The sequence below is a fragment of the Vibrio sp. 1CM2L genome, assembly GCF_023161695.1.
GTDB classification, from domain to species: Bacteria; Pseudomonadota; Gammaproteobacteria; order Enterobacterales; family Vibrionaceae; genus Vibrio; species Vibrio coralliirubri.
Window position 1 is genome coordinate 1 of the sequence record NZ_JALNTT010000007.1, and the last position, 57,671, is coordinate 57,671.

A 57,671-nucleotide genomic window follows, 5' to 3' on the forward strand; every position below is an offset into this window, starting at 1 on the left:
GTAGTTCAGTTGGTTAGAATACCGGCCTGTCACGCCGGGGGTCGCGGGTTCGAGTCCCGTCCACTCCGCCACTTATTAGAGAAGCCCTGCTAGCAATAGCAGGGCTTTTTTACATTTGAAGAAAAGTGTTTTGCTTTTAGATTGGATGAGTGCTGTAAAGGCACTGAGCCCCTGCTCTTCATGCTATTCCGGCACATATTAGAAAGCCTAGTCTGACGACTAGGCTTTCGTCGTTTCTGGCGTATGTGTTTGGGATATTGGCTACAGATTCTTATCACTATCTATGAGATGTCTCTCTGGCCGTCAGGAGGTGCTTCTTGGGAATATAAGCGGTTACTTCTAACTCTGGTAGTTGAGCTAAAATAGAGCAGAGCATCAACCTGAGGGCTTTACTATGTGAGATTCCCCATTACGCTCGCACTTTGCTTTAGGGAATGATGAACATTATTGCTTTTGGTACGTATAGGATAATTGTTGATTATGTTCGTATTGGGACTCGTTTAACTGCTCTCTAAACCATACCAGATACACGTATCTGAAACTCTTAGACTGACTAAGGAAAAGGTAGGGTGTTTAACACTCCAAGCTATCACACTCACTGTGGATAAATAGAGATGTTGACTTGAAATGACCATCAAGCAAACCTATCTCGCTATCTCGCTATCTCGCTATCTCGCTATCTCGCTATCTCGCTATCTCGCTATCTCGCTATCTCGCTATCTCGTAGATACAAAAACGCCTAGCGTTTGCTAGGCGTTGATAAATAGTATTTCTAATACATCGACTAAAGTATTTGTTTAAGGACTCTGTCGGCTTTCACACGAGTGATCTTACGAATCAACTTCTGAACTTCCATCGGGTAGCTCTCTACCTTGTCTAACTGCTTATAAGTACAGATAAGCTGAGTGTGTTGAAGGATGTTATCCACTTCAGCCTGGAACTTGTCTGTTAGGTGATGGTAGTTATCTTGGATGAAGATACCGTTCTCTAGATCCAGCTTCCAGGCGCGAGGGTTTAGGTTATTACCTGTTAGTAGCATGTAGCGCTTATCTACCCATATGCCCTTTAGGTGGAAGCTATTGGCATCGTGTTGCCAAAGTCGAATTGATAGATTACGGCTAGCAATATGAGCTTCATTGGCTTTAGCGAAACGGCGTAAGTTCAGTTCGTACAGGTATGGCAGACCACCAATCGTTTTAAACTCTTCTTCTGGCGAGATAAAGAAATCATTTGCTGTCTTATCGCCAACAACAATGCTGACCTTTACACCACGCTTAAGTGCTTTCTTCACTTCTTTAGCTAGGCTAGGTGGGAAGTTGAAGTAAGGTGTGCAGATGAAGATTTCATCTTTAGCTTGAGCGACGAGTTGATTGATTCCCTGGTTCAGACGGTTACGTCTTTTACCGATACCAACCAATGGTGTTACAGCAACTTGGTCTGCTGAAACCTCTTGACCATCGAATTGATACTGAGACCTTGCCAATGATGCTCGAAACTGACGAATCGCTGGTTTCAGTTCTTTGGTTGCAGGCTTGTTCTTATCAGCCAGGTCATAAACAGCGCTGTCCGCAATCATCTGTTCGTGTACGTAGGCAAACATTGAGTCAGCAAGCGCCGCGTTGTTTAAAACGTGGTAACGATCAAAGCGATAGCGGTCATGGTAATTCAGGTAGATATTGTTAAGGCTTGCACCGCTGTATATCACGCTGTCATCGACGATAAAGCCTTTTAAGTGCAATACGCCAAAGACTTCTTTGCCGCGAACTGGAATGCCATAGACAGGCACAGAATGCTGATATTTTTCTGCAAACTCTTTATACATGGCTGCATTGCCTTCAGAAGACTCTGCACCAATCAATCCACGCTGCGCTCGGTGCCAATCGACACAAACGCTCACGTTTAATTCTGGGTTCTTTTGCTTTGCTTCATATAAGGCAGTTAGGATCTCACGGCCAGCCTCATCATCTTCAAGGTACAAAGCGACTAAACTAATACGAGTCGTTGCGCGAGATATCTCATCAAGTAGGCGAGTTCGAAACTCTTGCGCTGATAGTAGTACTTCAAACTTGTCAGGATTCTGCGCTATGGTTGGCAACTGTATGAATGGATTCCTACTGGCAATCATATTGACTGTTTTACCTTAAAAATATGCAAAATTGCGAACCTTTAATTTTACCAAAGGGATAGCACCAAATACTAGATAATCGAGGCATTCTCTAACAAATTTGCTGATAATGCATAGGAATGAGATCTTTTCCGCTATTCGAATAGCGCTGGTATAAAACTCTTAAACCATTTGGTAGATTTTTAGGGTCTACTTGTACGAATTTGTGTCGCGCGTAAAAATTGGTGAGATGAGCGTACGCAAAGCAGTAATCGTCTTCCGTAAGCGTATGTTGCGCACAATAATCCATAAGCTGGGAGCCTAATTGCTGACCACGATGTTGTTTTGATATAGCCATACCGGTAAGTAAGCGACTATTTTCTATTGTACGAAAACGCACGACACCGCACAGCTCGTTATCCAGTAATAACGAGTAGATCAGTTCACTCTTATTCGCTTTTCCCGTTGGGTAGTGTTCTTTATAGAAACGTTTAACTAGGGGAACCTTTACTGGGTCTAATTGAGTAATGATGACATTGTTCATTCAGTCACTGCGCCATTGGTTTATCTGCTGTAGAATGACCGCAGTGTAAGTTAATTGAATATCGCCATGCAATTCCATCTCAATGCTAGTTTAAAAAATGTTCATACTTTTTCCATCGATCAGACGTGTGATGCGTTGGTTGAAGTCACCACTACCGAAGAACTGATTTCGCTTTACAAAGACCCTAAATGGTCAGCTTTGCCTAAGTTGATACTGGGTAAGGGCAGTAATATGCTTTTTACGGAGCACTTCGCTGGCCTGGTCATTGTGAATAAATTAGCCGGGATTGAGCTGGCCGAGACGGACAGTCATCACCTACTGCATGTAAGTGGTGGCGAGGATTGGCCAAGCTTGGTTGAGTGGAGTGTGGATAAGGGGTTGGGTGGTATAGAAAACCTAGCAATGATACCCGGTTGTTCAGGCTCTGCTCCGATTCAGAATATTGGTGCGTATGGTGTTGAGCTGCAAGATGTATGCGAGTATGTCGATATTCTGTGTCTGGATACTTATACAGTTAAGCGATTAAGCAAAGAAGAGTGTCTCTTTGGTTACCGAGATTCTATCTTCAAACACGCTCTCTACGGTAAAGCGATTGTTGTTGCGATTGGTTTAACGTTGCCGAAAGAGTGGGAGCCATGCAATCACTATGGCCCGTTAAAAAGCCTAGCAGCCGATACGCTCTCTCCTCGCACTATATTTGATGAAGTGTGTGCTATCCGTTCAAGTAAGCTACCAGACCCTAGAGTACAAGGGAATGCGGGTAGTTTCTTCAAAAACCCTGTGATCACCAAAGATCATTTTGATCGCTTGTTAGCTCTATATCCAAATATTGTCGGCTATGAGAGTAATGACATGATCAAAGTTGCTGCTGGCTGGCTGATTGATCAATGCCAGTTCAAGGGTGTGACAGAAGGTGGCGCTCAGGTTCACCCCAACCAAGCATTGGTTATCATCAATTATGATGAGGCTTCTGCTGTGGATATCCTTAAGCTTGCAGAGCGAGTGCGCCAGTCCGTCTTGAATAAATTCGATATTCGATTGGAACATGAAGTGCGCTTTATGGGACGAGACTGCGAGACAAACCTAGACAAGGCTTTGGAGTCATTGGCATGAGAGAACACAGTACCAAGCTTGCACTATTGAGATGCCTTGCTGACGGTGAGTTTCATTCAGGTGAAGACCTAGGTGAAATGATTGGTGTGTCACGAGCGGCTATCAGTAAGCACATTAAGGGTATTCAAGAGTGGGGTTTAGATATCTATCGATTACAAGGCAAGGGTTACAAGCTAGCCAGTCGTTTAGATATGCTTGACCAAGAAAATTTGTCTGCAGTTAGTCGCGATGCTTCTCTTGAACTGATTCCCATTATAGGTTCTACAAACCAACACCTATTAGAGCGTAATAACACCCTCGAATCGGGTTCTGTCTGTATTGCGGAATATCAAGCAGCGGGCCGTGGGCGTCGTGGACGAGAGTGGGTGTCGCCATTCGGTGCAAACCTATATCTTTCAATGTATTGGAGACTCGACGCCGGGATGGCTGCCGCTATGGGGTTAAGCCTTGTTGTTGGTGTTGCTGTTGTTGAAGCCTTGGAAGAGATGGGTGTTGAAGGTGTAAAGCTCAAATGGCCGAACGACCTCTACCACAATGATAAGAAGCTTGCAGGTATCTTGGTCGAGCTGTCAGGACAGTCTGGTGGCGCTGCGCATATTGTGATTGGTTTAGGGCTAAACTTATCCATGGATCCAACAACATCAGGTATTGGCCAGCCATGGACTTCCCTTAAAGAAGTGTGTGATGGGAAGGTGCCAGACCGTAACCAGTTAGCGCAGGCTCTGATCAATGCTTGGGATAAGTCACTTGTCGACTATGAGTTGAAAGGAATGTCCAATTTTGTAGAGCGTTGGAACCGCTTGGATAATTTCTTAGGTCGCAATGTTAGGCTGATCATTGGACCTAGAGAAATTGAAGGTGTTGTTCAAGGCATCGATGAACAAGGCGCTGTATTGCTCAAAACTGAGAATGGTGTCGAGAGCTATATTGGTGGCGAGATATCGCTAAGAAAAGGCGACTAAGGCGTTACTATTTTCTTAGTAACACTTCTTCAACCATATGATCTGCGCCTTTACGTAGAATCAAGTGAGCCCTTTCTCGTGTCGGAAGGATATTCTGTTCTAGGTTCAAGCCATTAATTGAACTCCAGATACCTTCTGCTTTGTCCAATGCGGCTTGGTTCGATAATTTAGTGTAATGACTAAAGTAAGAGCCAGGCTTAGTAAACGCGCCATCTCGGAATTTCATAAAGCGATTGACGTACCATTCTTTGATTTGTTGGCTATCGGCGTCAACATAGAGTGAGAAATCAAGGAAATCTGAAATAAACACGCGATGTGGCTCGTGTGGATAATTCATTCCGGTTTGCAAGACATTAAGCCCTTCAATAATAAGCACATCTGGTAGATCGACGCACTTAACGTCATCGGTAATGTTGTACGTAAGATGCGAGTAAACAGGGGCTGTGACATTTCTCTTGCAAGCTTTTACATCCGAAACAAAGTTCACTAAACGCTTGATATCGTAAGACTCCGGAAAGCCCTTTTTGCTCATCAACCCTTTCTCTTCTAACACCTCGTTTGGATATAAAAAGCCATCGGTTGTCACTAGTTCAACTTTTGGGTGGTTTTCCCAGCGAGAGAGTAGGGCTTTAAGCAGACGCGCAGTGGTACTTTTGCCAACGGCTACGCTACCCGCAATACCGATGATAAAAGGTGGCGCTTTCTCTTTCTTATCTAGAAATTGGTGGAGTACCGAGTTTCTATTCTGTCGGGCTGCCACATAGAGGTTCAATAGACGAGATAGCGGTAGATAGATCTCTACTGCCTCTTCCATTGTGAGCTTTTCATTGATGCCTTGAAGCTCTTTTAAGTCGCTCTCAGAAAGTGTCATCGGAACTAAATTCCTTAGCTCAGACCAACGTTCGCGGTCAAATGACATAAATGGGCTCATACAAAACTCTATAGTGGATAACAAAACAAGTGCATGGAAAATACATCAAGCGATAGATAAATAAAATATCTTCCTGTACTAGATGCGGGTTAAAGACGTAAACCTTGAGCTAAATAGCCGTATGTAGGAGTTTGCTCAGAGAATTTTGCACTTTTTTTCAATTTGCTATTGCAAGGTGGAAAATCATTCAATAAAATGCGCCCCACTTGTGCCGACTTAGCTCAGTAGGTAGAGCAACTGACTTGTAATCAGTAGGTCACCAGTTCGATTCCGGTAGTCGGCACCACTTTCTCCCTTCCTTTAAAGCAAGCGAGAGAAAGCTCAAAATTTGGAGAGGTTCCCGAGTGGCCAAAGGGAGCAGACTGTAAATCTGTTGGCACTGCCTTCGATGGTTCGAATCCGTCCCTCTCCACCATATTCTAAAGGTTAAATAGCTCAAACAGAGTTACGTGTTGCGTGCATCGTATAATGGCTATTACCTCAGCCTTCCAAGCTGATGATGCGGGTTCGATTCCCGCTGCACGCTCCAACTCATTTTGTGTGCTGATATAGCTCAGTCGGTAGAGCGCACCCTTGGTAAGGGTGAGGTCCCCAGTTCGACTCTGGGTATTAGCACCAGTCTAAAGCTTCTTCTCCTTTAATAAAGAAAACCATTTTTTTTGGTTGCGTGGTCTTATTTTAAGCCACCTAATCCGTACCTAGAGGGACACCCCATGTCTAAAGAAAAATTTGAACGTACGAAACCGCACGTAAACGTTGGTACTATCGGCCACGTTGACCACGGTAAAACAACTCTAACTGCTGCTATCTGTACTACACTTGCAAAAGTGTACGGTGGTGTTGCTAAAGATTTCGCATCTATCGATAACGCTCCAGAAGAGCGTGAGCGCGGTATCACAATCGCAACTTCTCACGTTGAGTACGATACTCCAGCACGTCACTACGCACACGTAGACTGTCCAGGACACGCGGATTATGTTAAAAACATGATCACTGGTGCTGCACAAATGGACGGCGGTATCCTAGTTGTTGCTGCGACTGACGGCCCTATGCCTCAAACTCGTGAGCACATCCTACTTGGTCGTCAAGTTGGTATCCCTTACATCATCGTATTCATGAACAAATGTGACATGGTTGATGACGAAGAGCTACTTGAGCTAGTTGAGATGGAAGTTCGTGAACTTCTTTCTGAATACGACTTCCCAGGTGATGACCTACCAGTTATCCAAGGTTCTGCACTTGGCGCACTAAACGGCGAGAAGCAGTGGGAAGACAAGATCGTTGAGCTTGCAGAAGCACTAGATTCTTACATTCCTGAGCCAGAGCGTGCAGTTGACCAACCGTTCCTACTACCAATTGAAGATGTATTCTCAATCCAAGGTCGTGGTACTGTTGTAACTGGTCGTATCGAGCGCGGTATCCTACGTGTAGGTGACGAAGTAGAAATCGTTGGTATCAAAGAGACGACTCTTACTACTTGTACTGGTGTTGAAATGTTCCGTAAACTGCTTGACGAAGGTCGTGCAGGTGAGAACGTTGGTGCACTTCTACGTGGTACTAAGCGTGATGACGTTGAACGTGGTCAAGTACTTTCTGCGAAAGGTTCTATCAACCCACACACTAAGTTTGAGTCTGAAGTATACGTACTTTCTAAAGACGAAGGCGGCCGTCACACTCCTTTCTTCAAAGGTTACCGTCCACAGTTCTACTTCCGTACAACTGACGTAACAGGCGATATCACTCTACCTGAAGGCGTAGAAATGGTAATGCCAGGTGACAACGTTCAAATGACTGTTGAGCTAATCGCTCCAATCGCAATGGACGAAGGTCTACGTTTCGCAATCCGCGAAGGTGGCCGTACAGTTGGTGCTGGTGTTGTAGCTAAAATCTTTGCATAAGATTTGACGAACCACTAGTAAAAAGGGCATCATTTGATGCCCTTTTTCTGCGCTAAAAAAAGAGTTGGATGTTTTGACATCGATTTTTGCTCTTAGCAAAGAATTAAACGGTCTTTTTGACTAAAATGACTGTTAGATGTGTTGTTTTGCAACGCAAAGGAATGTGCCCTGCAACAGCGGGGTTATTGTCGTCTATATTTAAGACTTATCACAGGTTGGTTTTATGAAAGCAAACGCTGAAACTCCTGATAGCTCAGGTGCAGCAGATACAATGAAGTGGATTGTCGCTTTTGTTCTGTTGGCTGCTGCTGTTGTGGGTAATTACCTGTATGGTGAATTGTCTGTTGTAATTCGCGCTGCAGGTGTAGTTGTGCTGATTGCTGCCGCACTAGGCGTTGCAGCAACAACAACTAAAGGTAAAGCTGCGATCGATTTTGCAAAAGAATCTCGTATGGAGATTCGTAAAGTTGTTTGGCCTACTCGCCAAGAAACTATGCAAACTACATTGATCGTTTTAGCTGTATGTATTGTTATGTCTCTAGTGCTTTGGGGAATTGACGGCATTATGGTCCGTCTAGTTTCTCTAGCAACTGGGGTGTAGAGGGTTCTGATTCATGAGTGAAGCTCCAAAAAAACGTTGGTATGTAGTTCAAGCCTTTTCTGGCTTTGAAGGTCGTGTTGCACAGTCGCTACGCGAGCATATTAAAATGCACAACATGGAAGAACTATTTGGCGATGTGCTAGTACCTACTGAAGAAGTAGTGGAAATGCGTGCAGGTCAACGCCGTAAAAGTGAACGTAAATTCTTCCCTGGCTACGTATTAGTTCAAATGATCATGAATGATGAATCATGGCACTTAGTACGCAGCATTCCGCGTGTTATGGGCTTCATTGGTGGTACCTCTGATCGTCCTGCACCAATCACTGATAAAGAAGCTGATGCTATCTTGAACCGTCTAGAGAAAGCGAGCGAGTCTCCACGTCCTAAGACAATGTTCGAAGCGGGCGAAGTGGTTCGTGTGAACGATGGTCCATTTGCTGACTTCAACGGTACTGTTGAAGAAGTAGATTACGAGAAAAGCCGCATTAAGGTATCTGTATCGATCTTTGGTCGTGCAACACCGGTTGAGCTTGAATTTGGTCAGGTTGAAAAACTGGACTAAAACTCTAAGTTTTGAATAAGCTGTGGATAAATACTTCATAAGTTGTTCAAAATAAAAGAGTATAAAAAACCACCTTTTTAGGGTTGTTAAAGGCGCGAATTATGATTATAATTTCGCGCCTTTTTGCTTCTGTGGAAGTAAAAAAGAGTTAATTGAATTTATGGGGAGCTCGCCTTGCGGCTAGCGCATGTACCCAAAATATTAGGAAATATCATGGCTAAGAAAGTTGAAGCTTATATCAAACTGCAAGTTGCAGCTGGTATGGCAAACCCAAGTCCACCGGTTGGTCCTGCTCTAGGTCAACACGGCGTGAACATCATGGAATTCTGTAAAGCGTTCAACGCAAAAACAGAATCTGTTGAGAAAGGTCTACCTACTCCAGTAGTTATTACTGTTTACAACGACCGTTCTTTCACGTTCGTAACTAAGACTCCACCTGCTGCTGTTCTTCTTAAGAAAGCTGCTGGCGTTAAGTCTGGTTCAGGTCGTCCAAACACTGAGAAAGTTGGTACTGTTACTGACGCTCAAGTTCAGGAAATCGCAGAAACTAAAGCTGCTGATATGACTGGTGCTGACATCGAAGCAATGAAACGTTCTATTGCTGGTACTGCTCGTTCAATGGGCCTAGTGGTAGAGGGATAAGATCATGGCTAAACTTACTAAGCGTATGCGCGTAATCCGCGACAAAGTTGACTCAACTAAAGAATACGAAATCAGCGAAGCTGTTGCTCTTCTTAAAGAACTAGCGACTGCTAAATTCGTTGAGTCTGTAGATGTTGCTGTTAACCTAGGCATCGATGCTCGTAAATCTGACCAAAACGTTCGTGGCGCAACAGTGCTACCTCACGGTACTGGCCGTGACATCCGCGTTGCTGTTTTCACTCAAGGTGCAAACGCAGAAGCTGCTAAAGCTGCTGGCGCAGATATCGTTGGTATGGAAGATCTTGCTGAGCAAGTGAAAAAAGGCGAAATGAACTTCGACGTAGTTGTTGCTTCTCCAGATGCAATGCGTGTTGTTGGTCAACTAGGTACAATCCTAGGTCCACGCGGCCTTATGCCAAACCCTAAAGTTGGTACTGTAACTCCTAACGTTGCTGAAGCGGTTAAGAACGCTAAAGCTGGTCAGGTTCGTTACCGTAACGACAAGAACGGCATCATCCACACTACTATCGGTAAAGCATCTTTCGAAGCTAGCCAGCTTCAAGAGAACCTAGAAGCTCTTCTAGTTGCTCTTAAGAAAGCTAAGCCTTCTTCAGCTAAGGGTTCTTACCTGAAGAAAGTAAGCATCTCTACTACGATGGGTGCTGGTGTTGCTGTTGATCAAGCTAGTCTTGACACTCAAGCAAACTAATTTGCTTAGGCGCAGATTTAGTGTATACTTCTGCGCCTAATATTTGTGGTTGGGTGGTTTTAAAGCAATTTGAAATCATCTATCCCAAGACCGTAGGCGCTGTCGATTTTCATTAGATTATTGATAGCTTAATAAAACCTACGTAGGCGATGTTGTGGTTTGAAATGAATTTATTCATTTTTAAATAACATCGTAAACGCTCATTACATTTTGTATTGAGTGCTGTAATCACAACCAGAGGTTAATCCAAATGGCTTTAAATCTTCAAGACAAAAAAGCAATTGTTGCTGAAGTCAACGAAGCTGCCAGTGGTGCACTTTCTGCAGTTGTAGCTGATTCTCGTGGCGTTGAAGTTGGCGCAATGACTTCTCTACGTAAACAAGCTCGCGAAGCGGGTGTTTACATGAAAGTTGTTCGTAACACACTAGCACGCCGTGCGGTTCAGGGTACAGACTACGAGTGTCTAGTAGACACTTTCACTGGTCCAACTCTGATCGCATTCTCTAATGAGCACCCAGGTGCTGCAGCGCGTCTTTTCAAAGACTTCGCTAAAGAGAATAAAGATTTCGAGATCAAAGCTGCTGCATTTGAAGGCGCAGTTACTGATGCTGAAGTACTAGCGACACTACCAACTTACGACGAAGCTATCGCACGCCTAATGATGTGCATGAAAGAAGCTTCTGCTGGCAAGCTGGTTCGTACTATCGCTGCTGTTCGCGACCAAAAAGAAGAAGCTGCGGCATAAGCCTTGCTTTTCACTGGTTGCTATTTAAACTTATTGTTGACTTAAAAGAGAATTGTTATGTCTATTACTAACGAGCAAATCCTAGACGCAGTTGCAGAAATGTCTGTAATGCAAGTTGTTGAGCTTATCGAAGCTATGGAAGAGAAATTCGGCGTTACTGCAGCTGCTGCTGTTGTAGCTGGCGGCGCAGCTGGCGGCGACGCTGCTGCTGAGCAAACTGAATTCGACGTTATCCTAACTGCTGCTGGCGCTAACAAAGTACAAGTTATCAAAGCTGTACGTGGCGCAACTGGCCTAGGTCTTAAAGAAGCTAAAGGTCTTGTAGACTCAGCTCCTGCAGCGCTTAAAGAAGGCGTTGACAAAGCTGAAGCTGAAGCTCTTAAAGCACAGCTAGAAGAAGCTGGCGCTTCTGTTGAAATCAAGTAATTATTACTTAATTTCTTAGCCGCAAGGCTAATGGCTGGTGGTTTATTAACCACCGGCCTTTTTGCGCTGTAGGGCTATGACGAATTTTCCGCTGTTTAACCGTCATAATCCGAGCAAAAAAACAGTCATTTTTTCGAAATGATTGTTCACTACAGTAAACAGCTGTTTGTCACCGCCCCCTCTTGAAGAGTGTTTTGGGTGGTTTGGGTCACTTATCAGCGAGCTGAGGAACCCCATGGTTTACTCTTATACCGAGAAAAAGCGCATCCGTAAGGATTTTGGTACTCGTCCACAAGTTTTGGACATTCCATACCTGTTATCGATCCAGCTTGATTCTTTCGACAAATTCATCGAACAGGATCCAGAAGGTCAATACGGTCTTGAAGCTGCTTTCCGTTCTGTATTTCCAATTCAGAGCTACAACGGCAATTCTGAGCTGCAATACGTTAGCTACCGTCTTGGTGAGCCAGTTTTTGACGTTAAAGAATGTCAAATCCGCGGTGTTACTTACTCAAAGCCACTACGCGTAAAACTACGTCTAGTTATCTTTGATCGAGATGCACCAGCAGGTACTGTAAAAGACATTAAAGAACAAGAAGTCTACATGGGCGAAATTCCGCTTATGACAGACAATGGTACTTTCGTAATTAATGGTACCGAGAGGGTTATCGTATCCCAGCTGCACCGAAGCCCAGGCGTGTTCTTCGACAGTGATAAGGGTAAGACCCACTCATCAGGTAAAGTTCTTTATAACGCACGTGTAATTCCTTACCGTGGCTCATGGTTAGACTTTGAGTTCGATCCTAAGGATAACTTATTCGTACGTATCGACCGTCGTCGTAAGCTACCAGCATCGATTATTCTTCGTGCACTTGGTAAATCGACTGAAGAGATCCTAGATCTGTTCTTCGACAAAGTGAACTTCGAAGTTAAAGACCAAACTCTTCTTATGGAGTTGGTTCCTGATCGTCTACGTGGTGAAACTGCGTCATTCGACATCGAAGCAAACGGCAAAACTTACGTTGAGACTGGTCGTCGTGTTACTGCTCGTCATATCCGTCAACTTGAAAAAGATGGCGTTGAGCACATCGAAGTACCAGTAGAGTACATCGTTGGTAAAGTTGCATCTAAAGATTACATCAATGAAGCAACTGGCGAGATCATCGTTGGCGCGAACCAAGAGATTAGCCTAGAAGCACTTGCTAACCTGTCTCAAGCAGGTCACAAGGCTCTACAAACTCTGTTCACGAATGACCTAGATCACGGTCCATTCATGTCAGACACTCTACGTGCTGATAGCACAGTAGATCGCATCTCTGCATTGGTAGAAATCTACCGCATGATGCGTCCTGGCGAGCCACCAACGAAAGAAGCTGCAGAGTCTCTATTCGAGAGCCTATTCTTCTCTGAAGAACGTTACGACCTATCAACTGTAGGCCGTATGAAGTTCAACAGCTCTATCGAGCGTGAAGAAGAAGAAGAGCGCGGTACTCTGGATGAATCAGACATCATCGAAGTGATGAAGAAACTGATTGGTATCCGTAACGGTATTGGTGAAGTGGACGATATCGACCACCTTGGCAACCGTCGTATCCGTTCTGTAGGTGAAATGGCAGAAAACCAATTCCGTGTTGGTCTAGTTCGTGTAGAACGTGCCGTTAAAGAGCGCCTAAGCCTTGGTGACCTTGATGCAATCATGCCTCAAGATCTTATCAACGCTAAGCCGATCTCTGCTGCAGTTAAAGAATTCTTTGGCTCTTCACAGCTTTCACAGTTCATGGACCAAAACAACCCATTGTCAGAAGTTACGCACAAACGTCGTATCTCTGCTTTAGGTCCTGGTGGTCTTACTCGTGAGCGCGCAGGCTTCGAAGTACGTGACGTTCACGTAACTCACTACGGTCGTCTATGTCCGATCGAAACGCCTGAAGGTCCAAACATCGGTCTAATTAACTCGCTATCTGCGTTTGCACGTTGTAACGATTACGGTTTCCTAGAAACTCCGTACCGTCGCGTAGTAGATGGTGTAGTAACAGAAGAAGTTGATTACCTGTCTGCAATCCAGGAAGGTCAATTCGTAATCGCGCAAGCAAACACCATTCTTACTGAAGAAGGTACGTTTGCAGATGAGCTAATCACAGCTCGTCAAAAAGGTGAATCTGGTCTTCACCCACGCGATCACGTTGACTACATGGACGTTGCGACAAACCAAGTAGTATCTATCGCTGCTTCGCTTATCCCGTTCCTAGAACACGATGATGCGAACCGTGCATTGATGGGTGCCAACATGCAACGTCAAGCTGTACCAACACTTAAGGCTGATAAGCCTCTAGTCGGTACTGGTATCGAACGTAACATCGCAGTTGACTCTGGTGTTACAGCGGTTGCTAAACGTGGTGGTCAAGTTCAGTCTGTAGACGCTTCTCGTATCGTAGTTAAGGTTAACGAAGATGAATTGGTACCTGGCGAAGCTGGTATCGATATCTACAACCTAACTAAGTACACGCGTTCGAACCAAAACACATGTATTAACCAACGTCCAACTGTACTTCCTGGTGAACCAGTTGCACGTGGCGATGTTCTTGCTGATGGTCCTTCAACAGACCTTGGTGAACTAGCTCTTGGCCAAAACATGCGTATCGCATTCATGCCTTGGAACGGTTACAACTTCGAAGACTCGATCTTAGTATCCGAGCGCGTAGTTCAAGAAGACCGTTTCACGACAATCCACATTCAAGAACTATCTTGTGTGGCTCGTGATACTAAGCTGGGTTCTGAAGAGATCACAGCTGATATTCCAAACGTAGGTGAGTCTGCTCTGTCTAAACTAGACGAGTCAGGTATCGTTTACATTGGTGCTGAAGTTAAGGGTGGCGACATCCTAGTTGGTAAAGTAACCCCTAAAGGTGAAACTCAACTGACTCCTGAAGAGAAGCTACTACGTGCTATCTTCGGTGAGAAAGCATCTGATGTTAAAGATACTTCTCTACGTGTACCAAACTCTGTTTCGGGTACTATCATCGATGTACAAGTCTTCACTCGCGATGGCGTAGAGAAAGACAAGCGTGCACTTGAAATCGAACAGATGCAGCTTAAAGAAGCTAAGAAAGACCTAACTGAAGAGTTCCAAATTCTTGAGGGTGGCCTTCTTAACCGTGTTAAAGCTGTACTTCTGTCTGGTGGTTACTCTGAAGCTAAGCTTGATACTATCGGTCGTAAGCAATGGCTAGAGCAAGTTCTAGAAGACGATGCGCTACAAACACAGCTTGAGCAACTTGCTGAGCAGTGGGATGAGCTAAAAGCAGACTTCGATAAGAAGTTTGAAACTAAGCGTCGTAAAATCACTCAAGGTGATGATCTAGCGCCTGGCGTTCTTAAGATTGTTAAAGTTTACCTAGCGGTTAAACGTCGTATCCAGCCTGGTGATAAGATGGCCGGTCGTCACGGTAACAAAGGTGTAATCTCTAAGATTAACCCTGTTGAAGACATGCCATACGATGAGAAAGGTCAGCCTGTAGACATCGTACTTAACCCGCTGGGTGTACCATCGCGTATGAACATCGGTCAGATCCTAGAAGTTCACCTAGGTTTGGCTGCGAAAGGTATCGGTGACAAGATCAACCAAATGGTTAAGGAACAACAAGAACTGCATAAGTTCCGTGAGTTCCTACAGAAGGTTTACGATCTTGGTGATACTCGTCAGAAAGTTGATATTGCTGAACTGTCTGATGATCAAGTTCGTACACTGATCAAGAACCTACGTGGCGGTCTACCGATTGCTACTCCTGTGTTCGACGGTGCTTCTGAGTCTCTAATCAAAGAACTACTTAAACTGGGTGATCTGCCAGAATCTGGTCAGCTTAAACTGTTTGATGGTCGTACTGGTGATTCGTTTGAGCGTCCTGTAACTGTTGGTTACATGTACATGCTGAAACTGAACCACTTGGTTGATGACAAGATGCATGCTCGTTCAACTGGTTCTTACAGCCTAGTAACTCAGCAACCACTTGGTGGTAAAGCTCAGTTCGGTGGTCAGCGTTTCGGTGAGATGGAAGTATGGGCACTAGAAGCATACGGTGCTGCATATACTCTACAAGAAATGCTAACAGTTAAGTCAGATGACGTTAACGGCCGTACTAAGATGTATAAGAACATCGTAGACGGTAACCATAGCATGGAACCTGGTATGCCTGAGTCGTTCAACGTACTGTTGAAAGAGATTCGCTCGCTAGGTATCAACATCGAGCTAGAAGACGAAGAGTAATCCCTCCTCTTTTTAAAAGAAGATAGGATTATTTGGTAAAAGGGAGCTTGCTACAGCAGTGAGCTCCTTTAACTCCTTACAGGAGCTGAATGTGAAAGACTTATTAAACTTTCTAAAAGCACAGCATAAGACCGAAGAATTTGATGCAATCAAAATCGGTCTATCTTCACCAGACATGATCCGTTCATGGTCTTTTGGTGAAGTTAAAAAGCCGGAAACAATTAACTATCGTACGTTCAAACCTGAACGTGATGGTCTGTTCTGTGCACGTATTTTTGGTCCAGTTAAAGACTACGAATGTCTTTGTGGCAAATACAAGCGCCTGAAGCACCGTGGTGTTATCTGTGAGAAGTGTGGCGTTGAAGTTACACAAACTAAAGTTCGTCGTGACCGCATGGGCCACATCGAGCTAGCTTCACCAGTTGCTCACATCTGGTTCCTAAAATCACTGCCGTCTCGTATCGGTCTGCTAATGGATATCCCTCTACGTGATATCGAACGTGTTCTTTACTTCGAGATGTACGTAGTAACTGAACCAGGTATGACTGATCTAGAAAAATCTCAGATGCTTACTGAAGAAGAGTATCTGGATCGTCTAGAAGAGTGGGGTGACGAATTCACTGCTAAGATGGGTGCTGAAGCGATCAAAGATCTGCTTGCAACAATGGACCTTCATCAAGAAGTGGAAGAAATGCGCGAAGAGTTAGAAACAACTAACTCAGAAACTAAGCGTAAAAAAGTTACTAAGCGCCTGAAGCTAGTTGAAGCGTTCATTGCATCGGGTAACGATCCGCAATGGATGATTCTGACTGTACTTCCGGTTCTGCCGCCAGATCTACGTCCTCTAGTACCACTAGATGGCGGTCGTTTTGCGACTTCAGATCTGAACGACCTTTACCGTCGTGTGATCAACCGTAACAACCGTTTGAAGCGTCTTCTAGAGCTAGCTGCTCCGGACATCATCGTACGTAACGAAAAGCGTATGCTGCAAGAGTCTGTTGATGCACTTCTAGATAACGGTCGTCGTGGTCGTGCTATCACTGGTTCTAACAAGCGTCCTCTGAAATCTCTTGCTGATATGATCAAGGGTAAACAAGGTCGTTTCCGTCAGAACCTTCTAGGTAAACGTGTAGACTACTCTGGCCGTTCTGTAATCACAGTAGGTCCATACCTTCGTCTACATCAGTGTGGTCTTCCTAAGAAGATGGCACTTGAGCTATTTAAGCCGTTCATTTACAGCAAGCTAGAAACTCGTGGCATGGCTACGACAATCAAAGCTGCTAAGAAGATGGTAGAGCGCGAAGAAGCTATCGTTTGGGATATCCTTGACGAAGTAATCCGCGAACACCCAGTACTGCTTAACCGTGCACCTACACTTCACCGTCTAGGTATCCAAGCGTTTGAACCAGTACTAATCGAAGGTAAAGCGATTCAGCTTCACCCACTAGTGTGTGCGGCATACAACGCCGACTTCGATGGTGACCAAATGGCGGTACACGTGCCTCTAACTCTAGAAGCACAGCTTGAAGCACGTACACTGATGATGTCGACGAATAACATTCTGTCGCCAGCGTCAGGTGATCCGATCATCGTACCTTCTCAGGACGTTGTATTGGGTCTTTACTACATGACACGTGACAAGATCAACGTGAAAGGCGAAGGTATGTACCTTGCTGGCCCTGCTGAGGCTGAAAAGGCATACCGTACTAAGACTGCTGAGCTACACGCTCGCGTTAAAGTACGTATCACCGAAACTGTAGTAGACGAAGATGGTAACAGCACTACTGAAACGAAGATGGTTGATACAACTGTCGGCCGTGCAATGCTATGGCAAATCGTTCCAGCTGGCCTACCGTACAGCATCGTTAACCAAAAGTTAGGTAAGAAGCAGATCTCTACTCTTCTTAACGAGTGTTACCGTAAGCTTGGTCTAAAAGATACAGTAGTATTTGCTGACCAAATCATGTACGCAGGTTTTGCATACGCTGCACTTTCTGGTGTTTCTGTAGGTATCGACGATATGGTTGTACCTCAAGCGAAATACGATGAAATTGAATCTGCTGAAGAAGAAGTTCGCGAAATCCAAGAGCAATTCCAATCTGGTCTTGTTACTGCGGGTGAGCGTTACAACAAAGTTATCGATATCTGGGCATCTACGAATGACCGCGTTGCGAAAGCAATGATGGATAACCTATCTTCTGAAACAGTTATCAACCGTGACGGCGAAGAAGAACAGCAAGAATCGTTCAACAGCATCTACATGATGGCCGACTCGGGCGCACGTGGTTCTGCAGCTCAGATTCGTCAGCTAGCAGGTATGCGTGGTCTGATGGCGCGTCCAGATGGTTCAATCATCGAAACGCCGATCACAGCGAACTTTAAAGAAGGTCTAAACGTCCTTCAGTACTTTATCTCAACGCACGGTGCTCGTAAGGGTCTTGCGGATACAGCACTGAAAACAGCAAACTCGGGTTACCTAACTCGTCGTCTAGTAGACGTTGCTCAAGACGTTGTAGTACACGAACATGACTGTGGCACGCATGAAGGTATCGACATGATGCCTCACATCGAAGGTGGTGACGTTAAAGTTGCACTTTCTGAGCTTGCTCTAGGTCGTGTAGTAGCTGAAGATGTTCTTAAGCCTGGTACTGAAGATGTACTGATTCCACGTAATACTCTGATTGATGAGAAGTGGTGTCAAATCATGGAAGACAACTCAGTAGATAGCATGAAAGTGCGCTCTGTTGTTACCTGTGATGCAGACTTCGGTTGTTGTGCACAGTGTTACGGTCGTGACCTAGCACGTGGTCACCTAGTGAACCAAGGTGAAGCTGTTGGTGTTATCGCTGCACAATCTATCGGTGAACCGGGTACACAGCTAACGATGCGTACGTTCCACATCGGTGGTGCGGCATCTACTGCAGCAGCAGAGAACAGCATCCAAGCTAAGACAACTGGTACTGTGAAACTTCACAATGCTAAGTTCGTAGTTAACAAAGATAAGAAACTGGTTATCACTTCTCGTGCATCTGAGATGACGATTATTGATGAATTCGGCCGTACTAAAGAGAAGCACAAACTTCCTTACGGTTCGATGCTAACCAAAGGCGACAACGCAGCAGTTACTGCTGGTGAAGTTGTAGCTAACTGGGAAGCGCATACCATGCCAATCATCACTGAAGTGGCAGGTCGTATCCAATTCGTAGATATGATCGATGGTATTACAGTTTCTCGTCAAACTGACGATCTAACGGGTCTTTCTTCAAGTGAAGTTACAGACGCAGCAGCTCGCCCAGCAGCAGGTAAAGATATGCGTCCAGCTATCAAACTTGTTGATGAGCAAGGTAACGACGTAATGATCCCTGGTACTGATATGCCAGCTCACTACTTCCTACCTGGCAAAGCGATTGTAAACATTGAAGATGGCGCTGAAGTTGGCATCGGTGACACACTATCTCGTATCCCTCAAAAATCGAGCGGAAACAAAGATATCACCGGTGGTCTACCACGCGTAGCTGACCTATTCGAAGCTCGTAAGCCTAAAGAGCCTGCGATCCTTGCTGAGCACACAGGTACTGTGTCTTTCGGTAAAGAAACGAAAGGTAAGCGTCGTCTAGTAATCACTCGTGAAGGCGGTGACGCTTACGAAGAGATGATTCCTAAGCATCGTCAATTGAACGTGTTCGAAGGTGAGAAGATTGAACGTGGTGATGTAATCGCCGACGGTCCTGAAACTCCACACGATATCCTGCGTCTACGTGGTATCCACGCAGTAACTCAGTACATCGCGAACGAAGTTCAAGAAGTTTACCGCTTACAAGGCGTAAAGATTAACGATAAGCACATCGAGACTATCGTTCGTCAAATGCTACGTAAGTGTACAATCACTCATTCTGGTGACTCTCCGTTCCTACCTGGCGAACAAGTTGAGTACCACAATGTTAAGATTGCTAACCGTAAGCTAGAAGCTGAAGGTAAAGAACTAGTACGTTTCGAACGTGACCTACTAGGTATTACTAAAGCATCTCTTGCAACTGAGTCATTCATCTCAGCTGCATCGTTCCAAGAAACGACTCGCGTACTAACAGAAGCTGCGGTTTCTGGTAAGCGTGATGACCTTCGCGGTCTGAAAGAGAACGTAATTGTTGGTCGTCTGATCCCAGCTGGTACTGGTTTCGCATACCACCAAGAGCGTCAAAAGCAACGTGAAGAAGAGCAAGAAGGTCCTTCAGCTGAACAAGCTACTGACAATCTAGCAGCACTTCTAAACGCTGGTTTCTCTTCAGAAGAGTAAGCTCTACGAGTAGTCTCTAAGAGATAAGAAAAAGGCACCTTCGGGTGCCTTTTTTGTATCTGGCGTATTGGTGTTTAACGAGAGGCCTATCGTTCAGAATCTGATAGGATTGCTTGATTGCTTGATTGCTTGATTGCTTGATTGCTTGGCTGGTGGACTTAGTTGAGAGTACTTTCTCGAAGGCAGTTTTGGGTGTTTACAGAAATGTCGTGAGGATGAAACTGGTGACAAGTGTTACGTCTGGTTATCGCAAAACATCAGAGTAGGGACGAACCAATAGGCTCTGCTAGAAGAGTTGGATGCTTTTGGTAACGCTACAGACAAAACAAAAAGCTTGCACAGAGGCAAGCTTAGAAGATGTTAAGTCATTACGCTCCTGGTGGAACCGCTAGGCTGTCGGCAATTTGTTGTATCAGCTGGTCTTCAACCGCAAACCTCGCCTCAAGAATCTCACCAACGAGTGATAGCTCACTATCAAAGCTTTCTAATGTATCGGTCGCTTCAATGGCAGCGTATTTATCGGTGAAGTTGAGCAGTGGATCGGTAGTAAGAACGATATGACCATAAGATTGGTTGATTTCGTCTGTTGCTTTGAAGCCAGTAGACTGCCATTTGTCCATCACCATGTCATAGATTTTGAAATGACCTTCGGAGATGTAATCAACAAGATGTTGGCTGAATTTTTGGAGCTCTTCTGGAGAAGGCAGTTCGGTGATTGCAGTTGCTTTCGACGATGAAGGCTGCAGAGCGGCAAGCTTACAATACTCAACGATTAGAGACTGTCGAGTTTCGAGCCAATGATCGATGACCTCATTAGAGCCACCCCATTGTTCTTGTATTTGTTTGAATTTATTTAGCATGACCATGTCCTCATGATCTGATCACAACCTTGTGATCAAGTAATTGCCTAAGCAGGGTCCGTTTTATTGGTAGCTACTAAAAGTAATAGCTTGAAATATTCTCTGCTACAACTCTAGTATGAAATTAGATTGCCAGTAAAATGAACGAACTGCAAGCAATGAGGCATAGGGATGTTAAAAAAAAGTGATAACAAAATGACAGAGCAAGCTTATTGGTGCGTCGTGTCTGGTAGTGATATTTGGGTTAATAATGATCAGTTTCCGTTTGGCTCTGCTGAAGAGCTAGGGCTGAGTGTGGAGCATGCAATCTGTATTGGTCAGCATCAAGGTCGCAAGGTGTATTGGCTCAACGATTGTGATGTGGAGAATGAGCTGAGCATGATCAGCCTAAGAGAGTTACTGCACTGGCCTGAAGCGAGTTTCTTGACTGCAAGCAAAGCCATCCAATATGGGCATATGACTCAAAGTATGCGTTTTTGCCCTCAGTGTGGTGGTCGAAATCATCTCAATCATAACCAGGTGGCGATGCAGTGTGGAGATTGCCGCACACTTCATTACCCTCGTATATTCCCGTGCATCATTGTCGCTGTACGAAACGACAACAAGATATTGCTTGCGCAGCACCCAAGACATAAAACAGGCATGTATACCGTGATAGCGGGCTTCCTAGAGGTCGGAGAAACCTTAGAGCAGTGTGTGGCAAGAGAAGTCAAAGAAGAAACGGGTATCGATGTCGATAATATTCGTTATTTTGGCAGCCAGCCATGGGCGTTTCCATCGAGTATGATGATGGGCTTTCTCGCAGATTATGCTGGTGGTACGCTTAAGCCTGACTACAGCGAGCTATCGGATGCTCAATGGTTTGACGTAACAAGCCTACCTGATGTTGCTCCTGTTGGAACCATTGCGAGACAGTTGATTGAGAAAACCGTTGATGACGTGATGAAAGATGGTGTGACGGAGCAGATGCTAGAGCACTAATTTGCCTGTGATAGTATTTGGCCTATAGGTGGTCAAAAGCTAAAAAAAACCCTCCACAAGTGGAGGGGGTAAGTAAGATGTCGTTATGAGATGCTGAGTAGTGACTACTCAGATGTTATAATTGTAATTTTCGCTAGCGAACAAATTTTTAACATGCTCCCGTAATTGGGTGCAAATTAAGCATTGATTTAAAAGTTAATAACTTGATCTAGGTTGCAAAGCACACAGCTTTTACCCTTCAATCAGTGTTAGAATACTTGCCATCAAAACTAGACAAGATTGAATTGGAATTTAACGGAATGACCGAATTAAAAAACGATCGCTATTTACGCGCACTTTTAAAACAGCCTGTTGATTACACACCGGTATGGATGATGCGCCAAGCTGGCCGCTATCTTCCTGAGTACAAAGCAACGCGCGCTGAAGCGGGCGATTTCATGTCTTTGTGCAAAAACGCTGAACTGGCATCAGAAGTAACACTTCAACCTTTACGTCGTTTCCCGCTTGATGCGGCAATCTTGTTCTCAGACATCCTAACTATCCCTGATGCAATGGGCTTAGGCTTGTACTTTGAAACAGGTGAAGGCCCTAAATTTGAGCGTCCTATCACGTGTAAAGCTGACGTAGAGAAGATTGGCCTACCTGATCCAGAAGGTGAGCTTCAATACGTAATGAATGCCGTTCGTCAGATCCGTAAAGACCTGAAAGGCGAAGTGCCACTGATTGGTTTCTCTGGTAGCCCATGGACTCTAGCGACATACATGGTTGAAGGTGGAAGCTCTAAAGCATTCACTAAGATCAAGAAGATGATGTACGCAGAACCACAAACGCTGCACCTGCTTCTAGACAAGCTGGCTGACAGTGTTATCGAATACCTGAACGCGCAAATTAAAGCGGGTGCTCAATCGGTAATGGTATTTGATACATGGGGTGGTGTACTGACTCCTCGTGACTACAACCTATTCTCACTGCAATACATGCACAAAATCGTTGATGGCCTAATCCGTGAAAACGAAGGTCGTCGAGTACCGGTTACTCTGTTCACTAAGAACGGCGGCATGTGGCTTGAGTCTATCGCAGCAACAGGTTGTGATGCGGTTGGTCTAGACTGGACAATCAACATCGCAGATGCAAAAGCTCGCATCGGCGACAAAGTTGCTCTGCAAGGTAACATGGATCCTTCAATGCTTTACGCTCAGCCTGAACGTATTCGCGAAGAAGTGGGCAGCATCCTTGAAGGTTTCGGCGACGGTGGTACAGGTCATGTATTTAACCTAGGTCACGGTATCCACTTAGATGTACCGCCAGAGAACGCTGGTGTATTCGTTGACGCTGTTCACGAATTGTCTAAGCCTTACCACAAGTAATTCTGAGTAAGATGATTGAAAGCGCTGTTGGGAAACCAACGGCGCTTTTTTATTGCCTGAAATTGGCATTTGATGGCGGTTTAATCTTGTTGTGTGCAGTTAATTAAGCATTTGGATCATGGTAGGCCAAATGCTCTGAGATGTGTTTCCTGATATAAGGAATGACTTCATTTTCAAACCAAGGGTTCTTCTTGAGCCAGATATTATTGCGTGGCGAAGGGTGGGGTAATGGCAAAAACTCAGGCGCCCACCTTTGCCAATCACGCACGGTTTCGGTCAATGTGCTGGTGGTTTTGTTTGTTAGGTAATGGTTTTGTGCGTACTGGCCAATCAGCAGTGTCATTTGAATATTGGGTAGAGATTGCAGCACTTTGTTATGCCAAAGCTCCGCGCACTCTTTTCGTGGTGGAAGATCGCCACTTTTCCCTTTCCCCGGATAACAAAACCCCATAGGCACAATCGCGACTTTTTGCTCGTCGTAAAAAGTATCGCTATCTATCCCTAACCATCCTCTTAATCGTTCGCCACTGGCGTCATTCCAAGGGATCGACGACTCATGCACCTTAATACCCGGCGCTTGACCTATGATCAGCAAGCGCGCGTTTGGATGTGCTTGAATCACCGGGTTAGCACCGTGTGATAGGTGAGGCTCACAAGCTCGGCATTGTCGAATCTCTTTAAGTAACGAAGAGGACATCAGTAACCTTTATCAAAATCGATGACATGATTAAGCGTAAAGCCATCTCGCCACTGTTGATAATTCTCTGCGAAGATCTCGACGACTTGTCTTGGCTCACTGAGTGCAGCGATATGTGGCGTAATGGAGACTTGTGGTAGTTTCCAGAAAGGGTGTTCCTGAGAGAGGGGTTCACTTTCGAACACATCTAAAAATGCGTGTTCTACCCATCTGTTTTTTATGGCGAGCAACAAGGCTTTATTGTCGATGCTTTCCCCTCGCCCGACATTAAACAGCAACACATTAGAGCAGTAACCTAACGTGGTTTGGTTCAACAGCTGATAGGTTTCAGCGGTTGATGGCAAGGTGTTGACCACAATATCGGCCTGCTTGAGGGCAGCCTCTATCTCATTGATGTGGAACGTCTCTTTAAAGGTTTCTTGTTTGGATGGGATGCCCGTACGGTTGACACCTATGGTATGAATACCAAAAGCTGCGGCAGTTTTGGCCAAATGACTGCCGATTGACCCTGTACCTAAAATCACCATAGTTTTGTCAGTTAGGCTAGTATAAAGCTGTGGCTGCCAGTTTCGTTGTTGTTGATGCTGGTGGTAATGAGGGAAGTGTCTACAGTGACTGATTGTGTAACCCAACACGTATTCTGCGATAGCCGGGCCAAAGATGCCTTTGACGTTGGTTAGCGTATAGTCCTGACGCAGATCTGGCTGAGTGAGTTTATTGATTCCGGCATAGGTACTCTGTACCCAGTCTAGCTCTTTAAACTCGCCGAGGCGCTCTGCGATTAGAGGTGGTGACGCCAAGACAATCTGTGCTGATTCGGGGTTTTGAGTGATTTCTAGGTCGGGTAAATCCTGGTTTAGAATCAGTTGCGTATAGGTATCGTCATGCTCAGTAAGAATATAGAGCTTATTCGTAAAATTGTTCATCGGCTTACCTTTTCCCCCCAGGGTTTATCAAGTACACTTTCGCTGTCTTTTTCTGCAATTATTGAGTGACTATGCTTCAGAATCCACTGCAGGTTCGTCTAGAAAAGTTAGAACCTTGGCAACAAATTACCTTTATGGCGTGTCTATGTGAGCGTATGTACCCTAACTATGCCATGTTTTGTGAGAATACAGAATTTGCGGAAGCTCGAATCTATCGTGATGTTTTGGATAGCATTTGGGAAATCCTGACGGTTAAAACAGCAAAGGTGAACTTTGAGCGTCAACTTGAGAAGGTTGAAGAGCTATTCCCTAGCGGTGATGATTTTGATTTTTATGGTGTTTATCCAGCAATGGACGCATGCCAAGGCCTAGCAACGCTAATTCATGGTCTGCTTGACCGTGAACATATGTTGGAAGCGGTAATTAAAGTGAGTCAACAATCGGTGAAGACGGTTGCTGAGCTTGAGTTTGCTCAAGGCGCTGAAGAAGTGACGAACGAAAACCAGAAAGAAAACGAAGCGGTGTGTGAAGAGTGGGACGTTCAGTGGGCCATTTTCCGACCTCTACGTGAAACGACTGAGCGTGACTTAGAGTTGATCAAAGACCTACGCCACGAACTGCGTGAAGACCCAGTCAGTAACATTGGTGTTGCGCTATAATTCGCAATTGCACCAAGGTACGAATAAAAACAAAGGCTCCCTAGGGAGCCTTTGTTGTATCTGACGGTATCAAATTTAGATTAAGCGTCTTTTTTGTCTTCGTACTGCACTTTGTCTTTTGATGCGTCGTCGTCATCCGGTGATTTTGCATCTGAAGAGTCGTTGTCTGCTGGAGTTTCTTCCTCTAGCTCGTCCTCGTCATCGCGGTTTTCGATAACACCGTGTGTCTCTTTCCACTTTTCCCAGCGTTGGAACGCCAGTTCTTGCATGTCAGTTGTCTTATCTGCTTCGTCGACAATCTCTTCACCCACTAGGTGCTCAAAGATGTCTTCTAGGGTGATGATGCCCTGAATGGTGCCATACTCGTCCACAACTAAAGACAGTTGCAGGCGGTTTGCCATCATCTGGTCAAAGGCCTTAGCCAAGCCCATGTTGTTCAGCAACACGTGGATAGGGCGCATTACTTCACCCAGAGCTTTCTCACCACAACCGGCTTGCTGCAATCTAAACAGCTCTAGGCGGTGAACAAAACCTATGATGTTGTCGCTTTGCTCGCTGTAAACCAGCGGACGTGAGAATGGCGTGTCTTTATGTTGTTCTAGGAACGTATTCACACTCATTTCCGCATCAACACGGAATACCACTGGGCGCGGCGTCATTACCTGAGTCACGGGTACATCTTGAATACCCAGTAGGTTGCTCAGGATTTTTGATTCGCCTTCTGCAAACTCGCCACTCTCTTTTGCCAAAATTGCCATTGCAGATAGCTCATCACGCATTTTGGGTGCTTGGTGGCCACGAGCAAGACGTTTGGTGATCTGTTCTGAGAACCACACGAACGGTGTTAGGAAGAACACCATCCAACGAAGCACGCTTGCCGAAGCAGGAGCAAGTTGACGCCAGTAGGTTGCACCAATGGTTTTTGGAACAATCTCAGACAATACCAAGATACCCAGCGTTAGCACGGCAGAGAAGACACCTAACCATTGGCTACCAAAAACGACAGCCGCTTGTGCACCTGCTGTCGCAGCACCGATAGTATGCGCGATGGTGTTGAGCGTTAAAATTGACGCAAGCGGGCGGTCAATATCTGTTTTCAGTTTGTCTAAAGACTCTGCTGCAGGGTGCCCATTTTGTTTTAGTTGAGCAATGTAGCTCGGACTAATACTCAAAAGTACAGCTTCCAAAACAGAACAAATGAAAGAAACTCCAATAGCAATGGAGACGTAAATAGTTAGCAGCAGCATGTTTGCCCTTAAATTAAATTGTACGCTTTAGCAGCGATTCAGCGTGGATTATAGTGAAAAAGTAGTGGCTAGGTCATCATTAATTTTGCTCTCAGCCCCTTTTAAACAAGGGCTTGCTTAATAAAATCAGTAACAAATTGTGAGTTATTACTCATATTATGGCTAAAACTACGGCATTAGAGCTAAAGATCGACGACAAACCTTTGCCAGATGGGGCATTTATGTTTTAGAGTGAATTGAATTCAAAAATACAAAGAAGGGAAACCTAAAATGAACAAGACTCAATTAATCGACTTTATTGCTGAAAAAGCGGACCTTTCTAAAGCACAAGCTAAAGCTGCTCTAGAAGCGACTCTTGGCGGTGTTACAGATGCTCTTAAAGATGGCGATCAAGTTCAGCTAATTGGTTTTGGTACTTTTAAAGTAAACCACCGTGCAGCTCGCACTGGTCGTAACCCAAAAACTGGTGATGAGATCCAAATCGCTGCTGCAAATGTTCCAGCATTTGTTGCAGGTAAAGCGCTGAAAGATTCAGTGAAATAATCTAAACTGTACCGAGGTAGTCGTATTCCACCTCGGTACAGGTTTTTATGAAAAAAGCATTTCTTCTCGTTTCACTATTATCTACATTTCTTATTGGCTGTTCTTCAACAAGCCCTCGCAAAAACCTAGAGCAATTTGAAACTCATACCGGCGGCCAAGTTATGGGCGACGCGACAAGTTTCTACTGGGTTACAAACAAGCTAACACAACCTCATACTTCAGCTGACTACGTCACTGTCGGCGATTACGGCTGGTACCAAACTGACTATGCTTGGTCAGAAGGCGTGCTTCGTGAATTCATTCGTGAAGGCGAGCAGCGTAACTCTTCTAATGAGCTGGTTCCTTATCGTGTCCATGTGCGTTTCAATAAGTCAGGCGAAGCTGTGTATCAACAGTATCGTATTGATAGCAAAATCTTACCTATCCAAGCCAAGCAACTCGAAAACTACCAGAAAGAAGCTAAGTCGGTTCTAGATACTACGATGAAGCAGAATGACGAAGGGCTCAGACTGGTTCAGGGTTACTGGGATGGCAGCTCTTTTAAGACGTGCGCTGGTGGTGAATTTGATCGCATTGAATTTAACCAGACCTTACCAAGCTTCGTGATCGACCGATTGGCATCTGTGGAAAGCTATGCGGCGTTTCTTGGAAGTGATTCACTGGGTAAGATGAGCGTGGAAGAGTTACTGATGCTGGCTGAAGACAGCCATGATTGTGTCGTTAGGCCATCATTGTTGAAAGAATAGCGATTAATCAAAGGATTGAGAGTATTTGGCCTACTGTAGGCCAAGTGCTGATTTGTCTGTACAGGTACAAATTCTGAGTAAAGATTGATTAATAAAAAAGGCGCCTATCGAGGCGCCTTTTGCTGTTATTCGCTTACTGTTATGGAAAGTAAGCGAGTAACCAGATTGATTACTGCTCTTGCTCGCGCGCAATCGCACGGTAACCAATGTCATTGCGGTGGAACATACCGTTCCAGCTAACTTGCTTCGTCAACGCGTAAGCACGCTCTTGAGCTTCAGAAACCGTGTTACCCAGTGCCGTTGCACAAAGTACACGACCACCGTTTGTCACCACATCGCCTGCTTCGTTATTTGTCGTACCCGCGTGGAAAACCTTTTGGCCTTCAACTTCGCTTGTTGGTAGTGAAATAACGTCACCTTTTGCGTAGTCAGCAGGGTAACCGCCAGCCGCAAGAACAACACCGATAGAAGCGCGTGGATCCCACTTCGATTCTGCTTCGTCTAGTTTCTCGTCGATAGCCATTAGGCAAAGCTCAACAAGGTCTGACTCCATACGCATCATGATAGGTTGCGTTTCTGGATCGCCGAAGCGGCAGTTGTATTCGATAACCTTAGGTGTGCCGTCAGCATCGATCATTAGGCCAGCGTAAAGGAAACCAGTGTAAGGTGCGCCCTCTGCGTCCATACCACGTACCGTTGGGTAGATAACTTCCTCAAGGATACGGTTGTGGATTTCAGGCGTCACAACTGGGGCTGGAGAGTAAGCACCCATACCGCCAGTATTAGGACCCGTGTCTTTGTCGCCAACACGTTTGTGATCTTGGCTGGTGGCCATAGGAAGAACGCTAGAACCGTCAACCATTACGATGAAGCTTGCTTCTTCGCCTTCAAGGAACTCTTCGATAACCACGCGGCTGCCAGCTTCGCCAAATGCGTTGCCCGCTAGCATGTCTTTGATTGCGTCTTCAGCTTCTTCAAGTGTCATCGCAACGATAACGCCTTTACCTGCTGCAAGACCGTCAGCTTTTACTACGATTGGCGCGCCTTGCTCACGTACGTAAGCGATAGCCGGCTCAATCTCAGTGAAGTTTGCGTAGTAACCCGTTGGAATGTCATGACGAGCTAGGAAATCTTTAGTGAATGCTTTCGAACCTTCAAGCTGTGCTGCCGCTTGAGTTGGACCAAAGATAGGAAGACCCACTTCGCGGAATGCGTCAACCACACCAATAACTAATGGCGCTTCAGGGCCAACGATAGTTAGTTCGATTTTTTTCTCTTGAGCAAACGCCACTAAACCAGCGATGTCTTCAACGCCGATGTTTACGTTCTCTAGTTTCGGCTCAAGTGCAGTACCTGCGTTACCTGGAGCAATGAATACTGTTTCAACGTTTGGGTTTTGTGCCGCTTTCCAACCCAAAGCATGTTCTCTACCGCCAGCACCGATGATTAATACGTTCATGTTTCAATCCTTAAGTCTTTAATTCTTAAAAGCCCCTCAAAATTGAGAGGCTCGATAGCTACTAATTGTTTAGATGGACTAAATATTAGTGGCGGAAGTGACGCATGCCCGTAAAGATCATCGCCATGCCGTGTTCGTCTGCTGCTGCGATAACTTCGTCATCACGCATAGAGCCGCCCGGTTGGATAACACACTTGATGCCAGCTTCTGCTGCCGCGTCGATACCGTCACGGAATGGGAAGAATGCATCTGATGCCATTACACAACCTTCAACCTGTAGACCTTCGTCTGCAGCTTTGATGCCTGCGATTTTCGCAGAGTAAACGCGGCTCATTTGGCCAGCGCCAACACCAATTGTCATGTCGCCTTTCGAGTAAACGATAGCGTTAGATTTAACGTATTTTGCTACTTTCCAGCAGAATAGAGCATCTTTTAGCTCTTCAGCTGTAGGTTGGCGTTTAGAAACCACTTTAAGGTCATCTTCAGACACCATGCCTTGGTCGCGGTCTTGAACTAGCAAACCACCGTTAACGCGTTTCACGTCAAAGCCAGTTGTCTTCGTTGTCCACTCGCCACACTCAAGTAGGCGAAGGTTTTTCTTAGCCGCTACGATTTCTACTGCTTCAGCAGAAACTGATGGTGCAATGATAACTTCAACGAATTGACGCTCAGTGATAGCCGTTGCTGTTGCAGCGTCTAGTTCACGGTTGAAAGCGATGATGCCACCAAATGCAGACGTTGGGTCTGTTTTGAATGCACGGTCGTAAGCTTCTAGGATGTCTTCACCTAGTGCTACACCACATGGGTTAGCGTGCTTAACAATCACACATGCTGGCTGGTCGAACTCTTTCACACACTCAAGTGCTGCGTCAGTGTCAGCGATGTTGTTGTAAGAAAGGGCTTTACCTTGAATTTGGCGAGCTGTAGAAACTGATGCTTCTTCAGGGTTTGCTTCAACGTAGAATGCGGCTGCCTGGTGGCTGTTCTCACCGTAGCGCATGTCTTGTTTTTTCTCGAACTGTTGGTTGAACGTGCGAGGGAATTTAGACTCTTCGTCTCCTTCCTTGTTCTCACCGTATGATGGAACCATAGTGCCGAAATAGTTTGCGATCATGCCGTCGTAAGAAGCGGTGTGCTCGAATGCTGCGATAGCGAGGTCGAAGCGAGTCTCTAGTGTTAGAGATTTATCGTTCGCGTCCATTTCAGCGACAACACGCTCGTAGTCGTGTGCGTTAACAACGATAGTAACGTCTTTGTGGTTTTTAGCAGCAGAGCGAACCATTGTTGGACCGCCGATGTCGATGTTCTCAACAGCCTCAGCAAGGGTACAACCTTCTTTAGCAACGGTTTCTGCGAATGGGTATAGGTTTACAACAACCATATCGATAGGGTTGATACCGTGAGTTTCCATCACGTCATCATCTTGACCACGACGGCCTAGAACACCACCATGAACTTTTGGGTGCAGAGTCTTAACACGGCCATCCATCATTTCTGGGAAACCAGTGTAGTCAGATACTTCTGTAACAGAGATGCCTTTTTCAGCAAGCAGGCGAGCAGTGCCACCGGTAGATAGGATATCTACACCACGGTTAGCAAGAGCTTGTGCAAATTCAACGATACCAGTTTTGTCTGATACGCTGATTAGAGCGCGGCGAATTGGACGAGCGTTATTCATGCTTCCATCTTCCTCAAATTCATGGGGTTAAAATAAAGATATTTGCCAAAAAAGAACTTGTTTCTATCTTCTTAGCGTGGATTATCTTAGATACCAGTAAGAGATAAAATATTGGCCAGTTTTGGTAAAGACCTTTTGGGTTAGTCTTATGATTAAGCTATAAGATAACCAACTCCAAATTTGATGGCGCAGATTCTAACTAATTTATTACAAAAAAGCTCGCGCAATCGTTTGGCATCTCAAAATTAATTATGAAAAGTGCCATTTCAGCCTGAAAAGTAACGATAAGGTTAATTGTGGAATGGACGAAACAGTAGGAAAAAACATGTTTCAGATCGGTGAATTAGCGAAGCGATGCGGTGTGACAGCCGATACCTTGCGATTTTATGAGAAGAATAACCTGATCGCGCCAGCCAGTCGCAGTGAGTCGGGTTATCGCCTATATGATGAAAATAACCAGAAACAGGTGACCTTTATTCTCAAATCTAAAGCGTTGGGGCTGAGTTTGGACGAGATTAAAGAATTGCTTGAGATTCGCCTCGAGGCCACACAGCACAGTTGCTCCGAAGTGAAGTCGATTACCTCAGCAAAGCTAGAGATGATTGATGAGAAGATTACCGAATTAACTAAGATTCGCACTGCACTTAAAAAGATTAATGATGCGTGTTGTGGCCACGTAGACGACGATGCAAGCCATTGTTCGATTCTAGCAGCCTTGGATTCGGCAAATGTCGACAAAGGGCGTTGCTGTCGTACTGGAGAGTAATCAGCCACCTATCACGGTTCGACAAGCCAAAAAAAAGCCAAACTCAACAATGAGCTTGGCTTTCAATTCAATAAATTACGAAAGAACGATTAGTTCATGCCGTATTATAAAAATACACGTCTCTCCCAGTCTGGGTTTATCTCACAATAATCTAGCTAATGTTAGCATTCACAGGCGTTGCGGTCACTATTGCGTCTCTCTTTGTCTCTCCTTATTATTCTTCGTCTACAATAAAGTATGGTGCTAGATGTGGTACTTGAGCGGTATTTTATTTCCTTTTCGTAATTGCAAAGTTTGAGGGCGGTATGAGCAAAAGCAGCAAGCTAACAGCGACTAAAATCGAGAGTCTTAGCAAAACAAAGCCAGTAAAGGTTACGCGATACCGTGACGGTGAGGTTGATGGGCTTAGTGTTATTCACAGAGTGACAGGGACAGTCTCGTTTGTGCTTCGTTACCGCATCAGCGGCAAAGCAAGCGAAATCAATTTAGGCAGTTACGATAAGGTCACGCTCACGCTAAAGGACGCCAGAGAAAAAGCTAATTCGATGCGTAGGTTAATTTCTGAGGGAGGCGACCCCAAAGTTCAGCGAAAACTCAATAGAGATAAAGCATCAACAGAGAAGACGGTTAGAGCTGCCCTTGAATACTGGCTAGACAACGAAGCCTCAAAGACTAGAAAGAACGCTGACAAGCACAAGGCGCAGTTTGAACGACATGTTTACCCGCACATTGGAAGTTTGCCACTCTCCGCATGTGAAACTCAGGACTGGGTTGCTGTATTTGACGCTATTACCAGTGGAAAGCATACGGGGCGACCTGCACCAAAAGCTAGCGGGTATGTCCTCCAGAACTGCAAGCAAGCAATAAAATATTGCCGTGTGCGAGGCTTTGCTAAATCTCACGCACTGGATGATCTTTTAGTTAAGCATATTGGTGAGAGCCAAGACGCAAGAGAGCGCATTCTAACCAAGGCTGAACTAAAATCATTATGGATGTGGACGCACGATGAGCGACAGAATAGTTATTACACGGGGTTAATACGTTTATTGGTGGTGTTTGGTTGCCGCTCTCAAGAACTGCGATTGTCCAAGGTGTCCGAGTGGGATTTAGACACAATGGTATGGACAACCCCAAAGGAGAACAGTAAGACAAACGTTGAAATAGCCAGACCCATTCCTGAGCAGGTTCGCCCTTTGATTGAGTCCTTGATTGAGCGCTCAAGATCTAATTACTTGCTGAGTGAGCTTAAGTCTCCAGAGGCTGTGTCTATGTTCGGGCGCGGCTTGCACAAGAGGCTTGAGCATGACAATGCTTGGTCTCTGCATGACATTCGGAGGACTTTTGCAACAATGCTAAATGACCTTGAGGTTGAGCCGTATGTGGTCGAGCAAATGCTAGGTCACTCACTAGGAGGCGTAATGAAGATTTACAACAGGTCGCAACACATACCGCAAAAAAGGGTGGCACTTAGCGTTTGGATGAATGAACTAGAGGGGCTTTGCAATGAATAAGCGCGGAAACAAGTGGACACCAGATCATGTAACAGAGCGAATTCTAGCACGTAACGCCGCTGAGCAATGGCTTGAGCTTGCTCCTATTAGTGACGACCCATCAGTGAGCAGGCTAGAGATGGGCGCTAAATGGATGCTTGGGGAGTTTCTGGCAGGGCGTGACCCTAGAAAGGGCTTACCTATAACAACAGGTGAAAGAATTAAGACAGGCTCAACAGAGGTCTTTAGGGATAACGAAGACCCACGGCCTGACCCTCGCGATAAGTTTTTTGAATTGCTTCACACTCTTTGCGTTCATGAGGGAGTAGCGGAGGGTGCTCGCGCCTTTCTGGACGACAACCCAAGCATGATCGAGGTGGGAAGTTTTAAGTCTCTTGCCGATGCAAAGTCGGACAAGATTTATGAGCGAATTCTTAACAATGTAGGCCATCACCTAGGGGTACGCACTAGTAAGGATAAAACTGCCAATAAATTCAATAGGGTAAGGTCTGCTTATGTTGATGATGACTCTCTCTGGCTGCCACGGGTTAGGGCTTTCGATAAGTTTCGTGCAGAGCAAAGCCGCCTACTTGATGAAATAGCCGCCAGTAATGACATCAAAGAAAAAGAGAGATTGCGCAATCAGATTGAAGAAGCAAGAAAGGAGTTAAAGGAGGTTATAGCTCAAGAGGATTTAACTAGGGCTGAACTTCGCACCCGTTCATGGTACAAAGGCAGCTTGCAGGGGGCTGTTGGTGGTGCTTAAAGAATGATTTTGTCTCTCAAGCCCCGCAGGGTAAGGGTTGTTTAGTTCATCTTGAATTATAAAACCCAAAGCGCAGCGCTTAATGCATGCGTTCGCATTGTGTTGTTAGCGTGAATTCCACCCCCTCAAAAAATCATCACTCTCATGGTGCACTTACAGTGTGAATCACACCCCTTTCAACTACATCACCTAGTCCTCACCGCGCCTAAACCCTTATATGACGGGGCTTTCAGCTATTGGTGGGGATGGTGATGGCGAACTACTCCCCTTTACCCCCCTTCCGACTGTTATTGGTTACCAGTTTACCTTTTTTACCCTATTTATATTCACCACCTTCACCAAAGAGTATAAAAGATAATAAATAGAGTGGCTTAAGTGCGATGAAGAAGGGTGATGAAGGTTTGGTGAGGGTGATGGTGCAAGCGGCTAGTAAATAAAAAGCCCCGCAACGTGCAGGGCTTTGAGTTAGGCTGTGTTTCTTACTTTTACTGAGAGTGGTAGGTAATATTCCCGCCGTCTCGCCCTAAGCGTTCTAGATTCAATGAGGCCGACTTTCTCCAGCTTGGAAAGCGCCTTGCCTACAGACACAGCGTTGTCTACTCTTAGGCTGGGTACGAGCTCAATTATTTCTGATGAGGACATCCAGCGGTAGTTGTGGGTTTCTGAATCTGCACCAGAGATCATGTCCTCAAGAAATTCAAAGGCAGGAGTCTTAGCGTCATGCTCTTCATTTGCTTTTGTTATCAGCGAAAGCTCCTTCTCGGTTAAATGCCAAGAGCTCCCACTATCATACATCCTCTTAACTTCAAGCCAGAACTGCCTGAGCTCATCCGGTCTGCTTTGGGTAATTCTGCCCTCATTGTATTCCCAACCAAGGATGCTATTGACGGCCTCCATGTTTACGGCCTCTTTATGCTCAATTACTGCATACCGATCCGATCCTGTTTCATCACGAAGAAAACCCGTACCATTAACCGTTCCTATAAGGGTCGTTTTTCTTGGTTTTGAGACCTCAGTGCGTGCATAAGGAGGTCTAAATACATCTGAGCTCCTAGTAATAAAAGCCTTTAACGCCCCCTGACTACGCTTAGTTGTTTGCTCCAGCTCGCCGAGCTCAACAATCCACGCCTTGACCACTTTGGATACCGAGTCCTTATCCTCTGGGTTTAATGATTCGCCCTCCAAGTAAGCTCCACTCCCGACTCTGGCGAATCGAGAAATAAAAGCTGATTTTTTAAAGGATTGACCACCTTGTAGGACTGGCACAAGCTTACCCACAAATGACTTCTCATAGAGAGCTGCGACACATGCCGTGAAAAACTTGGTCATCACCACTCTTGCTAGGTTGGTGTCACGTGCGTTCATTGCGTTTATTAAAGGTAAGACCCTAGGCTTTGAGTCCCACTCATCTTCCTCTAACCATCTTTTTACTGGGTGGTACTTATTGCGCCCCGCTACTGACTTGAAGTGTTCGTCAAATGCTCTTCTTGGCAAGCCCGCTTTCTCTGATTCGCTCATGACAAGCGAGCGTGCATCTTCCAGTTCGAAACACACAGGCTCAAGCGTTTCTGTGCTTACCAGTTCCATGCCTAGATTCATTTCATTGAGGGTGGCTTTTAATCCTAACGACCTTAGCAACTCAGCTAGGTTGTCAGCTGTGCCAAGCACGCGCCCATTAAAGGTATCAGGGAATACCGCTGAGCCATGTTGCTGCGCGTCAGTTAGCCCCATTACAGAAAAGGCATCCATCATTTGACTTGGTGTGTATTTTGAGGATGCGCTAGGGTTGAAATCTTGTACGAAATCCATCCACTCGCCAGCATCATCCTTAGAGTACCCGTCCTGAATGGCTATGTCATAAACCGCTTGAGCTATTACGTAGCGCTCTGGGGGCTTACTTTCAATCACAAACAGGTCTTTAGCGGCCTTTACGATTATCTTGTGCTTATTGCGTTTGAACTCGCCCTCATCAAGAGCTTGGACATCATCCATTGATGACCTAATTGAATCGTTTAACAGGAAGCTTATTACGATTCGCTCATGATCAACGGGCGTTTTGCGCTTGGTTGTTTTAGTGCTCATTTGTTAGACTGCCTTAAGATGATTAAGGGGCGTGACTCGCCAAAGTGAGCCCCTTAATTGTTGCGGCGCTCTCCAGTTAGTTCTGGAGGGCGTTTTTTATTGCTTCTATAATCCAGTATGATTTAACAGTGACTTTATTTATGGTGTTCTGGGGTGTGTTTTTAACCCTGAGTACCACGCTCAGCACCAGTTTAAAGCCTCTCCAACCTCCAAACGTGAGAGTTTGAGTAATTGACCGGATGGCAGCGAATGCAAAATGAAATCATATTCCGCGCCAAAAATCTGTTCGCAGCTGCTACTACATCCGGTACGTTATTGACGAACACCTTATCTCTTAGTACATGCGTTAATCGTTCCTCATCGGTCGAGCTGTCAACTATTGCGTCAATCATTCGCAAGTACGCATATGGCACTTTCTTACCACTGCCTTTCACCTTGCTGTGATGCTTACCGCTCTCTAACTCGGTCTTGACCGATTGTCTGAGTAATGAGAACTCCGCCAGTTCATGCAGGCTTGAGAGGTCAGTCAGGTCTTCGCTATCAGGCCTCAGAAAGACAGGCTCAAGAATGGCAATTCTCACCCCTGATTCTCCTCTACCCATTGCTGTACCAGTTCACACCTCCACCCAATAGTGCGCCCGTTCATACGTACAGGTTCTGGGAACTTCCCTAACTTAACCCATTTCCAAATAGTTCTACGGTTCATTCCGATCATCTCAATTACGTCTGAGTAACGAAGTAGCTTAGTTGTCATAGTTGTCTCTCTCTGTCTGTGGAGGTGGCAATACTGCCTAGCACACTGAAAGCTCAACACCCTTTTTGAGATTTTCTGAAATGGGGTGTTGCGGGGTGGTGAGAGCCTTCAATATTGCATCTCAAGAAAACACAACAAGAGAGACGAAAGCATGAGCAAGCACAAGCCGTGGGGCGATACGAAGGTTGGTTTAATTAGGCGTTTAAATTCGGGGCAAACACTACCTCAGGCGATAAAAGCATTGGGGTTGACGCCTACCAACCTCTACTACTGGCGTAAGGACATCGACATTATTCGCGCAGAGGTGAATCTGCAAAGCCGCTTGCTAGAAGGTGCGCAGCAATGAGTTCGCACAATCTAGAGCGGCTAGCTAGTGCGCTCAAAGAGCATGACATCAATAAAGCGATTGGTGTCAATGGTGCTGTAGACATCTTCAAACAGGTATCAAAAGGGCGTCACACTATAGGTGGGGTCACAGGTTACACCAGTGCTAGCCAGACAACTGTAAGGAAGCGGATGGACAAGTTATCAGTTGGTGGTTGGTTGATTAAGGGGGAAGTAAATAGGGTCTACCACTACAACCTTAGCGAGAAGGCTGTAGACGTACTTGTCAAAATTAAACAAGAACAATGAGAAAGCCTCCAAATACTGTTTTTCAAAAAAAGGCAACAAAAAACGATACAGGGTTAACTGGGAGTAGCTAGAGGGAATGGGAATTTTGTGTCTCTAAAAAAAGTAGGGTCACAGAGGGCGGAGAGGGGATGAAGGAGGAATAGCTCTGCTTAACCCCATGCACACAACAATTTATTTTAACCAACAGCAACAAACAGCGCGATTGTGAAAGCAACAAACCATTAATCAACTAAACAGAAAGAGAGCAAAACATGAGCAATGAACGATACAGCCAGAAAGCAGGCGATGCATACAACAAGGCCGTCAAATCAGGCGATGTAGAAAACACAGAGGAAGCATGCGAGGCGTTCCTTGACCAGTGGCATGCAGACAACCCGAGTGACACTGACGATGACGAAAAGAAGAAAGACGACCGAGCACAGCAGCGCGGCGAGAGCGCAACACCAAACCTTGACGCATTCATTGATCGCGCAAAAGCCCGCGTCCGTCCAAAGGGTGAAAAATAATGCCAGAACTTAAACCATTTTCTATCGAGCAGGGGCGCAAAACCCTTATAGACAATAGCCCTGAGTCAAATACTGACGGGTCAGAGCATCAAGAGTACGTACCACAAACAGAGGCTGAACTGCTCGCCGCGCTACGCTTCAAGCAGAAAGCCAACGCTGAGCACATTCGCACCCTTCTGACCGGAACAGTTGAGACCCTTGCACCGTGGGATGAGCTCGGGCTACTCACTCAAGCGCGCAAGATGGACAGCTACACGGTCGGCGTGGTCAATGATATTTTGATGAGGGTCACAGAATACCGACACAGCCCGAACCCGCGCACAGTGAAAGAACTCATTGCTGTGACCGTTGAGCATGTGAACAGCAGCGGCGAGAGCCTACGCGCTGACCATTACGCCGTTGAGGGTGAGCTTGCTCTTGCAGTAGCCGCAACGCTGAAGCCACTCGAAGACGGAGCGGCGCAGGCACGCAAGGAGCGCCAAGCCCGACTCGACATGATTCACGCCAAAGAAGAAGCACCGATTGAGCGCCATGAGAAAGAGCTCACTCGCCTGCGTAAAATGGGGCTTGCATGAGAACGCCTGACATTTGGTTGATTGACCCACAGACAGAGGACGCCGACATAATCGGCGTTACTTTCCTGAGTAAGAAAGGGAAGCCGCTCAAGTCTGTCATTTTTGGCGATAAGCAAATAACAAAGGCTCAGTTGCTGCATAAATTCTCCTTGCTGCTAAAGGTTAACCAACAGCGCGGTGCTTACATTCTCGACAAGCTAGCCGATGCTGTTTATTTGGACGCTGACGAGGCACTGAGTGAGGTAAACCGCCCAATCTATGCACGTCATACAATCCAAGGTCTTGAGCGCTTAGAACGCAACAGGCGAGCGCGTGAGCGGTACGCAATGAGAAAGGCGGTAAAATGAAACCAACACACAACGAGCAAGGCGCAGCAGTCTCAGTGCTGTTTCAGCCACTAGGACGCGCAGACCGCAGGGTTTGACCGTTGTATTGTGGCGCTCTGTCTGGCTGTGTTGTTGTCCGACCACACTATGAATTACCAGACAGGCACTAAGCCGCTCGCCACCACACCGAGCGGCTTTTTTGTACCTGCCACAAAATCCAACCCGCTCAAATTGAGCACATTGGTTTTTTATGCCTGTCGTAAAGTGGTAAGTAAATTAATCGGTCATGCCCCAGTATTTGCAATCCCTCTCAAACGTAAACTAGAAATTAATTTGCACAAAACATGCAACAGGATATTCAAAGATGAATACAACAAATACAACAAATACAGCACAACGAGCACGCAGATTCATTCGCGCTAACCGTGACAACTTCCTCAGCAAAGCCCTAGCGTTTAGCGCTCTGCTGGCTCACTCACTGGAGTTTTACTACGTGACCCGCGTTGATGCTGACCGCATGGTCATCGACTTCGCTGACGGTTCAAACGTTCGCCTAGTGACTCATAACTCAGCAGTAGCTCAAGAGGAGCACGCATAATGAAAAAACTGATCACACTTGCAGTAATCGCGGTTGCTGCAATCTCACTAGGTAAGGTGGCAGGCAACTATAAAGGTCAGCAGATGGCTGAGCAGTTCGCAGCAGACGAGCGCCGTGACGCTGCACTTGCTGAAACCTTTAATCAAGCTCAAGAGGCAGCGCCTCAAGCGCCTAGTATCATTGTTCCGGTTGGTAGCCCTAACCGTGCTGACTACTGCGGCAAGAAGTATGACCACGACCACCCGAAAAATGACGGATTCGGCAACCCTATTGCACTCACTCAATGTCTTAATGGAGACCGTGACTAATGAAGCGACTAATTACCCTAGCTGCACTAACCGCGGCACCATTCACGGCTCAGGCGTTCGATGAGGCTAGTGCGGGCAATGCGGGCGTTGACTTGGCTCGCTTCTCGGTTTGCTTTCAGTATGCAGAGGCGAACGGCGCACCCGCTGAGCATGTTGCTCAGTTCGAGGCAATCGTTGATATGAAAATCGACAACCTTTATGAGCACCCTGATCTAGAATACGTTGCCTTTGCATCGGCAAGAATGGGCTCGTCAATTGAGAGCATCAAGCAAGCGCACATCGACAACCCTGAGACGGTTCAGGGCTTCAATGAGCTGTGCAACCTAAACCGTGAGTACCAACTCTAATTTACAAGCTTTAACTGCGTAAAACGCTCAGCCCCTGAAAATTAAGGAGCTACAAATCAGTGAATACTCAGTGAGCCGTCAGTGACGCGTTCGTATTACGAACGATTCAGTGCAACAGCTACACCAATTCGTTAATTTAGATTCCACTCTTGTACTCAGAGTGCGGGGCGTGATGGCTGCATGATAAATTCTAATGTGGTGCTTTCGTTATTAATGGTGCTTTATGTGGTACTCGTCCAGATAAAAAAAGACCCTGCGGGGTTGCAGGGTCTTTTAAATCAATTTCTTACGGGCTTTATATTAATTCATGCCGTATTTTTTAAGTTTCTTGCGAAGAGTACCGCGGTTAATACCCATCATGGTTGCTGCGCGAGTTTGGTTACCGCGAGTGTACTGCATGATAGTGTCTAGTAGTGGCTGTTCAACTTCAGCTAATACTAATTCGTATAACTCGCTGACTTCTTGACCGTTTAATTGAGCAAGGTAATTTTTCAATGATGCTTTAACTGAGTCACGTAGTGGCTTCTGCGTGATTTGGTCTTGTGATGTAACTGTAGTTACTGTCAATGCTTCTGAAGTCAGATTTTGTTCGAACATATTCGGTCTAGCTCTTCTCGTAATTATGGTGCAACGTTATCAAAAAAACCTTCTAGCGCTTCAAGCTGCAGATCACCTGCTTCGAATGCGTTGAAGGTACGGCGAAACTCACTCGCTTGTTCATGTTCTTTTAGATACCAACCCACATGCTTACGAGCGATGCGAGGGCCTAAAAACTCTCCATAAAATTCATGTAGAGCGTGGACATGACCAAGCATGATGTCTTTCACTTCCGAAATCGGGAGTGGGTCCATCGTGGTGCCGTTTTCCAAATAGTGTAGGATTTCGTTAAAAATCCAAGGACGTCCTTGGGCAGGTCGACCTATCATTAAAGCATCAGCGCCGGTGTACTCCAGCACAAACTTCGCTTTTTCCGGACTATCGATATCACCGTTAGCGATAACCGGAATAGATACTGCTTGTTTCGCTGCTTTAATGTGTTTGTATTCTGCCTCACCTTTGTACATACAAGCGCGAGTTCTTCCATGGAGCGCAAGAGCTTGTATGCCGCAGTCTTCGGCTATTTTCGCGATTTGGACACAGTTTCTATTGTCTGTATCCCAGCCTGTGCGCGTTTTCAACGTTACTGGAACGTCGACAGCATTTACCACCGCTTTCAGAATGTCTTCAATGAGTTCTGGATGCTGTAGTAAGGCTGAGCCCGCAAGCTTCTTATTCACTTTTTTGGCTGGACAACCCATGTTGATATCGATGATTTGCGCACCGTTATCGACATTAAATTGAGCAGCCTCGGCCATAAGCTGTGGATCTGCACCAGCGATTTGTACTGAACGAATGCCCGATTCGCCTTCATGTACCATGCGCTGCTGAGACTTTGACGTTTTCCAAACTTTCGGATTGGAGGACATCATTTCACTGACTGCCATCCCCGCACCGTAGCGAAGACACAACTCACGGAATGGTCTATCCGTTACGCCAGCCATAGGAGCGACGATTAGATTGTTCTTAAGTTGATAATTTCCGATTTTCAAAAAATGTCATCACAGTTCTGTACCAGCAAGGGCGCGCATTTTACGCATTTTTTCGCTGCGTGAAAAGACTAATATTTGAGCATTTACAATTTGTTTTTGTAATTTGTTTAAATTTCAGTCAATTAGCGCCCAAAGTCTTGTCTAGCCTTGCTTGCGACCTGAGATTCGACACCATTCTTGTTGTTCGATGATCGGATCAATGTGAAGCTCATCACGATAATAAGCCGCAACATCTTCTGCTTGTGTATCTAAAACACCCGACATCGCAAGTACACCATTTGGCTTAACTAGGCCTTTGATGATGCCAGAAAGGTCGCGTAATGGACCTGCAAGAATGTTGGCTACAACAACGTCTGCTAGCAAACCTTCCGGTTGATCTTGTGGCAAGAACACCTCTAGTTGCTCAGCAACGCCATTGCGTTGTGCGTTGTCTTTTGATGCAAGCAGAGCTTGAGGATCAATGTCGATCCCGATAACTTTTGCCGCGCCTAGTTTGATCGCAGCGATCGCTAGGATGCCTGAGCCACAACCGAAGTCGATCACGGTTTTGCCTGCAAGGTCTAAGCCTTCAAGCCACTCCAGACACAATGCCGTTGTCGGGTGAGTACCTGTACCAAATGCAAGGCCTGGGTCTAGCATTACGTTAACAGCGTCAGGTTCAGGGATATCGCGCCAGCTAGGGCAGATCCATAAACGCTCACCAAACTTCATTGGGTGGAAGTTGTCCATCCATTCACGTTCCCAATCCTTGTCTTCAATTTGCTCTACTTTATGAGCAAAGTCTGCAGGGAACATGTTGCTTGCTTTAATCTGCGCTAGAACGACACCAGTATCAGTCTCAGCGTCGTAAAGCGCGAGAATGTCAGTATCACCCCAAAGGCGAGTTTCACCCGGCAGAGGCTCAAATACAGGGGTATCTTGTGCATCCAGGAAAGTTACAGAAAGAGCACCAGTCTCTTCCATTAACATGTCGCCGATTTGTTCGGCATTTTCATTGGTAGCATTAAGCTTGATTTGAATCCAAGGCATGGCTGCATCTTCTATATGAGAAAAATTGGATGGCGAGTCTAGCAGAAAATATGAGCAAATTCACCAAAACCCCACGGAATATAATGGGGATTAAAGATTGATTATTTCGGCGGTTCAAAAACAAAAATGCTCACCGAAGTGAGCATTTTGACTGTTCTTAAACGAACGGATTATGACAAACCAAGTTTCTTCTCAAGGTAGTGGATGTTTGCACCACCGTGTTGGAAGTTTTCGTCGTTCATAATAGACAGTTGAAGCTCAGTATTAACGTTAATACCTTCAACAATCATTTCACCCAAAGCGTTCTTCATACGAGCGATAGCAACATCACGGTTCTCACCGTAAGTGATCAGCTTACCAATCATTGAATCGTAGTGTGGTGGTACTGTGTAACCAGTGTAGATGTGAGATTCCCAACGTACACCCATACCACCTGGAGCATGGAAGCGCGTGATCTTACCTGGAGATGGCAAGAAACGAACGGGATCTTCCGCGTTGATACGACATTCGATTGAGTGGCCGCGCAGCTTAATATCATCCTGTGTGAATGATAGAGGCTGACCAGCAGCAATGCGAAGTTGCTCTTTCACTAGGTCAATACCCGTTACCATTTCAGTAATCGTGTGTTCAACCTGGATACGAGTGTTCATTTCGATGAAGTAGAACTCACCGTTCTCGTATAGGAATTCAAATGTACCTGCACCGCGGTAACCGATCTCGATACATGCACGAGTACAGCGTTCGCCGATGTACTTACGCATCTCTTCAGTGATACCTGGAGCTGGCGCCTCTTCCACAACTTTCTGGTGACGACGCTGCATTGAACAGTCACGCTCACCTAGGTGGATAGCATTGCCTTGGCCATCTGCAAGCACTTGTACTTCAATGTGACGTGGGTTTTCTAGGAATTTCTCCATGTAAACCATGTCGTTGTTGAAACATGCTTTTGCTTCAGCACGAGTCATCGCGATAGCTTCTGTTAGTTCTGCTTCAGAACGAACAACACGCATACCACGACCGCCGCCGCCGCCAGATGCCTTGATGATAACTGGGAAGCCAATGCGCTTAGCGTGCGCTTTGTTTTTCGCTTCGTCGTCATCAAGAGGACCGTCAGAACCTGGTACACAAGGTACGCCAGCTTTCTTCATTGACGTGATAGCTGACACTTTGTCACCCATCATGCGAATGGTTTCAGCTTTAGGGCCAACAAAGATAAAGCCACTGCGCTCTACCTGTTCTGCAAAGTCTGCATTTTCAGATAGGAAGCCGTAGCCAGGGTGAACAGCTACTGCACCTGTCACTTCAGCTGCGCTGATGATACGAGGGATGTTTAGGTAGCTATCGATACCACGAGCTGGACCGATACAAATGGTTTCGTCTGCAAGCAGTACGTGCTTAAGGTCACGGTCAGCAGTTGAGTGAACCGCTACCGTTTTAATGCCAAGCTCTTTACATGCACGCAGAATACGTAGTGCAATCTCACCACGGTTCGCGATTACTAATTTATCTAACATAATGAGTGCTCTCTATTATTCGATAATTACTAGAGCTTGGTCGAATTCTACTGGTTGACCGTCTTCAACTAGGATAGCTGTTACAACACCAGATTTATCAGCTTCGATTTGGTTCATCATTTTCATTGCTTCAACGATACATAGCGTTTCGCCAGCAGTTACAGATTGACCAACTTTAACGAATGGTTTTGCGTCTGGGCTTGGAGCGCCGTAGAAAGTACCAACCATTGGAGAAAGAACTTGGTGACCTGCTGGAACTGCAGGAGCCGCTGCTTCTGCTGCTACAGGTGCCGCCGCAGGAGCTGCTGCCGCTACCGGTGCTGGAGCAGCTGCATATTGAACAGGTGCTACAGGTGCAGTGCTGTTACGACTGATTCGTACTGACTCTTCACCTTCAGAGATTTCTAGCTCAGAAATACCAGACTCTTCAACCAATTCGATTAGCTTTTTGATTTTGCGAATATCCATTGTTTCTTTCTCTTTATCTGTTAATTGAACTTACTCTATGACTGAGTAGGTTAGTAATAGTTCGTTGTTTATGTTTACTTTGAGTTGAGCTTGCTGAGCGCAGCGGTCAAAGCAAATTGATAACCTTGGGCACCTAAGCCACAAATCACACCTTCTGCTTTATCAGATAGGTAAGAGTGGTGACGGAATGGTTCACGCGCGTGAACATTCGATAGATGAACCTCAATAAATGGGATTGCAACGCCAAGTAGTGCATCACGCAGTGCCACACTGGTATGTGTAAAGGCTGCTGGGTTGATAATAATAAAATCAACATTTTGATAAGCACTATGGATCGCTTCAATCAGTTCATACTCACGATTTGACTGTAAGTGAGATAGCTCAACATCGTGTGCTTTCGCTTGCTCGGTCAGTGAGCTAATAATCTGGTCAAGTGTTTGAGAACCGTAGTGTGCAGGCTCTCTAAGGCCCAACAGGTTAAGGTTTGGGCCATTTAAAACTAGAATGCGAAACTTTGTAGACATCGTGGGGCTATCTTCCTTTATCGTGTTTACGAACGTGAATGTTGCCATTTTATTGAAAATTTGCGGTTAATTTCTAGTGAGAAAAACCCAAATTTAAAAATTAGAACCAGATTATAGCTAATTCAGCGCAAATCGCAGCAATTTACTGGTCTAATCTCCTATTGATACAGCTTGGAATTGTTACCAACTTAACAAAAAAGCGTCTTAGCCTTAATTTGGGGCGGGATATTTGAGATCAAGATCAGCCATAAAAAAACCGCCACATAGGTGACGGTTTAGAAAGTGCTGTTTTAAACAGTGATTAGCTGATGTGACTGGTTGCTTATGCCAGTTCTGCTTTCTCGGCAATCAGCTTATCAACCACGCTTGGGTCAGCTAGTGTCGAGGTATCACCTAGGTTACCTGTATCGCCAGTCGCGATTTTACGCAGGATACGACGCATGATTTTACCCGAACGAGTTTTTGGTAGAGAGTCGGTCCAGTGCAGTACATCTGGCGTTGCAATTGGGCCAATCTCTTTACGTACCCAGTCTTTAACTTCTTTATGAAGCTCTGCAGTTGGGAACTCACCATCATTCAGCGTGATGTAAGCATAAATCGCTTGGCCTTTAATATCATGAGGGATGCCCACAATTGCAGCCTCAGCAATCTTATCGAATGCAACTAGAGCCGATTCAATCTCAGCAGTCCCCATACGGTGACCTGATACGTTAAGCACGTCATCGACACGACCAGTAATCCAGTAGTAACCGTCTTCATCACGACGAGCGCCATCACTGGTAAAGTACATGCCTTTAAAGGTCGAGAAGTAAGTCTGTTCGAAGCGGTCATGATCGCCATGAACGGTACGCATTTGTCCTGGCCAAGAGTCAAGAATCACTAGGTTGCCGTCTGTTGCGCCCTCAATGATGTTACCCATGTTATCAACCAGCGCCGGTTGCACACCGAAGAATGGACGAGTTGCCGAGCCCGGTTTTAGGTCAGTTGCGCCTGGTAGCGGTGCAATTAAGATACCGCCCGTTTCTGTTTGCCACCATGTATCAACAATAGGAGACTGCTCATTACCGATTGTTTTGTAGTACCACTCCCACGCCTCTGGGTTGATAGGTTCACCCACTGAGCCCATGATTCTTAGGCTGTCACGAGAAGTACCTTCAACGGCTTCATTGCCTTTCGCCATCAGTGCACGAATAGCCGTTGGCGCAGTATAAAGAATATTAACTTGGTGCTTATCGACCACTTCACTCATGCGGCTGGTGTTCGGGTAATTTGGCACGCCTTCAAACAGAATCGTTTTTGCGCCATTAGCAAGCGGCCCGTAAACAAGGTATGTGTGGCCGGTAATCCAACCCACATCGGCTGTACACCAGAAAGTCTCGCCTTCTTGGTAATCGAATACGTATTTGAATGTCATTGCTGCATAAACAAGGTAACCACCTGTGGTGTGCATAACACCCTTAGGTTTACCCGTTGAGCCTGACGTATAAAGGATAAATAGTGGATCTTCTGCGTTCATCTCTTCTGGTGGGCAATCTGCAGATACATTAGCAATAGCATCGTGCCACCACACATCGCGGTGTTCGTGCCATGCAACATCACCGCCAGTGCGTTTGAATACCACAACCTTCTCGATGTTTTTCACTTCAGGGTTCGTCAGTGCTTCATCAACATTCTTCTTCAGTGGCACCGCACGGCCGCCACGCACGCCTTCATCGGCAGTGATAACGACTTTAGAGTTTGAATCGATAATACGACCAGACAGTGCTTCTGGTGAGAAACCACCAAATACGACTGTGTGAACCGCCCCGATACGGGTACACGCCAGCATAGCTACTGCCGCTTCTGGCACCATTGGCATGTATAAACAAACCACATCACCTTTGCGCACGCCTTGCTCTTTTAGAGCATTCGAAAACAGGCACACTTCTTTGTGCAGTTCATTAAAAGTTAGAGTTTTGTCATCTGCCGGGTCATCGCCTTCCCAGATGATAGCGACTTCATCACCGCGCTCAGCAAGGTGGCGGTCGATACAGTTAGCCGAAACGTTAAGCGTGCCATCTTCAAACCAGCGAATATCAATGTGGCCAGGATCGAAAGAGGTGTTTTTGACCTGTGTGAAAGGCTTGATCCAATCAACGATTTTTCCGTGTTCACCCCAAAAACCTTCAGGGTCAGAAACAGATTGCTGGTACATGGCTAGGTAAGTGTCATTATCCGCGTGTGTGGTTGATTTAATATTTTCTTTTACCGGATAAACGTGGGCTTCACTCATTGCATCTCTCCTTGTGCCTACATTCCTAATGAACTGGCAACTTCCTTTGTGTTCAGTTTCTAGGTCTATTACAGAACCGTCTGTGTGTTATCACTCTCGGCTAGGACGGCGATTTCCACAATTAGACTTTAGGATGAGACGCTGCTTTTCACTTACAAAATAGCGAGTTAAGTTCATTTTTGAGATGTTGCTCTCTATGTGAAGCGCCAGTGGTTGAATTAAGAATAAGAAGAGTTGAAACGGGGCAGGTCACCATGTTTCAGGCGAACAAAGATCAGCGCAGCGGAGATAGCGTCTTGTAATGCATCATGTTTATTGACCGGGATGGGTAAATCGAGCTGGCGACAGATGGCATCCATGCTGAGATCAAAATAGGCATTGGGCAGCTGTCTTTCAAGTTTGTCTTGATAGAGTTGGCTCACTTCGACTAATCGGTTAGGCAGTGGAAATCCAAGCTGTTTTAAACAGGCGCGGTCGAGAATTTTTTTGTCATAGCGGATGTGGTAGCCGACTAAAGGACGATTTCCAATGAAGTTCAGTAGCTCGATTAAAGCCTGTTTTTCTTCGATGCCGTGTTTTAGATCTTGATGACGAATACGGTGGATTTTTATTGAATTGCAATCAAGCGATTGCGGGGCGCGCAATCGGACTTCAAAAGGTTGGCTGGTAATGATTCGGTTACCGATGATCTTGGTCGCGGCAATAGTAACTAATTCTGCCTGATTGGGGTCTAGGCTGGTGGTTTCACAATCGAGCGATACATATTCATGATCAATAGGCGCAGTAAACAGAGGCTGATAGAGAGAGCCTTTGAGCTTGTGATGCCAGTAATAGCGAACCAACCTATTCATCGTTCAATCGCCTAATCCCGTATCTGATAGTGGTAGCCGAGCCATTGCTTGAATTTCTTTACTACGTGCAGGCTATGACGAAGCAGATCCCTGTCTGCTCGCTCCATCAGTTTGACGTTAATCTTGTTGCTGCTGTGCTGCTGAGAAAGCCTTTGGGCTAAGCGCCACTTAAAGAATTGCTTGAGCGCTTCACTGAGATTATCGGCGGTACTTTGCTCTAATACTTTCTTGCTGACCAACTGCTCAATGCGTTCGAAGGTGTTGTTTACGGTGACACCATGCTCAAGACAAAGTGCTCTCACACCATGCACGATAGGGAAAATACCGCCTTGTTTGATATCGAGCCCTGACTTGGACTGCTTCACATTACCAAATAGGGTGAGGGGAACCGAGAAGTTCAGCGCTGGGCGGCAGAACTCCGTCAGAATCAATTCTTGTCCGAGCATCAAATCACTGAGGTGCTGTTTGACTGGTTTTAATAACTCTCTATTACCCGCCACAGCGTGAGCATCTGCCATGATCGCAATATCCATCACGGTATCTGGCGTGGCTTTTTTTACCCAATGGGTAAGGGTTTGTTTCCACTCTTGTTCTGAATGCACCCATTTCGGGTTGTTGACCATCACGTTGCCCGGGCACAGTGGGTAACCCAATTGTTGAAGGGTGTGGGTGAGGTCGTTCATGGCACTTTGGCATTGATGCCACTCCAAGCCATCTTGAATTATTAGCGCGTTGTCTTGATCGGTTTTGAGAATTTGTTCCCCGCGACCTTCGGAACCCAATACGATTAGGCAGCAATGATTATGCAGTGCCGGTGGGATCACCAACTCAAAAGCCTTCTCTATGATCTGTTCGTTGACCGCAGAAATCAGTTCCATGATAAAGCGTGTGCGAATCCCATTACTGAGCAAGCTCTCGACCAGTTGACGTTGTTTGTTGGATGCCATTGCCAATTCTTCAACGCTGGTGGCGCGCGCAATACGCAAAGTAAGAACGTGGGAGTGTGTGGAGAATGCACTGAGGATCTGTGTCATATCCACCATGCCGACCGCATTTTTACCATCACAAACCATCAACCTTTTTACTCTATTTCTGGTCATGGTAATCATGGCGTTAAATAAGAAATCGCCTTGGTTCACGTGCATCACCGGAAACGTTGCGATCTCACCAACAGGCGCATCCAGTGGGAAATTATCGAGCATCACAGCATGCAATAAATTGGTTCGAGTGACGATTCCATACGGTAAGGAACATGATGAACCAAAAGCTTTTGGATCATCATGTTCCAAATGAACTAGGGCCGAGTCTAACCCTTGTTCTTTAAGGGTTTGAGTGACTTGGTTGATCGGTTGGTTTGGTTCAAGTATCAGTGGTGGGTGATAGATAGAGTCATCCACTTTGGTCAATATAAACTCGGCAAGATTCTGTTGCTGCTGGGCGGCTTCTATCAAAGCTTTTCGTGTTGATAGGTTGCTATCAAAGTAGGCAGCGAATTGGCCATTGGCGTGGTAAAGCTCAAGAAAAACATCGGTGGGCAGCAGATAACTTAATGTATCTTCGAGTGCGATATATTGGTGTTTGGTATGAGGTTCAAACTGGCTGCGGACATCAAAAATATCGTCATTGGCATAGTGTGCGTAAATCTCGCCATCACTGCTCGCGCGCTCTTCAACTGCCCCTTTGATCAAAATGTGCAGGTGTCGGCTCGGCCTTTCAGCTTCCAGTATCACTTCTTGAGAGCGGTAATACACCACGTCTAATGAAGAGCGAAGCTTCAACTGTTCGGTGTCGGACAGGCTATCGAAGGGCGGGTGCTGCATATTAAATTTGTCAGGCATAAGCATCACAATAAGAAATGGGAGTCTCTAATCAGTCTGACAAAATACCAGCGAAGCTCCAGACGACTTTAGTCTAAATGCGAGTGTGGGTATTAATGAGCGTGAAATCTCTTGTTGAAATGCGATATCCAGACCCATTGAATATGGGAATACGATCCCAGTAATAATTCCCTTTTTCATCGTATGCGAGATAGGCATAATTGGTGCTGCCTTTTTCCGCACACTTTATAGGTTATTTATGTTTAGCCCTTCACCCTATGGCTGGATCTCTCAGTATTTTCTTGGTTTCTTTTTTGCGTATGGCGTGTACTTGCCATTTTGGGCGTTGTGGTTTGAAGACCAAGGCGTGTCTGCTGGTGATATTGGCGTATTGATTGGTATCGGTTTTGCGACTCGTTGTGTGGCCAACTTAGTGATTACGCCGCGTATCCATAAAGTGGAACACTTGATGCCAGCGCTACGCTGTTTGAGTTTCGCTGCGTTGCTGTTTGTCGGTTTCCACTTCTTCACCGGTGGCAGCTTTATACTGATGTTGTTGGCAACGGTACTGTTTAACCTCTGTTGTGGGCCGATCATTCCTCTTTCTGATGCGATGGCTAACCATTACAGTCGTTTGAAAATGCTCGACTACGGCCGAACTCGCCTTTGGGGCTCAATTGCCTTTATCGCAGGCTCAACGGTAGTTGGCTATTTGGTGGCACAATTTGGCACAGACATGATTTTGTATACTGCACTTGCGGGCGTGTTGTTGTCATTGATTCTGGCGATGAGAAATCCCAATGTGATGCCAGTAACGCAATCTGAGCAACAAGCGGCACGACCAAAACTAGGTGAACTGCTGCGTGAGTCGTCAGTGGTGAAATTTTTAGCTTTGATGGCGCTGCTGCAAGGTAGTCATGCGGCTTACTACAGTTTTAGTGCGATTTATTGGAAAGAAGCGGGTCACTCAGAAGCGATCATCGGTTACTTGTGGAGCTTAGGTGTTGTTGCTGAAGTGGCCGTATTTGCTCTGAGTAAGCGATTATTCTCAGGCTGGTCACTGCGTACTTTGTTTGTCGTCGCGGCTATTGGGGTGATGGCGCGTTGGGGTATTACCGCTTCTACCACAGCGATTTTCGCACTGGTTATGGTGCAGTTGCTGCACGGTGTGACCTTTGCGATGGCACACATCGCCGCGATTCAATACATCCAATCTGAAGAACAAAACAAGATGGTTGCGCTACAAGCCCTGTATAACGCGATTCCATTAGGTGCCTTTATTGCACTGATGACCACCTTAAGTGGTTGGGGTTATGAGCTTTGGGGTGCAAATATCTTCTGGGGTATGGCTGCAATGGGTGCACTTGCTCTGTTCATTAAGTTGGATGAAAGAAGTTCAGTGGTTGAGATTAATCAATCAGATTCGGAACAGTCAGAATCTCACAGCAAATGCTGATAATTAGAGTCTAAAGCACAGAATTTAAGCGATGCGATTGAGTTAATCACCCATCCTTAGTTAAATGAAACCTCTCCCTTATGGAGAGGTTTTTTTATGGATGAGAAAAGGGTGTTCAATGCAAGGATGGATAGTAATTCCTGTCTCTTTAGCCTACTTGGGCGTGTTATTTCTGATCGCTTGGTATGGAGACAGACAGGTTCGTTGGCTATCGCGTTGGCGCCCGTGGATCTATAGCCTTTCGATTGCGGTGTATTGTACCTCTTGGACCTTCTATGGAACGGTTGGTCAGGCGAGCAATAACCCTTGGTCTTTTTTACCCATTTATCTCGCCCCGATTCTGGTCTTTACACTAGGGTGGCGGATCTTGGCGCGGTTGATCCTGATTGCGAAGCGAGAACACATCACCTCGATTGCCGACTTTATCGCGGCTCGTTACGGAAAATCTCAGGGCTTAGCGGTAGCTGTGACGGTTATCGCAGTGGTCGGTATTCTTCCTTATATCGCGCTGCAACTGCGCGGTATTACCATGGGGTTGGATATTGTTGCTCCTAGTCTGGCTCAAGATTTTGGCTATCAGGATTATCACGTCTCTTGGTTTGTGGTCGGTGCTTTGGCTATTTTTACCATGCTGTTTGGTACAAGGCACATTGATAACACGGAACATCACCGTGGCATGATGATGGCTGTGGCATTTGAGTCCATCGTTAAGCTGGCGGCATTCCTGATTGTTGGTCTGTTTATTATGTACTTGGCGATGAGCAGCGACAAAATCGACTTGCTTGATGTGGCGGCTTCCACCTATGAATCACCGAATATTCCGACTCTAATCATTCATACCGTTTTAACCATGTTGGCGATTGTTTGTCTGCCACGCCAATTCCATACCATGGTGGTAGAGAACGAACGTCCTCAAGATCTACACACAGCACGTTGGTTATTTCCGCTTTATCTGATTTTGATGGGGTTGTTTGTTCTTCCTATCGCATGGGCGGGGCAAGGGCTGCTTCCAAGCATGCCTGCAGATACGTATGTGATTAGCCTGCCGATGGCTGAAGGCGCCAATCATATTGCCTTGCTTGCGTTCCTTGGTGGTACGTCTGCGGCAAGTGGTATGGTGATCGTATCGACTATCGCATTGGCGATCATGGTTTCGAACGATTTAGTGATGCCATTGCTTCTGCGTCGCATGCGCCTAACTCAAAGAACCCATCGTCATTTTTCGGGGCTGCTACTCGTAATTCGTCGCGGGCTTATTTTATTGCTTCTGCTTGGTGCTTGGTTGTTCTATCAGGCGCTCGACACCATTCACTCCTTGTCTGCGATCGGCTTCCTTTCGTTTGCGGCGATTGCTCAATTTGCTCCGGCACTGATTGGTGGTTTGTACTGGCGTCTGGGTAACCGAAAGGGTGTGTATGTCGGCTTAATGGTCGGTTCAGTGATTTGGCTGATTACCCTGATGAGTCAAACCAGCATGTTGGCAGGCGATAGTGAAAGTAACCTTTTGCTGTGGATGATCACGCCGCCAGAACTGCTCAGTAGCTGGAATATCAGCAGTTCGAACTGGGGCATTGTGCTGAGTATTGTACTTAATACCTTGTGCTATGCCGTGGTTTCGATGTCGACCAGGCCAAGCCTAAGTGAGCGCTTACAATCAGCAGCATTTGTTGGCACGCCGCTGCCTGAAAATGAGAATATTAGCCTTTATCAAAGTCGTGTAACCGTGGCTGAATTAGAGATGTTGGCGTCGCGTTTTGTCGGTCGAAAGCGAGCGAAAAGTGCCTTACACAGCTATTGGCAACAACACGGGCAGCCGTTACTTCCTAATCAACAAGCACCTGCGAGTTTGATTCGACACGCAGAGCGTGTGCTCGCCGGTGTATTCGGTGCTTCGTCTGCTAAGTTAGTACTTACTTCCGCTTTGCAGGGAAGAAACATGCAGCTTGAAGAAGTCGCGACCATCGTGGATGAAGCTTCGGAACTGTACGACTTCAGCCGTGGTTTACTGCAAGGAGCGATTGAACATATTGGCCAAGGCATCGCAGTAATAGATAAACAAATGAGGCTGGTGGCGTGGAATCAACGTTACTTAGAGCTGTTTGAATTTCCTGCGGGTTTGATTCAGGTTGGGCGACCCATTTCCGATGTGATTCGCCATAATGCCGAACAGGGTTTGTGTGGTCCGGGTGACCCAGAAGATCACGTTCGTCGCCGTGTTTATCACCTTGAGCAAGGCACTCGACACACCTCTTCTCGTATTCGTCCTGATGGCCGAGTAATTGAGGTGCAAGGTAACCCAATGCCAAGTGGTGGTTTTGTGATGAGCTTTACCGACATCACGGTATTCCGACAAGCAGAGCAAGCGCTAAAAGATGCCAATGAAAGCTTGGAATCGAGAGTGCATGAGCGAACTCAAGAGCTCGAAAAGCTGAATCATCGCTTGGTAAAAGCCACGCAGATTTCGGATCAAGAATCACAATCTAAGAGTCGTTTTCTAGCCGCGGTAAGCCACGATTTGATGCAGCCGCTTAACGCCGCTCGCTTGTTTGCTTCGTCACTGTCTGAGGTAGCAAAAGAGCAAGAGGTGAAGCAACTGTCATCTCACATCGAGAGTGCGCTTGGCGCCGCAGAAGATTTGATTGGTGACTTGCTGGATATCTCTCGATTGGAATCCGGAAAGTTAGAAACCAACATTCACGCGATTGCCGTGCATGACGTGTTAACCAACTTGAACGCAGAATTTAGCGCCTTAGCGAGACAGCAGAAAATTGAGTTTAAGATGATCCCATCGTCACTGTTTATTCACTCAGACCCTAAGCTGTTAAGGCGTGTGATTCAGAACTTTTTGACCAATGCGTTCCGCTATAACCCGGAAGGGAAAGTGGTACTGGGTGCGAGAAGAGTGAATGGACAGGTTCGAATCGATGTGTGGGATAACGGAACCGGTATCGATGAAGATAAGCAACAAGAGATCTTCGAAGAGTTTACTCGTGGCAGCCAAGTACGAGCCGATCAAGGATTGGGGTTAGGGTTAGCAATCTCGAAAGGTATTGCTCATGTGCTTGGCCATCAAATTTCGATGCGCTCATGGCCGGGTCAAGGCAGTGTCTTTTCCATCACCTTGGCTAGAGCGGAAAAAGTGGCTCCAGTTGTGCAAGCTTCGACGCCAATGGCGACCAGCGACATCGAACATCTCAAGATATTGTGTGTCGACAATGAACGAGAAATCTTAGTCGGCATGGAAAACCTGATTGGACGTTGGGGCTGTGAGGTTAAGACGGCGGTTGATCTGGTCGAAAGCTTGCAGTGCCTAGATGAGGGTTGGCTGCCAGATGTCATTTTCTCTGATTACCGTCTGGATAATGGCAGGACGGGTCTGGAAGTCTTACAGCAGTGTCGCTTGCGCCTTGGTGATTCTTTTGAGGGTGTCATTATTAGTGCTGATAGAACCGATGACATGTTGGCAGCGATCAAGGCCAACAGCTTCAGCTTCATTGCCAAGCCAGTGAAGCCATTAAAGCTCAGAGCGGTATTGAATCGCGTGAGTTAGTTTAATTAACTATTAGATATTAAAAAGGCCTCAGCTGAGGCCTTCTTTGTCTCTGTTATTTCTGTGAATGACTATTCGTTTGTTAATTCAATAACTAACCAGCAATGCCACCTTGTGTCAGTGTGGTTGGATCAAGCAGTTTACTGAGCTCTTCTCGGCTTAGATCGGTTTCTCTTTCTGCGACATCCAGAATTGGTAAGCCTTCTTTATAGGCTTTCTTGGCAATATCAGCCGCCTTCAAGTAGCCAATCACAGGATTAAGTGCGGTCACTAGGATTGGGTTCTTTGACAAGGCTAAATCGAGGTTATCTTGGCGTACCGTGAAGGTCGCGATGGCTTTGTCCGCTAAAGCGACTGAGCTGTTTGCCAGAAGTTCAATACTCTCTAAGACGTTATGAGCAATCACTGGCAGCATCACATTCAGTTGGAAGTTACCTGATTGTCCAGCTACGGTAATGGTGGTGTCGTTGCCAATGACTTGCGCCGCCGCCATAGCTGCAGCTTCTGGAATCACAGGGTTTACCTTGCCAGGCATGATCGATGAGCCTGGCTGCAGAGCCTGTAGTTCAATTTCTCCTAAGCCAGCCAACGGACCAGAGTTCATCCAGCGAAGATCGTTTGAGATCTTCATGATCGCAACTGCTGCAGTTTTGAGCTGACCAGAGAGCGCAACGATCGCGTCTTGACTGCTGAGGTTAAAAAAGAAGTTTTCACTGGAGCTAAAACTGATCTTTGTCGATTGAGACAGGTTACTCGCAAATTTATCGGCAAAGCGTGGGTCAGCATTGATCCCTGTTCCAACCGCAGTGCCACCTTGCGCTAAAGCCTTGATAGCGGGCAGGGTGCTCTCTATTGCTTGCTTGGCGTGTTCTATCTGAAATTTCCAACCACCTAGCTCTTGAGCAAAGGTCATTGGCATCGCATCCATTAGGTGAGTACGGCCTGTTTTTACTACTTCAGCAAGCTGTTGCTGTTTAACGGTAAGTGCTTCAGAAAGGTGAGTTAGTGCTGGCAACAACTTGTTTTCTGCCATCAAAGCAACGCTCACTTGAATTGCGGTTGGCACCACATCGTTACTGCTTTGGCCCATGTTGACGTGATCATTGGGATTCACGTCGCCTTGCAAGCTTCTTGAAGCAAGCGTAGCAATCACTTCGTTGGCATTCATATTGGAGCTGGTACCAGAACCAGTTTGGTAAACATCGATCGGGAATTGATCGAGATGTTTGCCCTCAATGATCTCTTGGCTGGCTTCGGCTATCGCATTGGCGATATCACCCTCCAGTAGACCTAACTGAGCATTGGTATCTGCCGCTGCCTGTTTAATTAACGCCAGTGCTTGAATAAAACTGGTCGGCATCTTGTGCGAGCTAAACGCGAAGTTATCCGCTGCACGCTGAGTTTGTGCCTGGTATAGCGCATCGGCAGGGACTTTCACTTCGCCCATGCTGTCTTTTTCAATCCGAAATTGTAGGGTCATGTTCTATCCTATCCTTGTTAGCCAAGTGGGGCTTGGACTTGTTGTAGTGTTTGGCTGAGATTCAAAAAACGCGCTTGGCCTTGAGGTTGCTGGCAGTAGTGGCGTTTCAAATAAAATAGTGGTGAGTGAATAGAGTCTAGGCAGATATGACGAAAGGCGAAACTGCGCTCAGGAGACTCAATCGCTTCAATCAAATGAAAGAAAACTTGGCGTAGATACAGCTCGCACAACAAGATGTTTTCTTGAGCGGCATGCTTTTCATAGTAAGCCGAAAGCGTCAGTGCACACTCGATATACTCTCGAATTACAAACGGCTCATGGCCTTGAACTTGTTCTAATGAAGCAAAGCGATCCTGTGCTTTGTAAAACCTCGAATAGAGAACCTGCTGCTCTTTCATCATCATCTGCATCTCTTTATTGGATGTTAATGATAATTATTATCAAATGGGGTTTTAAAAACAACCCTTTGTTTCTCTTTTTATAAAGTGAGCAGAAAAAGAAAAAGCCGATACACGAAGTATCGGCTTTCTGGAGTCAGTACCTAATCCCTACAATGTAAGTACTGATTCATTTTTTGCTAAACATCTTTGTTTAGTGGTCGTGAGCTTCACCTGCACCTTTCGGGTAACGGATGTTCTCAACCATATCTTGTACATCTTGTGGTACTTCAGCAGTTACTTTGTTTACAGCAATCGATACTACGAAGTTTAGACACATACCTAGCGTACCGATGCCTTCTGGGCTGATACCAAACCACCAGTTTTCAGGTGTGCTTGCTGCTGGGTTAATGAACTTGAAGTAGATGATGTAGCTTGCTGTGAAGGCAATACCTGACAACATACCTGCAATTGCGCCTTCCTTGTTCATCTTCTTGTAGAAGATACCTAGGATAATCGCTGGGAAGAAGGATGCTGCGGCTAAGCCGAAGGCAAACGCTACTACCTGTGCTACAAAGCCTGGTGGGTTAATACCTAAGTAACCGGCACCGACAATCGCGACCATGGCTGCTAGA

General features: G+C 45.9%; 53 protein-coding genes and 4 tRNA genes (1 of these 57 running past the window's edge). 33 read left to right on the plus strand and 24 right to left on the minus strand.

Annotated features, from left to right (window positions below; translation table 11 throughout):
* Window positions 1-784: 784 nt before the first annotated feature.
* Window positions 785-2,125, minus strand: a complete 1,341-nt coding sequence (gene pssA, locus MSG34_RS19280) for a CDP-diacylglycerol--serine O-phosphatidyltransferase (RefSeq protein ID WP_248339114.1) — start codon at window positions 2,123-2,125, stop codon at window positions 785-787.
* Between the two features lie 91 nt (window positions 2,126-2,216).
* Entirely contained in the window at window positions 2,217-2,648 is a 432-nt protein-coding gene (locus MSG34_RS19285; RefSeq protein ID WP_052880291.1) for a GNAT family N-acetyltransferase, read from the minus strand.
* Between the two features lie 66 nt (window positions 2,649-2,714).
* Here MSG34_RS19285 and murB point away from each other — a divergent pair, with 66 nt between their 5' ends.
* Window positions 2,715-3,761 carry a UDP-N-acetylmuramate dehydrogenase gene (gene murB, locus MSG34_RS19290; RefSeq protein ID WP_248339115.1) on the plus strand — a complete coding sequence of 349 codons (1,047 nt, stop codon included), beginning with the start codon at window positions 2,715-2,717 and terminating at the stop codon, window positions 3,759-3,761.
* A complete protein-coding gene (gene birA / locus MSG34_RS19295) occupies window positions 3,758-4,723 on the plus strand; it encodes a bifunctional biotin--[acetyl-CoA-carboxylase] ligase/biotin operon repressor BirA (RefSeq protein ID WP_248339116.1) in 966 nt (321 codons plus the stop codon). The genes murB and birA overlap by 4 nt, the downstream gene beginning before the upstream one ends.
* Window positions 4,724-4,730: 7 nt before the next feature.
* On the opposite strand, the gene coaA is transcribed toward birA, so the two are convergent.
* Window positions 4,731-5,654, minus strand: coding sequence for a type I pantothenate kinase (coaA, locus tag MSG34_RS19300; RefSeq protein ID WP_017066910.1), 924 nt, complete (start codon window positions 5,652-5,654; stop codon window positions 4,731-4,733).
* A gap of 210 nt (window positions 5,655-5,864) precedes the next feature.
* Between coaA and MSG34_RS19305 the strand changes: the two genes are divergently transcribed.
* From MSG34_RS19305 to rpoC, 13 genes are all read left to right on the plus strand, one after another.
* A tRNA-Thr gene (locus MSG34_RS19305) sits at window positions 5,865-5,940 on the plus strand.
* A gap of 44 nt (window positions 5,941-5,984) precedes the next feature.
* A tRNA-Tyr gene (locus MSG34_RS19310) sits at window positions 5,985-6,069 on the plus strand.
* A gap of 39 nt (window positions 6,070-6,108) precedes the next feature.
* Window positions 6,109-6,183, plus strand: a tRNA-Gly gene (locus tag MSG34_RS19315).
* Window positions 6,184-6,196: 13 nt separating this feature from the next.
* Window positions 6,197-6,272: transfer RNA gene (locus MSG34_RS19320), tRNA-Thr, on the plus strand.
* 95 nt (window positions 6,273-6,367) lie between these two features.
* On the plus strand, window positions 6,368-7,552 hold the full coding sequence (gene tuf, locus MSG34_RS19325; RefSeq protein WP_010435158.1) for an elongation factor Tu: 1,185 nt from the start codon (window positions 6,368-6,370) through the stop codon (window positions 7,550-7,552).
* 223 nt (window positions 7,553-7,775) lie between these two features.
* Entirely contained in the window at window positions 7,776-8,153 is a 378-nt protein-coding gene (gene secE / locus MSG34_RS19330; RefSeq protein ID WP_010435558.1) for a preprotein translocase subunit SecE, read from the plus strand.
* Between the two features lie 13 nt (window positions 8,154-8,166).
* The gene (nusG, locus tag MSG34_RS19335; RefSeq protein ID WP_010435556.1) at window positions 8,167-8,715 is read left to right on the plus strand and encodes a transcription termination/antitermination protein NusG; all 549 of its coding nucleotides are present in this window, start codon (window positions 8,167-8,169) and stop codon (window positions 8,713-8,715) included.
* Window positions 8,716-8,928: 213 nt separating this feature from the next.
* A complete protein-coding gene (rplK, locus tag MSG34_RS19340; protein WP_010435555.1) occupies window positions 8,929-9,357 on the plus strand; it encodes a 50S ribosomal protein L11 in 429 nt (142 codons plus the stop codon).
* Between the two features lie 4 nt (window positions 9,358-9,361).
* Entirely contained in the window at window positions 9,362-10,066 is a 705-nt protein-coding gene (gene rplA, locus MSG34_RS19345) for a 50S ribosomal protein L1 (RefSeq protein WP_017060523.1), read from the plus strand.
* Window positions 10,067-10,316: 250 nt separating this feature from the next.
* Window positions 10,317-10,811: a 50S ribosomal protein L10 gene (gene rplJ, locus MSG34_RS19350; RefSeq protein WP_010435550.1), complete on the plus strand. Its 495-nt coding sequence runs from the start codon at window positions 10,317-10,319 to the stop codon at window positions 10,809-10,811.
* A 57-nt stretch (window positions 10,812-10,868) separates the two neighbouring features.
* Window positions 10,869-11,237, plus strand: a complete 369-nt coding sequence (gene rplL / locus MSG34_RS19355; protein ID WP_017631516.1) for a 50S ribosomal protein L7/L12 — start codon at window positions 10,869-10,871, stop codon at window positions 11,235-11,237.
* A gap of 235 nt (window positions 11,238-11,472) precedes the next feature.
* The gene (gene rpoB, locus MSG34_RS19360; protein ID WP_017060526.1) at window positions 11,473-15,501 is read left to right on the plus strand and encodes a DNA-directed RNA polymerase subunit beta; all 4,029 of its coding nucleotides are present in this window, start codon (window positions 11,473-11,475) and stop codon (window positions 15,499-15,501) included.
* A gap of 91 nt (window positions 15,502-15,592) precedes the next feature.
* Complete coding sequence (gene rpoC / locus MSG34_RS19365) at window positions 15,593-19,795, plus strand: DNA-directed RNA polymerase subunit beta' (protein ID WP_017060527.1); 4,203 nt, start codon at window positions 15,593-15,595, stop codon at window positions 19,793-19,795.
* A gap of 368 nt (window positions 19,796-20,163) precedes the next feature.
* On the opposite strand, the gene MSG34_RS19370 is transcribed toward rpoC, so the two are convergent.
* On the minus strand, window positions 20,164-20,661 hold the full coding sequence (locus tag MSG34_RS19370) for an Rsd/AlgQ family anti-sigma factor (RefSeq protein WP_048605474.1): 498 nt from the start codon (window positions 20,659-20,661) through the stop codon (window positions 20,164-20,166).
* A gap of 165 nt (window positions 20,662-20,826) precedes the next feature.
* Between MSG34_RS19370 and nudC the strand changes: the two genes are divergently transcribed.
* Window positions 20,827-21,636 carry an NAD(+) diphosphatase gene (gene nudC / locus MSG34_RS19375; protein ID WP_248339118.1) on the plus strand — a complete coding sequence of 270 codons (810 nt, stop codon included), beginning with the start codon at window positions 20,827-20,829 and terminating at the stop codon, window positions 21,634-21,636.
* Between the two features lie 299 nt (window positions 21,637-21,935).
* Window positions 21,936-23,003: a uroporphyrinogen decarboxylase gene (gene hemE, locus MSG34_RS19380; protein ID WP_017060530.1), complete on the plus strand. Its 1,068-nt coding sequence runs from the start codon at window positions 21,936-21,938 to the stop codon at window positions 23,001-23,003.
* 103 nt (window positions 23,004-23,106) lie between these two features.
* Here the strand turns inward: hemE and MSG34_RS19385 are convergent, their stop codons facing one another.
* Window positions 23,107-23,700, minus strand: coding sequence for a uracil-DNA glycosylase family protein (locus tag MSG34_RS19385; RefSeq protein WP_017071166.1), 594 nt, complete (start codon window positions 23,698-23,700; stop codon window positions 23,107-23,109).
* Complete coding sequence (locus MSG34_RS19390; RefSeq protein WP_248339121.1) at window positions 23,700-24,626, minus strand: D-2-hydroxyacid dehydrogenase; 927 nt, start codon at window positions 24,624-24,626, stop codon at window positions 23,700-23,702. The genes MSG34_RS19385 and MSG34_RS19390 overlap by 1 nt, the downstream gene beginning before the upstream one ends.
* A gap of 71 nt (window positions 24,627-24,697) precedes the next feature.
* On the opposite strand from MSG34_RS19390, the gene MSG34_RS19395 reads away from it, so the two are divergent.
* Window positions 24,698-25,285 (plus strand): DUF416 family protein, encoded by a 588-nt coding sequence (locus MSG34_RS19395; RefSeq protein WP_017062699.1) that lies wholly within the window; start codon window positions 24,698-24,700, stop codon window positions 25,283-25,285.
* Window positions 25,286-25,365: 80 nt separating this feature from the next.
* Here the strand turns inward: MSG34_RS19395 and MSG34_RS19400 are convergent, their stop codons facing one another.
* Window positions 25,366-26,532, minus strand: a complete 1,167-nt coding sequence (locus MSG34_RS19400) for a hemolysin family protein (RefSeq protein ID WP_248339123.1) — start codon at window positions 26,530-26,532, stop codon at window positions 25,366-25,368.
* Window positions 26,533-26,802: 270 nt separating this feature from the next.
* Between MSG34_RS19400 and hupA the strand changes: the two genes are divergently transcribed.
* Both hupA and MSG34_RS19410 read left to right on the plus strand, forming a co-directional pair.
* On the plus strand, window positions 26,803-27,075 hold the full coding sequence (hupA, locus tag MSG34_RS19405; RefSeq protein ID WP_004729753.1) for a nucleoid-associated protein HU-alpha: 273 nt from the start codon (window positions 26,803-26,805) through the stop codon (window positions 27,073-27,075).
* 47 nt (window positions 27,076-27,122) lie between these two features.
* Window positions 27,123-27,821: a DUF1481 domain-containing protein gene (locus MSG34_RS19410; protein ID WP_248339124.1), complete on the plus strand. Its 699-nt coding sequence runs from the start codon at window positions 27,123-27,125 to the stop codon at window positions 27,819-27,821.
* Window positions 27,822-27,990: 169 nt separating this feature from the next.
* On the opposite strand, the gene purD is transcribed toward MSG34_RS19410, so the two are convergent.
* Together purD and purH are read right to left on the minus strand one after the other, a co-directional pair.
* On the minus strand, window positions 27,991-29,280 hold the full coding sequence (purD, locus tag MSG34_RS19415) for a phosphoribosylamine--glycine ligase (RefSeq protein WP_048612396.1): 1,290 nt from the start codon (window positions 29,278-29,280) through the stop codon (window positions 27,991-27,993).
* 85 nt (window positions 29,281-29,365) lie between these two features.
* Entirely contained in the window at window positions 29,366-30,958 is a 1,593-nt protein-coding gene (gene purH, locus MSG34_RS19420) for a bifunctional phosphoribosylaminoimidazolecarboxamide formyltransferase/IMP cyclohydrolase (protein WP_050632413.1), read from the minus strand.
* Window positions 30,959-31,283: 325 nt separating this feature from the next.
* Here purH and zntR point away from each other — a divergent pair, with 325 nt between their 5' ends.
* From zntR to MSG34_RS19435, 3 genes are all read left to right on the plus strand, one after another.
* Window positions 31,284-31,724: a Zn(2+)-responsive transcriptional regulator gene (zntR, locus tag MSG34_RS19425; protein WP_248339125.1), complete on the plus strand. Its 441-nt coding sequence runs from the start codon at window positions 31,284-31,286 to the stop codon at window positions 31,722-31,724.
* A gap of 305 nt (window positions 31,725-32,029) precedes the next feature.
* Window positions 32,030-33,235 (plus strand): site-specific integrase, encoded by a 1,206-nt coding sequence (locus MSG34_RS19430; RefSeq protein WP_248339126.1) that lies wholly within the window; start codon window positions 32,030-32,032, stop codon window positions 33,233-33,235.
* A complete protein-coding gene (locus tag MSG34_RS19435; RefSeq protein ID WP_248339127.1) occupies window positions 33,228-33,980 on the plus strand; it encodes a hypothetical protein in 753 nt (250 codons plus the stop codon). The genes MSG34_RS19430 and MSG34_RS19435 overlap by 8 nt, the downstream gene beginning before the upstream one ends.
* Before the next feature lie 465 nt (window positions 33,981-34,445).
* Here MSG34_RS19435 and MSG34_RS19440 read toward each other — a convergent pair whose 3' ends face one another.
* The 3 genes from MSG34_RS19440 to MSG34_RS19450 all read right to left on the minus strand — a co-directional run bounded on the left by MSG34_RS19440 (window position 34,446) and on the right by MSG34_RS19450 (window position 36,816).
* Window positions 34,446-36,062 (minus strand): virulence-associated E family protein, encoded by a 1,617-nt coding sequence (locus MSG34_RS19440; protein ID WP_248339128.1) that lies wholly within the window; start codon window positions 36,060-36,062, stop codon window positions 34,446-34,448.
* Between the two features lie 191 nt (window positions 36,063-36,253).
* Entirely contained in the window at window positions 36,254-36,643 is a 390-nt protein-coding gene (locus tag MSG34_RS19445) for a hypothetical protein (protein WP_248339129.1), read from the minus strand.
* Window positions 36,640-36,816, minus strand: coding sequence for an AlpA family phage regulatory protein (locus tag MSG34_RS19450; RefSeq protein ID WP_248339130.1), 177 nt, complete (start codon window positions 36,814-36,816; stop codon window positions 36,640-36,642). Before MSG34_RS19450 ends, MSG34_RS19445 begins: the two co-directional genes overlap by 4 nt.
* A 151-nt stretch (window positions 36,817-36,967) precedes the next feature.
* On the opposite strand from MSG34_RS19450, the gene MSG34_RS19455 reads away from it, so the two are divergent.
* From MSG34_RS19455 to MSG34_RS19490, 8 genes are all read left to right on the plus strand, one after another.
* Complete coding sequence (locus MSG34_RS19455) at window positions 36,968-37,162, plus strand: hypothetical protein (RefSeq protein WP_248339132.1); 195 nt, start codon at window positions 36,968-36,970, stop codon at window positions 37,160-37,162.
* A complete protein-coding gene (locus MSG34_RS19460) occupies window positions 37,159-37,449 on the plus strand; it encodes a hypothetical protein (RefSeq protein ID WP_248339133.1) in 291 nt (96 codons plus the stop codon). Before MSG34_RS19455 ends, MSG34_RS19460 begins: the two co-directional genes overlap by 4 nt.
* A gap of 251 nt (window positions 37,450-37,700) precedes the next feature.
* The gene (locus tag MSG34_RS19465) at window positions 37,701-37,955 is read left to right on the plus strand and encodes a hypothetical protein (RefSeq protein WP_248339134.1); all 255 of its coding nucleotides are present in this window, start codon (window positions 37,701-37,703) and stop codon (window positions 37,953-37,955) included.
* Window positions 37,955-38,530 (plus strand): hypothetical protein, encoded by a 576-nt coding sequence (locus MSG34_RS19470; protein ID WP_248339136.1) that lies wholly within the window; start codon window positions 37,955-37,957, stop codon window positions 38,528-38,530. The genes MSG34_RS19465 and MSG34_RS19470 overlap by 1 nt, the downstream gene beginning before the upstream one ends.
* Complete coding sequence (locus tag MSG34_RS19475; protein ID WP_248339137.1) at window positions 38,527-38,877, plus strand: hypothetical protein; 351 nt, start codon at window positions 38,527-38,529, stop codon at window positions 38,875-38,877. The genes MSG34_RS19470 and MSG34_RS19475 overlap by 4 nt, the downstream gene beginning before the upstream one ends.
* Before the next feature lie 343 nt (window positions 38,878-39,220).
* Window positions 39,221-39,454, plus strand: a complete 234-nt coding sequence (locus MSG34_RS19480) for a hypothetical protein (protein WP_248339138.1) — start codon at window positions 39,221-39,223, stop codon at window positions 39,452-39,454.
* The gene (locus MSG34_RS19485) at window positions 39,454-39,762 is read left to right on the plus strand and encodes a hypothetical protein (protein ID WP_248339139.1); all 309 of its coding nucleotides are present in this window, start codon (window positions 39,454-39,456) and stop codon (window positions 39,760-39,762) included. Before MSG34_RS19480 ends, MSG34_RS19485 begins: the two co-directional genes overlap by 1 nt.
* On the plus strand, window positions 39,762-40,109 hold the full coding sequence (locus MSG34_RS19490; protein WP_248339140.1) for a hypothetical protein: 348 nt from the start codon (window positions 39,762-39,764) through the stop codon (window positions 40,107-40,109). Before MSG34_RS19485 ends, MSG34_RS19490 begins: the two co-directional genes overlap by 1 nt.
* Window positions 40,110-40,409: 300 nt before the next feature.
* Here the strand turns inward: MSG34_RS19490 and fis are convergent, their stop codons facing one another.
* The 9 genes from fis to MSG34_RS19535 form a co-directional block, all read right to left on the minus strand.
* Window positions 40,410-40,706 carry a DNA-binding transcriptional regulator Fis gene (gene fis / locus MSG34_RS19495; protein ID WP_004729744.1) on the minus strand — a complete coding sequence of 99 codons (297 nt, stop codon included), beginning with the start codon at window positions 40,704-40,706 and terminating at the stop codon, window positions 40,410-40,412.
* 23 nt (window positions 40,707-40,729) lie between these two features.
* The gene (gene dusB, locus MSG34_RS19500) at window positions 40,730-41,698 is read right to left on the minus strand and encodes a tRNA dihydrouridine synthase DusB (protein WP_032546269.1); all 969 of its coding nucleotides are present in this window, start codon (window positions 41,696-41,698) and stop codon (window positions 40,730-40,732) included.
* A 141-nt stretch (window positions 41,699-41,839) separates the two neighbouring features.
* On the minus strand, window positions 41,840-42,727 hold the full coding sequence (prmA, locus tag MSG34_RS19505; protein WP_248339142.1) for a 50S ribosomal protein L11 methyltransferase: 888 nt from the start codon (window positions 42,725-42,727) through the stop codon (window positions 41,840-41,842).
* 170 nt (window positions 42,728-42,897) lie between these two features.
* Entirely contained in the window at window positions 42,898-44,241 is a 1,344-nt protein-coding gene (gene accC, locus MSG34_RS19510; protein WP_248339144.1) for an acetyl-CoA carboxylase biotin carboxylase subunit, read from the minus strand.
* Between the two features lie 15 nt (window positions 44,242-44,256).
* Window positions 44,257-44,709 carry an acetyl-CoA carboxylase biotin carboxyl carrier protein gene (accB, locus tag MSG34_RS19515; protein WP_017062707.1) on the minus strand — a complete coding sequence of 151 codons (453 nt, stop codon included), beginning with the start codon at window positions 44,707-44,709 and terminating at the stop codon, window positions 44,257-44,259.
* Window positions 44,710-44,783: 74 nt separating this feature from the next.
* Window positions 44,784-45,233, minus strand: a complete 450-nt coding sequence (gene aroQ / locus MSG34_RS19520; protein WP_010435475.1) for a type II 3-dehydroquinate dehydratase — start codon at window positions 45,231-45,233, stop codon at window positions 44,784-44,786.
* Between the two features lie 322 nt (window positions 45,234-45,555).
* Window positions 45,556-47,505, minus strand: a complete 1,950-nt coding sequence (gene acs / locus MSG34_RS19525; RefSeq protein ID WP_009844693.1) for an acetate--CoA ligase — start codon at window positions 47,503-47,505, stop codon at window positions 45,556-45,558.
* 218 nt (window positions 47,506-47,723) lie between these two features.
* Entirely contained in the window at window positions 47,724-48,356 is a 633-nt protein-coding gene (locus MSG34_RS19530; RefSeq protein ID WP_017062708.1) for a 3'-5' exonuclease, read from the minus strand.
* 11 nt (window positions 48,357-48,367) lie between these two features.
* A complete protein-coding gene (locus tag MSG34_RS19535) occupies window positions 48,368-50,200 on the minus strand; it encodes a DUF294 nucleotidyltransferase-like domain-containing protein (protein WP_086775588.1) in 1,833 nt (610 codons plus the stop codon).
* A 232-nt stretch (window positions 50,201-50,432) separates the two neighbouring features.
* Here MSG34_RS19535 and MSG34_RS19540 point away from each other — a divergent pair, with 232 nt between their 5' ends.
* Both MSG34_RS19540 and MSG34_RS19545 read left to right on the plus strand, forming a co-directional pair.
* The gene (locus MSG34_RS19540; protein WP_017062710.1) at window positions 50,433-51,629 is read left to right on the plus strand and encodes a 3-phenylpropionate MFS transporter; all 1,197 of its coding nucleotides are present in this window, start codon (window positions 50,433-50,435) and stop codon (window positions 51,627-51,629) included.
* Window positions 51,630-51,747: 118 nt separating this feature from the next.
* Window positions 51,748-55,179 (plus strand): PAS domain-containing hybrid sensor histidine kinase/response regulator, encoded by a 3,432-nt coding sequence (locus MSG34_RS19545; protein ID WP_248339146.1) that lies wholly within the window; start codon window positions 51,748-51,750, stop codon window positions 55,177-55,179.
* A gap of 94 nt (window positions 55,180-55,273) precedes the next feature.
* On the opposite strand, the gene MSG34_RS19550 is transcribed toward MSG34_RS19545, so the two are convergent.
* The 3 genes from MSG34_RS19550 to MSG34_RS19560 form a co-directional block, all read right to left on the minus strand.
* Complete coding sequence (locus MSG34_RS19550) at window positions 55,274-56,659, minus strand: class II fumarate hydratase (RefSeq protein ID WP_248339147.1); 1,386 nt, start codon at window positions 56,657-56,659, stop codon at window positions 55,274-55,276.
* Between the two features lie 17 nt (window positions 56,660-56,676).
* Window positions 56,677-57,063: a hypothetical protein gene (locus MSG34_RS19555; RefSeq protein WP_081090254.1), complete on the minus strand. Its 387-nt coding sequence runs from the start codon at window positions 57,061-57,063 to the stop codon at window positions 56,677-56,679.
* Window positions 57,064-57,250: 187 nt separating this feature from the next.
* Window positions 57,251-57,671 carry the final stretch of a sodium:solute symporter family protein gene (locus MSG34_RS19560; RefSeq protein ID WP_017062715.1) on the minus strand. The gene runs 1,283 nt beyond the window's last position, so only the last 421 of its 1,704 coding nucleotides appear in the window; the start codon falls outside the window, past its right edge — the gene reads right to left on this strand; its stop codon occupies window positions 57,251-57,253.

Coding starts and splice junctions, on each gene's coding strand:
- MSG34_RS19540 (WP_017062710.1), top strand. CDS start 50,433: ATGTTTAGCCCTTCACCCTATGGCTGGATCTCTCAGTATTTTCTTGGT.
- MSG34_RS19390 (WP_248339121.1), bottom strand. CDS start 24,626: ATGAACAATTTTACGAATAAGCTCTATATTCTTACTGAGCATGACGAT.
- fis (WP_004729744.1), bottom strand. CDS start 40,706: ATGTTCGAACAAAATCTGACTTCAGAAGCATTGACAGTAACTACAGTT.
- zntR (WP_248339125.1), top strand. CDS start 31,284: ATGTTTCAGATCGGTGAATTAGCGAAGCGATGCGGTGTGACAGCCGAT.
- MSG34_RS19455 (WP_248339132.1), top strand. CDS start 36,968: ATGAGCAAGCACAAGCCGTGGGGCGATACGAAGGTTGGTTTAATTAGG.
- accB (WP_017062707.1), bottom strand. CDS start 44,709: ATGGATATTCGCAAAATCAAAAAGCTAATCGAATTGGTTGAAGAGTCT.
- MSG34_RS19465 (WP_248339134.1), top strand. CDS start 37,701: ATGAGCAATGAACGATACAGCCAGAAAGCAGGCGATGCATACAACAAG.
- MSG34_RS19450 (WP_248339130.1), bottom strand. CDS start 36,816: ATGACAACTAAGCTACTTCGTTACTCAGACGTAATTGAGATGATCGGA.
- purD (WP_048612396.1), bottom strand. CDS start 29,280: ATGAACGTATTAATCATCGGTGCTGGCGGTAGAGAACATGCTTTGGGT.
- MSG34_RS19440 (WP_248339128.1), bottom strand. CDS start 36,062: ATGAGCACTAAAACAACCAAGCGCAAAACGCCCGTTGATCATGAGCGA.
- murB (WP_248339115.1), top strand. CDS start 2,715: ATGCAATTCCATCTCAATGCTAGTTTAAAAAATGTTCATACTTTTTCC.
- MSG34_RS19555 (WP_081090254.1), bottom strand. CDS start 57,063: ATGATGATGAAAGAGCAGCAGGTTCTCTATTCGAGGTTTTACAAAGCA.
- coaA (WP_017066910.1), bottom strand. CDS start 5,654: ATGAGCCCATTTATGTCATTTGACCGCGAACGTTGGTCTGAGCTAAGG.
- prmA (WP_248339142.1), bottom strand. CDS start 42,727: ATGCCTTGGATTCAAATCAAGCTTAATGCTACCAATGAAAATGCCGAA.
- rplL (WP_017631516.1), top strand. CDS start 10,869: ATGTCTATTACTAACGAGCAAATCCTAGACGCAGTTGCAGAAATGTCT.
- nudC (WP_248339118.1), top strand. CDS start 20,827: ATGTTAAAAAAAAGTGATAACAAAATGACAGAGCAAGCTTATTGGTGC.
- MSG34_RS19550 (WP_248339147.1), bottom strand. CDS start 56,659: ATGACCCTACAATTTCGGATTGAAAAAGACAGCATGGGCGAAGTGAAA.
- MSG34_RS19435 (WP_248339127.1), top strand. CDS start 33,228: ATGAATAAGCGCGGAAACAAGTGGACACCAGATCATGTAACAGAGCGA.
- acs (WP_009844693.1), bottom strand. CDS start 47,505: ATGAGTGAAGCCCACGTTTATCCGGTAAAAGAAAATATTAAATCAACC.
- accC (WP_248339144.1), bottom strand. CDS start 44,241: ATGTTAGATAAATTAGTAATCGCGAACCGTGGTGAGATTGCACTACGT.
- MSG34_RS19490 (WP_248339140.1), top strand. CDS start 39,762: ATGAAGCGACTAATTACCCTAGCTGCACTAACCGCGGCACCATTCACG.
- aroQ (WP_010435475.1), bottom strand. CDS start 45,233: ATGTCTACAAAGTTTCGCATTCTAGTTTTAAATGGCCCAAACCTTAAC.
- nusG (WP_010435556.1), top strand. CDS start 8,167: ATGAGTGAAGCTCCAAAAAAACGTTGGTATGTAGTTCAAGCCTTTTCT.
- purH (WP_050632413.1), bottom strand. CDS start 30,958: ATGAATAACGCTCGTCCAATTCGCCGCGCTCTAATCAGCGTATCAGAC.
- tuf (WP_010435158.1), top strand. CDS start 6,368: ATGTCTAAAGAAAAATTTGAACGTACGAAACCGCACGTAAACGTTGGT.
- MSG34_RS19460 (WP_248339133.1), top strand. CDS start 37,159: ATGAGTTCGCACAATCTAGAGCGGCTAGCTAGTGCGCTCAAAGAGCAT.
- MSG34_RS19285 (WP_052880291.1), bottom strand. CDS start 2,648: ATGAACAATGTCATCATTACTCAATTAGACCCAGTAAAGGTTCCCCTA.
- pssA (WP_248339114.1), bottom strand. CDS start 2,125: ATGATTGCCAGTAGGAATCCATTCATACAGTTGCCAACCATAGCGCAG.
- MSG34_RS19530 (WP_017062708.1), bottom strand. CDS start 48,356: ATGAATAGGTTGGTTCGCTATTACTGGCATCACAAGCTCAAAGGCTCT.
- MSG34_RS19430 (WP_248339126.1), top strand. CDS start 32,030: ATGAGCAAAAGCAGCAAGCTAACAGCGACTAAAATCGAGAGTCTTAGC.
- birA (WP_248339116.1), top strand. CDS start 3,758: ATGAGAGAACACAGTACCAAGCTTGCACTATTGAGATGCCTTGCTGAC.
- rplJ (WP_010435550.1), top strand. CDS start 10,317: ATGGCTTTAAATCTTCAAGACAAAAAAGCAATTGTTGCTGAAGTCAAC.
- MSG34_RS19400 (WP_248339123.1), bottom strand. CDS start 26,532: ATGCTGCTGCTAACTATTTACGTCTCCATTGCTATTGGAGTTTCTTTC.
- MSG34_RS19370 (WP_048605474.1), bottom strand. CDS start 20,661: ATGGTCATGCTAAATAAATTCAAACAAATACAAGAACAATGGGGTGGC.
- MSG34_RS19545 (WP_248339146.1), top strand. CDS start 51,748: ATGCAAGGATGGATAGTAATTCCTGTCTCTTTAGCCTACTTGGGCGTG.
- rpoB (WP_017060526.1), top strand. CDS start 11,473: ATGGTTTACTCTTATACCGAGAAAAAGCGCATCCGTAAGGATTTTGGT.
- rplA (WP_017060523.1), top strand. CDS start 9,362: ATGGCTAAACTTACTAAGCGTATGCGCGTAATCCGCGACAAAGTTGAC.
- MSG34_RS19385 (WP_017071166.1), bottom strand. CDS start 23,700: ATGTCCTCTTCGTTACTTAAAGAGATTCGACAATGCCGAGCTTGTGAG.
- MSG34_RS19485 (WP_248339139.1), top strand. CDS start 39,454: ATGAAAAAACTGATCACACTTGCAGTAATCGCGGTTGCTGCAATCTCA.
- MSG34_RS19480 (WP_248339138.1), top strand. CDS start 39,221: ATGAATACAACAAATACAACAAATACAGCACAACGAGCACGCAGATTC.
- hupA (WP_004729753.1), top strand. CDS start 26,803: ATGAACAAGACTCAATTAATCGACTTTATTGCTGAAAAAGCGGACCTT.
- MSG34_RS19470 (WP_248339136.1), top strand. CDS start 37,955: ATGCCAGAACTTAAACCATTTTCTATCGAGCAGGGGCGCAAAACCCTT.
- MSG34_RS19395 (WP_017062699.1), top strand. CDS start 24,698: ATGCTTCAGAATCCACTGCAGGTTCGTCTAGAAAAGTTAGAACCTTGG.
- secE (WP_010435558.1), top strand. CDS start 7,776: ATGAAAGCAAACGCTGAAACTCCTGATAGCTCAGGTGCAGCAGATACA.
- hemE (WP_017060530.1), top strand. CDS start 21,936: ATGACCGAATTAAAAAACGATCGCTATTTACGCGCACTTTTAAAACAG.
- rplK (WP_010435555.1), top strand. CDS start 8,929: ATGGCTAAGAAAGTTGAAGCTTATATCAAACTGCAAGTTGCAGCTGGT.
- MSG34_RS19410 (WP_248339124.1), top strand. CDS start 27,123: ATGAAAAAAGCATTTCTTCTCGTTTCACTATTATCTACATTTCTTATT.
- MSG34_RS19535 (WP_086775588.1), bottom strand. CDS start 50,200: ATGCTTATGCCTGACAAATTTAATATGCAGCACCCGCCCTTCGATAGC.
- MSG34_RS19475 (WP_248339137.1), top strand. CDS start 38,527: ATGAGAACGCCTGACATTTGGTTGATTGACCCACAGACAGAGGACGCC.